Raw genomic sequence first — 42,219 nt, forward strand, 5'->3', positions numbered from 1 at the left:
GATTTGTACCTGTGTGATTATCCCTTGGGGAGGCTTGGACGAGGTATGACCCGCGTCCAGGCCTCAAATGTGTAAACGATGTCCCCGGTTTCAGATGTAAACGATGTCTACGGTTCTACACCCCGATTGCGGTGTGTCAGTCTCAATCTCTTTAACTGAACCACCGCTATCGGGGGCAAGCCCCCTCCTACATTGGACTGCGTCAGTCTTCGAACTGGCGGCGTTCTGCCTCGATGGCCTCGGCCAGTGCCCGGGCTTCGTCTTCTTCGTCGCTCAGGGGCGGTTGTTCGAGGGCGGCGACGGCGGCCAGGAGTTTTTCGCGGGCTTCGGCCACGCCGAGGATATCGTCCTCAGGTTCAGGCTCGACCTCCACGCTCACCTGGGCGTCCGGCTCGGCCGCACCATCGCGCAGCAAGTCATCAAAGTCGGTCTTGATGCCCTGCTCCATGTCGTCCAGTTCCAGCAACAACGTATGGAAACTGGTTTCGTCCTTGGGCTCTTCCGGCTCGGCGGTGGCGTCGGCCAGTTCCTGCAGGCTCGCCGGGACCGGGGCGTCGTCGAAGTCGAGCACCGGCTCGGCCTCCATCTCGCGCAATTCGGCCAGGGGCGGCAGGTCGTCGAGGTTTTTCAGGTTGAAATGGTCGAGGAACACCTTGGTGGTGGCGAACATCGCCGGTTTGCCGGGCACGTCGCGGTAGCCGACGATGCGGATCCACTCACGCTCCAGCAGCGTCTTGACGATATGGCTGTTGACCGCCACGCCCCGCACGTCCTCGATTTCGCCACGGGTGATGGGCTGGCGATAGGCGATCAGCGCCATGGTCTCCAGCATCGCCCGTGAATAGCGCTGCGGGCGCTCTTCCCAGAGGCGGCCGACCCACGGGGAAAACTTCTCACGGATCTGCAGGCGATAACCCGACGCCACCTCGCGCAGTTCAAAGGCGCGGCCGTCGCAGGATTTGCGCAGGATTTCCAGTGCCTTCTTGAACACCGGCGGTTCAGGGCGCTCGGCTTCCTCAAACAGTTCGAACAGACGCTCCAGGGATTGCGGCTTACCCGAGGCCAGGAGAAAGGCCTCCAGTAACGGGGCCAGTTCGCGGGGTTCAGTCAGATTCATCGTTTCAGCTCTTTATTCGGCTCGCGCCCGCACGTGGATAGCCGCAAAAGGCTCATTCTGGACCAGCTCGACCAAGGACTCCTTGACCAGTTCGAGGACCGCCATAAAGGTCACCACCACCCCCAGGCGCCCTTCTTCCGCCGTGAACAGCTCCACAAACGGCACAAACCCGCCGCCCTTGAGGCGTTCGAGTACATCGCTCATGCGCTCGCGGGTGGACAGGGCCTCGCGGCTGACCTGGTGGTGCTCGAACATATCGCCACGGCGCAGCACCTCGGCCATGGACATCAGCAACTCTTCCAGGCTCACGTCCGGCAGCAGCTTGCGTGCACGGGCCTCGGGGGCGTCGAGCTTGGGTACCACCACGTCGCGACCGACGCGGCTCAGGCCGTCGATACCTTCGGCGGCGGCCTTGAAGCGCTCGTATTCCTGCAGCCGGCGGATCAGTTCGGCGCGCGGGTCGTCCTCTTCGGCCTCGACCGTCTCCGCGCGCGGCAACAGCATGCGCGACTTGATCTCGGCGAGCATGGCGGCCATCACCAGGTACTCGGCAGCCAGTTCCAGGCGTACCGACTGCATCAATTCGACATAGCCCATGTACTGGCGGGTGATTTCCGCCACCGGGATGTCGAGGATGTTGATGTTCTGCTTGCGGATCAGGTACAGCAGCAAGTCCAGCGGGCCCTCGAAAGCCTCAAGGAAGACCTCCAGGGCGTCCGGCGGAATGTACAGGTCCAGCGGCATTTCCAGCACCGCCTGGCCGTAGACCATGGCAAACGGCAGCTCCTGCTGGGCGCCCGCCTGGCTGTCGACGGTTTCCACGGCTGACATTCAGGCCTCGGCCATAAAGGGCGCAGGATCGCCGCAACCGACACGGATCACTTCAGGTTCGCCGTCGGCCAGGTTGATCACGGTGGAGGCCTTGTTGCCGCCGAAACCGCCGTCGATGATCAGGTCGACCTGTTTTTCCAGCAATTGGCGCATTTCGTATGGGTCTTCCAGGGGCTCGGTGTCGCCGGGCATGATCAGCGACACACTCATCAACGGCTCACCCAGCTCGGCCAGCAACGCCAGGGCGATGGGATGCTCCGGCACCCGCAGGCCAATGGTGCGTTTTTTCGGGTGCAGCAGCAGGCGCGGCACTTCGCGGGTCGCGTTGAGGATAAAGGTGTAGGGCCCTGGCGTGTGGGCCTTGAGCAGGCGGAAGGTGCCGGTGTCGACCTTGGCGAACAGGCCCAGCTGGGACAAGTCGCTGCAGATCAGCGCGAAGTTGTGCTTGTCATCCAGCTGGCGCAGGCGTCTGACACGCTCGACAGCGCCCTTGTCACCGATCTGGCAACCGATAGCGTAGGACGAATCGGTCGGGTAGATCACCACACCGCCGGCGCGAATGATCTCTACGGCCTGCTTGATCAGGCGCGCCTGGGGGTTTTCCGGATGAATCTGGAAGAATTGACTCACGGGTTCTACCTGTTCAGACGGTGGCAATAATGGGGTCATGCTTGAATCTCCCCCACAACAGCGGCAAATCTTCCGGGACCGCGCGGTACTCGCCGATCTCGGACCAGCCGCCAGGGCCATGAAAGTCACTGCCGGCGCTGACCAGCAGACCAAATTCGCGAGCAAGGATCGACAGGCTGCCCACCTGCTCGGCGGGTTGAAAGCCGTTGACCACTTCAATCGCGTGACCGCCAGCTCCAATATAGTCGCCAATCAGCTTGCGACGCTTGCTGCGGGTGAAATCGTAATGCCAGGGATGGGCCAGGCTGACCCAGGCTCCGGAGGCCCGCAGGGTCTCGACGGTGTCTTCGAGGGTCGGCCAATGTTGCTTCACATCGCCCAACTTGCCGGCGCCGAGCCACTTGCGAAAGGCTTCGGCGCGGTCTTTGACAAAACCCTCACGCACCATCCAGTCGGCAAAGTGCGGACGGGCCGGCGCGTTGCCGCTGTCACCCAGTTCCTGCTGGATGGCGCGGGCGCCGTCGAGGGCGTTGGGCATGCCTTTGAGGCTGAGTTTTCGGCTTATTTCTTCGGACCGCAGCCAGCGGCCATCGTGCAATTGCGCGATAGCCTCCACCAGCGGCGGCGCTTTTTGATCGAAGCCGTAGCCGAGCACATGAATGGTGGCGCCGCCCCAGGTGCAGGACAATTCCACCCCGTTGACCAGCTGCATGCCCAGGGCATGGGCCGTTGTACGGGCTTCGTCGAGGCCTTCGAGGGTGTCGTGGTCGGTCAACGAGAGGACTCGCACGCCTTTTTCAAACGCACGCGCAACCAGTACCGCGGGCGCCAGGGCGCCGTCGGAGGCCGTGCTGTGGCAGTGCAAATCAACATTCACGGGGGGGTGTAACCTCAAGTCAGCTGGCGCTATCGCAACCAAGGATGTTTGTTATTATGCCGCCACATCCAGCTTCTGGCTCTTACTGTGAAACAATTCATCGACTTCATCCCGCTGTTGCTGTTTTTCATCGTTTACAAACTCGACCCCAGGGTCATCGACCTGGCCGGCCATGAGCTGACTGTCGGCGGCATCTACAGTGCCACCGCCGTGCTCATCATCAGCTCTGTGGTGGTCTACGGCGCCATCTTCATTTCCCAGCGCAAACTGGAAAAAAGCCAGTGGCTGACCCTGGTCGCCTGCCTGGTCTTCGGCAGCCTGACCCTGGCCTTCCACAGCGAAACCTTCCTGAAATGGAAAGCGCCGGTGGTGAACTGGCTGTTCGCCCTGGCGTTCATCGGCAGCCACTTCATCGGTGATCGCCTGCTGATCAAGCGGATCATGGGCCACGCGCTGACCCTGCCGGAACCGGTGTGGACACGCTTGAACCTGGCCTGGATCGCGTTTTTCATCTTCTGCGGCGCCGCCAACCTGTTCGTGGCGTTTACCTTCCAGGACTACTGGGTCGACTTCAAAGTGTTCGGCAGCCTGGGCATGACCGTGCTGTTCCTGGTCGCCCAGGGCATCTACCTGTCGCGCCACCTGCATGACACCGAGCCTACTACGCCGAAAACCGAGGACTGACATGCTCTACGCCATCATTGCCACCGACGTCGCCAACTCGCTGGAAAAACGCCTGTCCGTGCGCCCGGCCCACGTCGAGCGCCTGAAAGTCCTTCAAGCCGAAGGCCGCATCGTGCTGGCCGGCCCGCACCCGGCCGTGGACAGCAACGACCCGGGCGACGCCGGTTTTACCGGTAGCCTGATCGTCGCCGAGTTTGCCTCGCTGGCCGATGCCCAGGCCTGGGCCAAGGCCGATCCCTATGTCGCCGCAGGGGTCTACGCCGACGTAGTGATCAAACCCTTCAAGCAAGTCCTGCCCTGATCCCGATTGCGCCGAACCTATTGAGTACGGCGCACTCCTAATTGCTCATTATTTTCGGCAACCTGCCGACAACGTTCTGAATATTCGTGTGGAATCAGGAGTTCCGATGCGCTTACGTCAGTTGTGTCTGTTGGCAGTGTTAATGATCGGGGCTACGGCCCACGCTGAAGAAACCTCGAGCACCGGCAGTTCCACGCCCCTGTCCTTGAGCGCCGGCGCCCAGATCACCGAGTTGCAGCAACGTTTGAAAGAAAGCGAACGGCAACGTGAAGAACTGAGCAAGCAACTGCAAAGCGCGGATGCCACCCGCGAAAGCGCTCAATTGAGTCGCCTTCGCCAGGAGAACCAACGCCTGGCCCAGCAACTCAAAGATGCACAGGGCGGCGCCTTGACCCGCTGGCTGACCGAGCAGCAACAATGGTTCGTCACCGGTGGGGCCGTCGCACTGATCGCCCTGTTGTGCGGGATCTTCGCCAGCGGTGGGCACCGTCGCCGTCGACAATGGCTAAATTGAGTGAGTCATGAGCGAGCTGTTACTGATAGATGATGACCAGGAGCTCTGCGAGCTGCTGAGCAGTTGGCTGAGCCAGGAAGGTTTCCAGGTGCGCGCCTGCCACGACGGCTTGAGCGCACGCAAGGCCTTGGCCGACAGCGCCCCGGCAGCGGTAGTGCTGGATGTGATGCTGCCCGACGGCAGCGGCCTGGAGCTGCTCAAGCAATTGCGCAACGACCACCCGGAGCTGCCGGTGCTGATGCTTTCGGCGCGGGGCGAACCCCTGGACCGCATCCTCGGCCTGGAATTGGGCGCCGACGACTACCTGGCCAAGCCCTGCGACCCGCGCGAACTCACCGCGCGGCTGCGCGCGGTATTGCGCCGCAGCCACCCGGCCGCCGTGTCCAGCCAACTGGAACTGGGCGACCTGTGCTTCAGCCCGGTGCGCGGCGTGGTCAGCATCGATGAGCAGGAGTTCACCCTCACCGTCTCCGAAAGCCGCCTGCTGGAAGCATTATTGCGCCAGCCCGGCGAACCGCTGGACAAGCAGGAACTGGCGCAGATCGCCCTGGGCCGCAAGCTGACCCTTTACGATCGCAGCCTGGACATGCACGTCAGCAACCTGCGCAAGAAGATCGGCCCGCACCCCGATGGCCGGCCACGGATCGTGGCGTTGCGCAGCCGGGGCTACTACTACAGCCTCTAAGTCCCCTTCGCTCCTGCAGGGTTTTGTCAGTTCACAACAAAACCCTCTTTACCCAAGCTTTACCCACACCTGACCGCCGCTGACCTTGATCTCCGTAATCTACTCACATCCGGACTCACCGGAATAGAGACAGGAGAATCACCATGCGCAAGACCCTTATCGCTTTGATGTTCGCCGCCGCCCTGCCGACCGTTGCCATGGCCGCACTGCCTGAAGGCCCGGGCCCGATGGGCGGCCCTGAAGGGCACATGATGGGTGGCCCGGGCCACGGCGGTGAACACGGTCCGCGTGGCAAAGGCGGCCCTTTCAGCCAACTGGACCTGAGCCGCGAACAGCGCGAGCAGATCGGCAAGCTGATGGGTGACCAATGGCACGCTCGCAAAGACCTGGTCAAAAAGTACCTGGACAAGCTCCCGGCCGCCGACCAGAAAGCCATGCAGGATGAAATCGCCGCCGGCAAGCAGAAGACCCAGGCCGATATCCGTGCCGTGCTCAAGCCTGACCAGCAGAAGAAGTTCGACGAGATCGTCAAGAAGCAAGAACAGCGCCGTGCCGAATGGAAGGAATTCCAGGCCTGGAAAGCGCAACAGCCGCAAAAAGCGCAATAATGCCCCCGCGTTAACACTCCCAGCCCAGTGGCCACCGCCACTGGGCTTTTCCTGTTTGAGGGTTTCCTGTGCGTTCATTGTTCTGGCGCATCCTGGCCAGTTTCTGGCTGGCCATCGCCCTGGTTGCCGGGTTGTCGATCCTGCTTGGGCACATGCTTAACCAGGATGCCTGGATTCTCAGCCGCCACCCCGGCCTCAATAACCTCGCGCAAGAGTGGACCCAGCTCTACGAAGCCCAGGGCGAGGATGCCGCCCAGGACCTGCTGCAACAGCGCAAGCGCCAGTACCACATCGACGTGCAAGTGCTCAACGAAAGCGGCGAGCCGGTGGTGCGCGGCACTTTCCCGCGCCGCGCCGCTGCCTTTGAAGCCCGGCAGAACGACAGCAAGGAAGGCCATCTGCCCTGGCGACGCCTGACCGCCGAGTACACCAGCGAGAAGACCGGCGACACCTACCTGTTGATCTACCGCATCCCGCACCCGGAGCTGGACGAGTGGCACCGCAGCAGCCTGGCATGGCCCTTGAGCGCACTGGTGATTGCCCTGGTGGTGCTGACCTTGTTCAGCCTGTTCGTCACCTTGTCCATCACCCGTCCACTGAGCCGCCTGCGCGGCGCGGTGCATGACCTCGGCCAGGCCACCTACCAGCAGAACAGCCTGGCGCAACTGGCCAACCGCCGCGATGAGTTCGGCGTACTCGCCACCGACTTCAACCGCATGGGCGCACGCCTGCAAAGCCTGATCGGCAGTCAACGCCAGCTGCTGCGCGACGTGTCCCATGAGCTGCGCTCGCCCCTCGCGCGCCTGCGCATCGCCCTGGCCCTGGCCGAACGCGCCAGCCCCGAAGAACGGGAAAAACTCTGGCCACGCCTGACCCGCGAATGCGACCGCCTGGAAGCGCTGATCAGCGAGATCCTGGTACTGGCCCGCGTCGATGCCGACAATGCCAGCGCCGAAGACGTCGACCTCATCGCCCTGCTCAAAACCCTGCAAAAGGATGCCCAACTCAGCGCGCCGGACCAGGTGGTGCAACTGAGCACCGACGCCGACCTGCAACTGAAGGGCTGGCCGACCATGATCGAACGGGCTGTGGATAACCTGCTGCGCAATGCCCAGCGCTTCAACCCGCCGGGGCAACCGATCGATTTGCACGCCCAGCTCCAGGGCGAACGTATCCTGATCAGCGTGCGCGACCATGGCCCCGGTGTGGACGCCGAACACCTGAGTCAACTCGGTGAACCGTTCTACCGCGCTCCCGGCCAGACCGCCCAAGGCCACGGCCTGGGCCTGGCGATCGCGCGACGCGCGGCCGAACGCCACGGTGGCAGCCTGATCCTGGCCAATCACCCAGCCGGTGGTTTTATCGCCAGCATCGACCTGCCGTTGGAACCGGGAGTTGTCACGCCGGTGTGATGATCTTCTATAGTGGCCCTTCTCTTACGGAGGGCCTTTGATGACTGACCTGCTGACTCCCATCCAAGCCGCACTCGATCTACCCCACACCCCGCTGACCTTCACCGAGGCTGGCGCCCTGCCCTCGACCTTCGCCGTCACCGAACTGGCCAGTGCCAGCATCGGCGCCGCCGGGCAGGCCGTCGCCCAGTTGATCCGGCAACGGACCGGGCGCCTGCCCGACGTGACCGTGGACCGACGCCTCGCCTCTTTCTGGTTCTCGTCCTCGATCCGCCCGCTGGGCTGGCAAGTGCCGCCGTTGTGGGATCCGGTGGCCGGCGATTACGCCAGCGCCGATGGCTGGATTCGCCTGCACACCAACGCGCCTCATCACCGTGCCGCCGCCGAGCGGGTGCTGGGCACGGTCGCCGACCGCGCCGGGATGGCCGGCAAGGTCGCGGCGTGGAACGCGGCAGAACTGGAACAGGCGATTGTCGACCAAGGTGGCTGCGCCGCGCAGATGCGTGCGTGGCAAGCCTGGCAGCAGCACCCGCAGGGGTTGGCGGTGAACGCCGAGGCGTTGGTCCAACGCCAGACCTTCGAAACCACGACCGACAAACCCTGGCACGGTTCGCTGGCACGCCCGCTGGCCGGCCTCAAGGTGCTGGACCTGACCCGCGTATTGGCCGGCCCGGTGGCCAGTCGTTTCCTTGCCGGCCTCGGCGCGGATGTACTGCGCATCGACTCACCCACCTGGAACGAGCCCGGCGTAGTCCCGGAAATGACCCTGGGCAAACGCTGCGCGCGCCTGGACCTGAAAACGCCCGAAGGTCGGCGGGTTTTCGAGCATTTGCTCAGGGACGCCGACATCCTGTTCCACGGTTACCGCGCTGACGCCCTGGAGCATCTGGGCTACACCGCCCCCGAACTGCAACACCTCGCCCCAGGCCTGATCGACGTCAGCCTCAACGCCTACGGCTGGAGCGGCCCGTGGCGTAATCGCCGGGGCTTCGACAGCCTGGTGCAGATGAGCAGCGGGATCGCCGAGGCCGGCATGCTCTGGAAACACGCGGATAAACCGCTGCCACTGCCGTTGCAGGCGCTGGATCACGCGACCGGGTATCTGATGGCGGCCAGTGCGATTCAGGCGCTGGGCGAACGGTTGCAGTCGGGGCGCGGTGGTTCGGCGCGGTTGTCGTTGGCACGCACCGCAACGTTACTGGTGCAAGCAGGCCAAGTGCCCGACCAACCGGCGTTGCGCGAGGAAGAACCAGGGGATCAAGGCCTGGTCGTCGAACAGACCGCCTGGGGCCAGGCCCATCGGCTGCTGCCCCCGCTGACCATCAGCGGTACGCCATTGCAATGGGATTTGCCGGCGGGAGAATTGGGCTCCCACCGGCCTCAATGGTGACTTGACGGCCGCTATCGGGAGCAAGCCCCCTCCCACACTTTGATGGGTGAACATATTCAAAATGTGGGAGGGGGCTTGCTCCCGATGAGGCCAGTACCGTCACCCCATCACAACGACAACACCCCGCTGTACAACCCATACGCCGCCAGCCCCGCGCCGGCGATCACGCAGCTGAAAATGCCTTTCTCAACGTGGGTGAACAACGGCTGGCCCTGTTCGCGCTTGGCCAGGGCGAACAGGATCACGCCCGGCGCATACAGCAGCGCCGACAGCAGCAGGTATTTAAGGCCCCCGGCGTAGAGCAACCATACGGCGTAACCCAGGGCGATCAACCCCACCAGCAGGTCCTTGATGCGATGGCGGTGGGCACCTTCATAGGTTTCACCACGCCCGCTCAGCAACACCGCGTAGGCCGCCGACCACAGGTAAGGCACGAGGATCATCGACGACGCCAGGTAGATCAGGGTGGTGTAGGTGCTGTGGGAAAACAGCGTGATCACCAGGAAGACCTGGATCATCACATTGGTCAGCCACAAGGCGTTGACCGGCACCTGGTTGGCATTTTCCTTTTTCAGGAAGGCCGGCATGGTCTTGTCATGGGCGGTGGCATAGAGGATCTCGGCACACAGCAGCGCCCAGGACAGCAAGGCGCCCAGCAATGAAACCGCCAGGCCGATACTGATCAGCAACGCGCCCCAGGGCCCGACGATATGCTCGAGCACACCGGCCAGGGACGGGTTTTGCAGGCCGGCCAGCTCCGCCTGGCTCATGATGCCCAGGGACAACACATTCACCAGCACCAACAGCGCCAGCACGCCGAGAAAGCCGATCACCGTGGCCCGCCCTACGTCCGCACGCTTCTCGGCCCGCGCCGAATACACACTGGCGCCTTCGATGCCTATAAACACAAATACCGTGACCAGCATCATATTGCGCACCTGGTCCACCACACTGCCGAATTGCGGCTTTTCCAGGCCCCAGATGTCAGCCGTGAAGATATCGGCCTTGAACGCCACGGCGGCGATCACCACGAACATCAGCAGCGGCACCAGCTTGGCCACGGTGGTGATCTGGTTGATGAACGCGGCTTCCTTGATCCCGCGCATCACCAGGAAATGCACGGCCCACAGCAGCAACGATGCGCAGCCGATGGCCACCGGCGTGTTGCCTTGGCCGAACACCGGGAAAAAATAGCCGAGGGTGCTGAACAGCAACACGAAATAACCGACATTGCCCATCCACGCGCTGATCCAGTAACCCCAGGCCGATGAAAAACCCATGTAGTCGCCGAAACCCGCCTTGGCGTAGGCGTACACCCCGGAATCCAGTTCCGGCTTGCGATTGGCCAGGGTCTGGAAGACAAACGCCAGGGTCAGCATGCCCACGGCGGTGATCGCCCAACCGATCAACACCGCGCCCACCTCCGCGCGCGCGGCCATGTTCTGCGGCAACGAGAAAATCCCCCCGCCGATCATCGAGCCCACCACCAGGGCAATCAGGGCGCCAAGCCGAAGTTTCTGGGCCGGTTGAGACATGCAGACTCCTGAATAAGATTTGAGCTGACAACCGTGCACTCAACTAATTAACTCAGCGAGTGTAGCGTTTATTAAAGACAGCGATAAAATCGCCACGCTCATAACTCAACGGCATGACAGTTTTTATAGTTTAGGCTTATTTAGAATTTAAATACGCCGAATACTTTGTCGCTTCCAAGCTATTTATTGTCGCCGTTGCGAAAAGTTTGCACATTCGGGAAAACGGGCTAGTTTCAAACGTCCATACGCAGCACTAAATGATTGACCAAACCGCAGAGACCGCTCTGGAAAGCGCCTTTGCGCGGAAAACTATTGCCCAGGACTTTCCAGTCTAAGTCATTAATTCACAATGGAATGTGCCAATGAAGTGATCTGAGTCAGCTGTTTGATTAGCGCACGGAATTATTCTGTGGTCTCTCTTCTCCTGCATTGGAGTTATGCGATGTCTGAATCTCCCGGAAAACTTCGATTGGGTGCACTGGTTGCACTTGTCGTCGGCTCAATGATTGGCGGCGGGATCTTCTCTCTGCCGCAAAACATGGCCGCCAGTGCCGATGTTGGCGCGGTATTGATCGGCTGGGTGATCACCGCCGTGGGCATGCTGACCCTGGCGTTTGTCTTCCAGACCCTGGCCAATCGCAAACCTGACCTGGACGGCGGCGTCTACGCCTATGCCAAGGCCGGCTTCGGTGACTACATGGGCTTTTCGTCGGCCTGGGGTTACTGGATCAGCGCCTGGTTGGGCAACGTCGGTTACTTCGTCCTCCTGTTCAGCACCCTCGGTTACTTCTTCCCGATCTTCGGCGAAGGCAATACGCCTGCGGCGGTGATTGGCGCGTCGGTCTTGCTCTGGGCCGTGCACTTTCTGGTGCTGCGCGGGATCAAGGAAGCGGCGTTCATCAACCTGGTGACCACCGTCGCCAAGGTGGTGCCCCTGGTGCTGTTCGTGTTGATCGCCGTGTTCGCCTTCAAGCTGGACATCTTCACCGCTGACATCTGGGGCGTGAAGAACCCGGACCTGGGCAGCGTGATGAACCAGGTGCGCAACATGATGCTGGTCACCGTGTGGGTGTTCATCGGCATCGAAGGCGCGAGCATCTTCTCGGCACGCGCCGAAAAACGCAGCGACGTCGGCAAGGCCACCGTGATCGGTTTTATCACCGTGCTGCTGTTCCTGATGCTGGTGAACGTGCTGTCCCTGGGCATCATGACTCAACCGGAGCTGGCCAAGCTGCAGAACCCGTCGATGGCCGCCGTGCTGGAGCATGTGGTGGGCCACTGGGGTGCGGTGCTGATCAGCGTCGGCTTGATCATCTCGTTGCTGGGTGCGCTGCTGTCGTGGGTGCTGCTGTGTGCGGAGATCATGTTCGCCGCCGCCAAGGACCACACCATGCCGGAGTTCCTGCGTAAGGAAAACGCCAACCATGTGCCGGCCAACGCCCTGTGGCTGACCAACGCCATGGTCCAGATATTCCTGGTGATCACGCTGTTTTCCGCCAGTACCTACCTGTCGCTGATCTACCTCGCCACCTCGATGATCCTCGTGCCTTACCTGTGGTCGGCGGCCTACGCGCTGCTGCTGGCGGTACGCGGCGAAACCTACGAAAACGCCCTCAAGGAGCGCAGGAAAGACCTGTTTATCGGCGCGATCGCACTGATCTACGCGGTCTGGCTGCTCTATGCCGGCGGCACCAAGTACCTGCTGTTGTCCGCCCTGCTCTATGCCCCCGGCGCGATCCTGTTCGCCAAGGCCAAGCATGAACTGGGCAAACCGATTTTCACCAACGTCGAGAAGCTGATTTTCGCCGCAGTCGTCATTGGCGCCCTGGTGGCTGCCTATGGCCTCTACGACGGCTTCCTGACTCTGTAACTGATGTTCACTGGAGGATCTGTAATGACCACGGAAAAAGTGAAGTACGGCGTACATTCCGAAGCCGGCAAACTGCGCAAAGTCATGGTGTGCTCCCCAGGCTTGGCCCACCAGCGGCTGACCCCTAACAACTGCGATGAACTGCTGTTCGATGACGTGCTCTGGGTAGCCCAGGCCAAGCGCGACCATTTCGACTTCGTGACCAAGATGCGCGAACGGGACATCGATGTGCTGGAAATGCACAACCTGCTGACCGATATCGTTGCCAACCCCGAAGCCCTGGACTGGATCCTGGAACGCAAGATCACCTCCAACACCGTGGGCCTGGGCCTGGTCGAGGAGGTCAGCTCCTGGCTGCGCAGCCTGGAGCCACGCAAGATCGCCGAGTTCCTGATCGGTGGCGTGTCGGCCGATGACCTGCCGAGCAGCTTCGGTGGCAAGACCATCGAGATGTTCCGCGACTTCCTCGGCCACGCCAGTTTTATCCTGCCGCCGCTGCCCAACACCCAGTTCACCCGCGACACCACCTGCTGGATCTACGGCGGCGTGACGCTCAACCCGATGTACTGGCCGGCGCGACGCCAGGAAACCCTGCTGGCCAGCGCCATCTACAAATTCCACCCCGAGTTCACCAACGCGGACTTCCAGATCTGGTACGGCGACCCCGACCAGGAACACGGTGCCGCCACGCTCGAAGGCGGTGACGTCATGCCGATTGGCAATGGCGTGGTGTTGATCGGCATGGGCGAGCGCTCGTCCCACCAGGCCATCGGCCAACTGGCGCGCAACCTGTTCAAGAACAAAGCGGTGGAACGGGTGATCGTTGCCGGCCTGCCGAAATCCCGCGCGGCGATGCACCTGGACACCGTGTTCAGCTTCTGCGACCGCGACCTGGTGACCATCTTCCCCGAAGTGGTCAACCAGATCGTGCCCTTCACCCTGCGCCCTGACGAAAGCAAACCCCACGGCATCGACATCCAGCGGGAGAAAACCAACTTCCTCGAGACCGTGGCCGCAGCGCTCAACCTCAAGGCCCTGCGCGTGGTCGAGACCGGCGGCAACAGCTTCGCCGCCGAACGCGAGCAGTGGGACGACGGCAACAACGTGGTGGCCGTGGAGCCTGGCGTAGTGATCGGCTACGACCGCAACACCTACACCAACACCCTGCTGCGCAAGGCCGGCGTGGAAGTCATCACCATCAGCGCCGGTGAACTCGGCCGTGGCCGTGGCGGCGGCCACTGCATGACCTGCCCGATCATCCGCGACCCTATCGACTATTAAGGAGATCCCATCATGGCTTTCAATATGCGCAACCGCAGCCTACTGTCGCTGATGCACCACACCACCCGCGAGCTGCACTACCTGCTGGACCTGTCCCGCGACCTCAAGCGCGCCAAATACACCGGCACCGAGCGTCCGCACCTGCAAGGCAAGAACATCGCGCTGATCTTCGAAAAAACCTCGACCCGCACCCGTTGCGCCTTCGAAGTGGCGGCCCACGACCAGGGTGCCCACGTCACCTATATCGACCCGGTGTCGTCGCAGATCGGCCACAAAGAAAGCATGAAAGACACCGCCCGCGTGCTCGGCCGCATGTTCGACGCCATTGAATACCGTGGCTTCGAGCAGGAAATCGTCGAAGAACTGGCCAAGTTCGCCGGCGTGCCGGTGTTCAACGGCCTCACCGCCGAGTTCCACCCGACCCAAATGATCGCCGACACCCTGACCATGCGCGAGCACAGCGACAAGCCGCTGCATGACATCAGCTACGCCTACCTGGGCGACGCGCGCTACAACATGGGTAACTCGCTGCTGATGATCGGCGCCAAGCTCGGCATGGACGTGCGCATCGGCGCGCCGAAAGCCCTGTGGCCCCATGAAGACTTCATCAAACAGTGCCAGGCCTTCGCCGAGGAAAGCGGCGCGCGCATTACCATCACCGAAGACCCGAAAGAAGCGGTCAAGGGCGTGGACTTCATCCACACCGATATCTGGGTGTCCATGGGTGAGCCGGTGGAAGCGTGGGACGAACGCATCGAGCAACTGCTGCCGTACCAGGTCAACGCCAAGATGATGAAAGCCTCGGGCAACCCTCGGGTGAAATTCATGCACTGCCTGCCGGCGTTCCACAACAGCGAAACCAAGGTCGGCAAGGACATCGCCGCACGTTATCCGAACCTGGCCAATGGTGTGGAAGTGACCGAGGAAGTCTTCGAGTCGCCGGCCAACATCGCCTTTGAGCAGGCGGAAAACCGCATGCACACCATCAAGGCGATCCTGGTGTCGGCACTCGCGGATATCTAAAGGCTACACGGTCAAATGTGGGAGGGGGCTTGCCCCCCCCTCCCACATTGGCCTCTGTGTTCACACCTATAGAAGGATTGCATTATGCGCATCGTCGTAGCCCTGGGCGGCAACGCCCTCCTGCGCCGTGGTGAACCCATGACCGCAGACAACCAACGCGCCAATATCCGCATTGCCACCGAACAGATCGCCAAGATCCATGCCGGCAACGAACTGGTCATCGCCCACGGCAATGGCCCGCAGGTCGGCCTGCTGTCGTTGCAGGCGGCGGCCTACACCAGCGTTTCGCCGTACCCGCTGGACGTGCTCGGTGCCGAGACCGAAGGCATGATCGGCTACATCATCGAACAGGAACTGGGCAACCTGCTGGACTTCGAAGTGCCGTTCGCCACCCTGCTCACCCAGGTGGAAGTGGACGCCAAGGACCCGGCCTTCCAGAACCCGACCAAGCCCATCGGCCCGGTGTACTCCAAGGCCGAAGCGGAAAAACTCGCCGCCGAGAAAGGCTGGGCCATCGCCCCGGATGGCGATAAGTATCGCCGCGTCGTGGCCAGCCCACGGCCCAAACGCATCTTCGAGATTCGCCCGATCAAGTGGCTGCTGGAAAAAAGCGCCATCGTGATCTGCGCCGGTGGTGGCGGTATCCCGACCCTGTACGGTGAAGACGGTAAGCTCAAGGGCATCGAAGCCGTGATCGACAAGGACCTGTGCTCCTCGTTGCTGGCCACGCAACTGGACGCCGATTTGCTGGTGATCGCCACCGACGTCAACGCCGCTTTTATCGACTTCGGCAAGCCGACCCAGAAAGCCATCGGCCAGGCCCACCCCGACGACATGGAAAAACTCGGCTTCGCCGCCGGTTCCATGGGGCCCAAGGTGCAAGCCGCCTGCGAGTTCGCCCGCCAGACTGGCAAAACCGCGGTGATCGGTTCACTCTCGGACATCGAAGCCATCGTCCAGGGCAGCGCCGGCACACGCATCAGCACGGCGACACCTGGCATCACCTATCTGTGAAGTAGAGGAGATACGCCTATGGCCACCTTTGAACCCGGTCACCTGCACGTCGAACGTCACGCGCTGAACAAGGACGACTACAGCTACAACCTGTGTATCGACTACGAAGTCAGCCAGGATCCAAAGGAAGGCAAGGGCATGCTGTTCAAGCTGCACGGCTCGGTGCAGGGCAAGGACCTCAAGGAAGAGTTCTTCTTGCCCAAGGACCAGGCATTCGACTTTGCCCGGCATGCGATGAACATCGCGCAGAAGTATGGGATGCCGAAGATTGCGGTGTTGAATGGCTCGATGCACAAACAGTACGACCTGATGTTCGAGGATGTGCGGCATCAACTGGATGTGAAATCCGGGGACCCGATCAAGCCTGAACACCTGGAATAACCCGACGCCCCCGACTCCAACCCTCATATGTGGGAGCAAGCCCGCTCCCACATTTTTGATCTCCATCACCTGTCAGGCATACTGGCCACCCTCAGTACGCCAGAACCAACATTCGCCCCATGCGTATCCACGTCAGCTTCATCGACCGCGTCGGCATTACCCAGGAAGTCCTGGCCTTGCTCGGTGGGCGCAATCTCAACCTGGATGCGGTGGAAATGGTGCCGCCCAACGTCTATATCGATGCGCCGACCCTCAGCGCCGACGTGCTCGAAGAGCTGCGTGACGCGCTGTTCAGCGTGCGCGGCGTACAAGCGGTGACGGTGGTGGACATTCTCCCCGGCCAACGCCGCCACCTGCAACTCGATGCCCTGCTGGCAGCCATGACCGACCCGGTGCTGGCCCTGGACAGTGCGGGCAAGATCCTGCTGGCCAACCCGGCGCTGATCGCGCTGTACGGTCGCGAACCGGCCGGGGAAAGTATCGCCGAGCTGTTCAATGATCCGGCCTTGCTGGACACCTTGCTGGAAAACGGCTTTCGCCTGCCCTTGCGTGAAATCAGCGTCAACGGCCAGACGTTTTTGCTCGACGCCACGCCGATCACCGATGCCGGCGCCCTGCTCACCCTGTACCAACCCAACCGCATCGGCGAACAACTGTCGGCGCTGCACCACGATCATGCCGAAGGCTTTGATGCGCTGCTGGGCGAATCCCCGGTGATCCGCACCCTCAAGGCACGCGCACAACGGGTTGCCGCACTCGATGCGCCGCTGTTGATCCAGGGCGAAACCGGCACCGGCAAGGAGTTGGTGGCGCGGGCCTGCCACGCCATCAGCGCACGTCACAGTGCGCCGTTTTTGGCGCTGAACTGCGCGGCGTTGCCGGAGAATCTCGCCGAGAGTGAATTGTTCGGTTACGCCCCCGGCGCCTTTACCGGTGCCCAACGCGGCGGCAAGCCGGGGCTGATGGAGCTGGCCAACCAGGGCACGGTGTTTCTCGATGAAATCGGCGAAATGTCGCCCTATTTGCAAGCCAAGCTGCTGCGTTTTCTCAACGACGGCAGCTTCCGCCGGGTCGGCGGCGACCGCGAGGTGAAGGTCAATGTGCGCATCCTCAGCGCCACCCACCGCGACCTGGAAAAAATGGTCAGCGAAGGCACCTTCCGCGAAGACCTGTTCTACCGCCTCAACGTGCTCAACGTCGAAGTGCCGCCCCTGCGCGAACGCGGCCAGGACATCCTGTTGCTGGCCCGCTACTTCATGCAGCAGGCCTGTGCGCAGATCCAGCGCCCGGTGTGCCGCCTGGCGCCCGGCACCTATCCGGCGCTGTTGGGCAACCGCTGGCCGGGCAATGTGCGCCAGTTGCAGAACGTGATCTTCCGCGCCGCCGCCATCTGCGAAAGCAGCCTGGTGGACATCGGTGACCTCGACATAGCCGGCACCTCCGTGGCCCGCCAGAACGACGGCGAAGTCGATAGCCTGGAACAGGCCGTCGAGGACTTCGAGCGCAGCCTGCTGGAGAAACTCTACGTCAGTTACCCCTCGACCCGGCAGTTGGCCAGCCGCCTGCAAACCTCACACACCGCCATCGCCCACCGCTTGCGCAAGTACGGCATTCCCGCAAAACCCTAGCGCCTGCCTCACCAGAACGCACGCCGGCCACGATGCTTGATAACGCCGGTGGCGCTGAAAAACAGTTGCGTGGCCATGGGCGGGCTGATGCGCGAATAGTAGATCGCGATGGCCTCGTTGTCGGTTTTGTCGAGCAGGCTGCGAAAACTCATGAAGCGCTGCTCCGGCCTTTTCAGATGGCCGGCGTTGTAGGGTAAATCGGGGTCCGTGGGCGACGAGTAATGAAAGTGCGCATAAGCCAGGACCTTGCCCTGCCTGTCCTTGACCACATACTCCTGCAGGAAATCATCCACCCGCTTGAGCGCAATACGCCCCTCGATGCGCAGTATCTGCACCTGGTCCTGGGCCTGGAGCCAGGCAATCCCATCCTCATCGGGCGGCAAGCGCTTGATCATCTCGATGCGCAACCCTCGCCCCTGCTCCAGAGAGTCGCTGGCGGCCTGTTCCAGTTCATCGAGCAGCGCCTGGGCCGCGGTATCCGGCGTTGACGGCAGCGCCTTGCGGATCTTTTCGGCAACCGCCTTGATGCCCTCGGACTGCCGCGTCAACCGGGCTTCGACGCTGGCCGGCAGCGTGGCACTGCGCGCTTCATCGCGGGCCTGCTGCAGCACCAGCGGTGCCCTGGCCAACAAGCGGCGCGCGTCGGCCTTGAGTTTTTCCAGGGAACGCGTCGGCCGCGGCATCACCGCGCCAGCCTCGGTGATCGCTTCGAACGTATCCGAACCCGGCTGCTGATGCAGGCTGACCACCACGGCCTGGTCAATCGGGTTGATGACATCAACGATGTCTTCGGTCGCATCCGGCGTGCGGGCGCGAACCCGCCCCAATTGATAGCGCTTTTTCGAATCGCGGATCAGCCGTTGATCAGCTTCAAGGGGCCGTACCCGGCCAGGCTGAGGGTTGCGCTCGTGCTCACGCAGCAGCTTTGCCAGGGCGATTCTCGACTCCTGTTCCAGGCTGAGGATCGTGGCTTGCACCGGCACCTCGGCATCCCCATGGATCAATTCCGGCGCGGCGGCACGGTATTCATCCAGGAGCGCCAGGGTTTTCGCGTATTCGTGCAGCACCGCCCGGGTGCCGTCGATGCGCTGTTGCACACTCAGCACGCCTGGCTCATCGATGGTTTTCTGGGACTGGGCCGACTGGATCGCCTCATCCATGGCCGCGTCGATCCGACTGTAATCATCCTGTTCTTCAGGCAGGGGCAGCCGGCGCCACAGCTGCTCCTTGAGCACCTGCAACTGCACGGTCCGCCAGTCCAATGGCAGCCCGTATGAGGACGGTTGCAACTCACCGATGTAGGACTTGTAGGCAGGAATGCTGAGCAACCGCTCGTAATTGACCCGCTCCCAGAAGCTCAGGTTGACCATCTTGTCGTGAAACTCGCCGATCCTGCGGCTCTCTTCGGTCAAGGTCCCAATCACCGCCTGGACTGCGGTCGCGTCCTCCCCCGCCACTCGCTCCGACAGTTGCGCGAGATGCGCTGCGGAAAACTGCTCCTCGCGGCGACTGAAGGTCAGCACGAACATCTGCCGGCGCATGTTCAGCACGATATCTTCCAACTGCAGGCACTGTTCCCGTTCAAAGCCGTCCAGGGGCTTGTTGGCGTTTCTGCGCATCAGCACATTGAGTTTTTTCTGTTGCGCATCGGCCTTTTTTTCCAACTCGCGCAGGTAACGCGCCCTGGCATCGCGCCGGTGCTGCTCGGTAAAGGCCGCCTCGGAGGTCAGGTGCGCCTTCTCACACAGGTCTTCGGCCGCGGTCACGACACGCTCGAGGCTCTGTAATTCGCGGCTTGCCGCGCTGTATTCGTGCTCAAGCTCAAGCTTTTGCCGCTCGATGTGGGCACGCCGCTGGGCCACCGTGCTCTTTGGCTGCCCGCCAACCAGGCGCAGGCCCAGGTCGACTTTCCACACCCCATGGGCATCCTTGTCCAGCCACGGGCCGAGACGCTGGGGTTGCCGCAGATCGACGACCCGCCAGCCATCCCTGACCGCCCTCACGCCATAGACTTTGCTGTCTATCAAGGTGTACTGCTCGTGACGGGCCGCGCTGCCGTCGCGCTGGACCAGCACCCGACCACGCACCGGGCTGGCCGCCGAGGCCAGTGTCGGCGAGTCGGGCCAGCGCTCGCCCTGCCTGGGTGACCATTGGAAAGTCTCGAGCTGGACACGCTGCCGGGTCGTAAGCCTGGATCTTGAGTTGGCCCAGGAAAAATCCATTGCCGTGACGTCGGCGAATGAACGCTGCCAGGCAAACGTCGACGCCGAGTGGCGCGTGTGGCTGGCCGGGATCAAGTCATGTGCCTGGGCAGCGCCCGAACTCAAGCGCAGTCGTTGATCCAGCGTGACCACCGGGCTCATCAGCAGGCCGGCCACGCTGCCGATCAGCTCGGCGAAGGCATTGGCGGAATCTTCGCGGCTCGTCTCGGCCGGCAGCGCCAGCACCGCCTGGAATGTCCTGAAGGTCTGGGACAACCAGCCCGCCACCGCCACCGGGCCCCTGACCATCGGCAAAAGCGCATTGAACACTTGCCACAGATCATTCTTGAACAGGGTCCAACGCAGCGCCTCGTTGGAAACCGACTGCTTGACAGCGCGCTGCCACAGGTCTCGGGCGTTTTCATCGAAGACGCTCTCAAGGAACTCGCCACGCACCGGTTCGTCACTCAGCAACGCCGGGCTCGATGCGGGCAGCACGTCGAACTCATCGCCCTGCAGCACACGCTGGACATGGGGACGCAGAAAACCGCCGTTGGCAAACAGGGCACGGCTGTCCTGCGGTAAACGCTGCAGCACCACGGGTTGAAGATCGCTGCCCACCGTTGCGATCGCGTCGAGCAACGCCTGGCGACTGGGGAATTGTTGCAGCATCGCGTCGGTTTGATCCGGCCGATAGAGAATATGCGGCAACGTGCTGTTGTCGCGGGGACCGATGACAAACAGGTTGTGCGCTTGATGAGCCAGCCCGCCTGCATGGGCCAGGAATGCCAGGGGCCTGGCGACGATCACCTCACCGTCGACCCCACGCTGGAGCAGATCTTCCCGCAGCAACGCGTGCACCACCCGAGCGCCGGAGCGGGTAAAGCCGTTGCGTTGGCGCAGGCTGTTTTCAAGGGCGCGCATCGGCAGTTGCAGCGCCATCTGATCGACAAACAAGCGACGCCGCCGTGCAGACTGCGTCGGGTCGGTGATCAGTGCGTGCTCCAGCAATGGCGGATAGTGCTTGCCCACGTCCACCCGTTCGATCAGCCCCTTGAGATAGGCCGGCGTGACCCAGCGCGGTACGTTACCTGGCGTGACCTGGTGGCTGATGTGCACACTGGCATAGGCGGTGGCGAAGGGGTTTTCCAGCGACCACTGGGTCAAGGTCCGGGTGGTCCGTTGCGTCCAGCCAACCGTGCCGCCCTGGGTGCGCTCGAAGGTCAGGAGGCAGTCGTCCGGGTTGATGGGAGCCTGCGCTGGATGATCCAGGCGCATTTGCCGTTGCAGCGCCTTGCGCGCATACACATCGATCGGCTCAAGGCCATCGAGGAACGTTGCACCGCCGGTACTGCGCTGCAGCTGCGCCAGGCGCTCCAGCCACTGCCCGTAAGCCAGGCGATCCGCGCTGCTGGCCCGCTGCAACCAGAGCGGCAGCTGTTCTTCATGGGGCTGTTCGAGAGCGTCCGGGTCGAACCAGGCCAGTGGCGAGGTGAGCGTGGTGAACAGCTGTTCATAGCTGCCGATGTCGGGCAATGCCGACCAGTCAACCCGCCGCACATCGCGAAGTTGGCGTTCGAGCAAGGCCTGGGCCAACGCATCGAACACATCGCCCTCGGGCTCGCGCAGTACCCATTGCAGCGGCGCCCCTGGCCGGTAACGGCCCATATAGCGCGGCAGCAGGTCACCCAAGGCGTCCAGGGACTCGAGCTGCACCAGGTTCATCGCCGGGATATAGACGAGGGTGACCTGTTGCCCCACGACCCGACGCTGCAAGACCAACAGCGGCAGCCATTCGCCCGTTGTCCCGGCCTGGGCCGCATAGACTTGATAGATATGCAGCGCATCGGCGCCACCCAAGGCCTCTCGATCCGCCCGATGCCCCCAAAGCTGCTGTGCCTGCTCATCGCCCAGCCCCAGCAGCAATCGCGCCTGCTCCGGCGTCAATGGCGGGTTCTGCCGCGCCGTGAGCAGGCATGCACGTAACTGGCTGCTGACCGCGTGCCAACGGCTGTCGGCCGAACCGTCCGACACGCGCGCGTTCCAGTATTGCACCAAGCGCTCGGCAAAACCCGCCAGCACATCGGGCGCCAGGGTGTTGAGCATCCACTCGATATCGTCCACGGTGATGGCGCCGCTCGCCGGTTCGAACACCTGCGGTGCAGACTGCACCAACAGCACATGATGGCCTGGCGTGTAGTTCAGCGCGTCACCCTTCATGCAGCGCTGGATCAGTGCGTCGCTCAAGGTCATAAGCGGCATGTGGCGGCGGCCGGTCGAGGTTGGCTGGATCACACCGATCCAGCTGTTACCGGCCTGCAGGCCGGAACCGGCAAACCACTGCCCGATCCATTCCTGGATCATTGCGCGGGCCACTTGGGTCAGGCCCGGGCGCCGGGCGAAGACCTTGGATAAATAGTCGCGAGACGTCCGCGCCTGGGAAATCTCTGGGGGAATAACCTTTGAAGCACTCATGGGGCGCATCCTGATGACGAAGTGCGCGAACGGTAAAACGCCGGCCGGCCTCCCGGACGGTAGATAAATCGCGAAAAACGACGTCCATGCGTACTGAAAGCGCTACAGTGGAACGATATCGCTACAACCTTGTTTTTTGCGCGCCATGCAAGGCTTTGATCCACATAGGCTTTTTTTCGACGGCCGGAGTGTAGCGAAATCGCTACACACAAAGGCGCTATCGTTATAACCGTTTTTATCAAGCCATTGATTAATAAAGGATTAATCACATTGGCCGCGATATTGCTAAGCAACTCCCCATTATTCCAATCCCGCCCACCAGACGATTCTGGCCCTGAGGAGTTTCCATGAGCGAGTTGCGTTTCACTGAAGATCACGAATGGCTGCGCGCCGAAGCTGACGGCAGCGTCACCGTGGGTATCACCGCTTTCGCGCAGAACGCGCTCGGTGATGTGGTGTTCGTGCAACTGCCGGAGTTGCAGGCCTATGACAAGGGCGCAGAAGCGTCCACGGTTGAATCGGTCAAGGCCGCCAGCGGCGTGTACATGCCGTTGGACGGTGAAGTGCTGGAAGTGAACGCCAAGCTCGATGGCAGCCCGGAACTGGTCAACGAAGACCCGCTGGGCGAAGGCTGGTTCTTCCGCTTTAAACCGGCCGATGCCGGGGCAGTCGCTAAACTGTTGGATCAGGACGCGTACGACCGTCTGATCAAAGCCAACGCCGAAGCCTGAGGAGCGCGCCATGACCATCAATCTCAGCACCGCCAATGAGTTCATCGCCCGCCACATCGGCCCGCGCCAGGAAGATGAGCAGCAGATGCTCGCCAGCCTGGGCTTCGATTCCCTGGAAGCCCTGAGCGCCAGCGTGATCCCGGAGAGCATCAAGGGCACCAGCGTGCTCGGCCTAGAAGACGGCCTGGGCGAAGCCGAGGCCCTGGCCAGGATCAAGGCCATCGCCAGCCAGAACCAACTGTTCAAGACCTACATCGGCCAGGGCTACTACAACTGCCATACGCCGTCGCCGATCCTGCGCAACCTTCTGGAAAACCCGGCCTGGTACACCGCCTACACACCTTATCAGCCAGAGATTTCCCAAGGCCGCCTGGAAGCGCTGCTGAACTTCCAGACCCTGATCAGCGACCTCACCGGCCTGCCGATCGCCAACGCCTCGCTGCTCGATGAAGCCACCGCCGCCGCCGAGGCCATGACCTTCTGCAAGCGCCTGAGCAAGAACAAGGGCAGCAACGCCTTCTTCGCCTCGGTCCACAGCCACCCGCAAACCCTCGACGTACTGCGCACCCGTGCCGAGCCGCTGGGCATCGACGTGGTGGTCGGCGATGAGCGCGAACTGACCGATGTCAACCGGTTCTTCGGCGCCCTGCTGCAATACCCGGCCAGCAACGGTGACGTGTTCGACTACCGCGCGCTGACCGAGCGTTTCCATGCCGCCAACGCCCTGGTGGCCGTGGCTGCCGATCTGTTGGCCCTGACCCTGCTGGCCCCGCCGGGTGAGTTCGGCGCCGATGTGGCAATCGGCAGCGCGCAACGCTTCGGCGTGCCGCTGGGCTTCGGTGGCCCGCACGCGGCGTACTTCTCCACCAAGGATGCGTTCAAGCGCGACATGCCGGGGCGCCTGGTCGGTGTGTCGGTAGACCGCTTTGGCAAGCCGGCCCTGCGCCTGGCCATGCAGACCCGCGAGCAACATATCCGCCGCGAGAAAGCCACCAGCAACATCTGCACCGCGCAAGTGCTGCTCGCCAACATCGCCAGCATGTATGCCGTGTACCACGGGCCCCAGGGCCTGACCCAGATCGCCAAGCGCATTCACCAGCTGACCGCGATGCTCGCAAAGGGCTTGACCGCCCTGGGCCTCAAGGTCGAGCAGGCACACTTCTTCGACACCCTGACCCTGCACACCGGCGCCGACACCGCTGCGCTGCACGACAAGGCCCGCGCCCAGCGCATCAACCTGCGCGTGGTGGACGCCGAGCGGGTTGGGCTGTCGGTCGACGAAACCACCACCCAGGGCGATATCGAAACCCTGTGGGCAATCTTTGCCAATGGCAAAGCCCTGCCGGACGTCAACGCCACGGTGGACAGCCGCCTGCCCGACGCATTGCTGCGCCAGTCGCCGATCCTCAGCCATCCGGTGTTCAACCGTTATCACTCGGAAACCGAGCTGATGCGCTACCTGCGCAAGCTGGCGGACAAGGACCTGGCCCTGGACCGCACCATGATCCCGCTGGGCTCGTGCACCATGAAGCTCAACGCCGCCAGTGAAATGATCCCGGTGACCTGGGCCGAGTTCGGTGCCCTGCACCCGTTCGCCCCGGCCGAGCAAAGCGCCGGCTACCTGCAACTGACCTCCGACCTGGAAGCCATGCTCTGCGCGGCCACCGGGTATGACGCGATCTCCCTGCAGCCGAACGCCGGTTCCCAGGGCGAGTACGCCGGCCTGTTGGCCATCCGTGCCTATCACCAGAGCCGTGGCGAAGCACGTCGTGACATCTGCCTGATCCCATCGTCGGCCCACGGCACCAACCCGGCCACCGCCAACATGGCCGGCATGCGTGTGGTGGTTACCGCCTGCGACGCCCGTGGCAACGTCGACATCGAAGACCTGCGCGCCAAGGCCATCGAGCACCGTGAGCACCTCGCCGCGCTGATGATTACCTACCCGTCCACCCACGGCGTGTTCGAGGAAGGTATCCGCGAAATCTGCGGGATCATCCACGACAACGGCGGCCAGGTGTACATCGACGGCGCCAACATGAACGCGATGGTTGGCCTGTGCGCGCCGGGCAAGTTCGGCGGCGATGTGTCCCACCTGAATTTGCACAAGACTTTCTGCATCCCCCATGGCGGTGGCGGCCCGGGCGTTGGCCCGATTGGCGTCAAGTCCCACCTCACGCCCTTCCTGCCCGGCCACGCGGCCATGGCGCGCAAGGAAGGCGCGGTGTGTGCGGCACCGTTCGGCAGTGCAAGCATCCTGCCGATCACCTGGATGTACATCAGCATGATGGGCGGCGCAGGCCTCAAGCGCGCGTCGCAGTTGGCGATACTGAATGCCAACTACATTTCCCGTCGCCTCGAAGAGCACTACCCCGTGCTGTACACCGGCAGCAATGGCCTGGTGGCGCACGAATGCATCCTCGACCTGCGCCCGCTGAAGGACAGCAGCGGCATCAGCGTGGATGACGTGGCCAAGCGCCTGATCGACTTTGGCTTCCACGCCCCGACCATGTCGTTCCCGGTGGCCGGCACGCTGATGATCGAGCCGACCGAAAGCGAATCCAAGGAAGAACTGGACCGCTTCTGCGACGCGATGATCGCCATCCGCGAAGAAATCCGCGCGGTGGAAAACGGCACCCTGGACAAGGACGACAACCCGCTGAAAAACGCACCGCATACCGCGGCGGAACTGGTTGGCGAATGGAGCCACCCATACAGCCGTGAACAAGCGGTGTACCCGGTCGCTTCGTTGATCGAAGGCAAGTACTGGCCACCGGTTGGCCGGGTCGACAATGTGTTTGGTGATCGCAACCTGGTGTGTGCGTGCCCGTCGATCGAGAGCTACGCATAACCCGACTGGCTGAGCGCGGTCAAAAATGTGGGAGGGGGCTTGCCCCCGATAGCGGTGTGTCAGTCACCAGAACTTTCTACTGACCCACCGCTATCGGGGGCAAGTCGAATCGTCGCACCGCCCCTCCCACATTGACCGAGTACACCCAATACATAACAAGAAACCGGAGAACAACTCATGTCCTTAAGCGTGTTCGACCTGTTCAAGATTGGCATCGGCCCCTCCAGTTCCCACACCGTCGGCCCCATGCGCGCGGCCGCTCGATTCGTCGAAGGCCTCAAGCGTGACAATCTGCTGAGCGCCACCACCGGCATCAAGGTGGAACTCTATGGCTCCCTCGGCGCCACCGGCAAAGGCCACGGCAGCGACAAGGCCGTGCTGCTCGGCCTGGAAGGCGAACACCCGGACACCGTGAACACCGAAACCGTGGCCGCACGCCTGGCGCAGATGCGCGGCGATGGCCGCTTGAACCTGCTCGGCGAACACAGCATTGCGTTCAACGAGAAAGAACACCTGGCGATGATTCGCAAACCCCTGGCCTACCACCCCAACGGCATGATTTTTCGTGCCTTTGATGCGGCGGGCATCCAGATCCGCAGCCGCGAGTACTACTCGGTGGGCGGCGGTTTTGTGGTGGATGAAGACGCCGCCGGCGCCGACCGGATCGTCGAAGACGCCACCCCACTGACGTTCCCGTTCAAGCATGCCAAGGACTTGCTCGGCCATTGCACCACCTACGGTCTGTCCATCAGCCAGGTGATGCTGACCAATGAAAGCGCCTGGCGCCCGGAAGCGGAAACCCGTGCCGGCCTGTTGAAGATCTGGCAGGTGATGCAGGACTGCGTGGCAGCCGGCTGTCGCAACGAAGGCATCTTGCCCGGCGGCCTGAAGGTCAAGCGTCGTGCCGCCGCCTTGCATCGCCAGTTGTGCAAGAACCCGGAGTCGGCCCTGCGCGACCCGCTGTCGGTGCTGGACTGGGTCAACCTGTACGCCCTGGCCGTCAACGAAGAAAACGCCAACGGCGGGCGCGTGGTCACGGCGCCCACCAACGGCGCGGCCGGGATTGTGCCGGCGGTGCTGCATTACTACATGCGCTTTATCCCTGGCGCGAATGAAGACGGCGTGGTGCGCTTCCTGCTCACCGCCGCCGCCATCGGCATTCTCTACAAGGAAAACGCCTCCATCTCCGGTGCCGAAGTCGGTTGCCAGGGTGAAGTCGGCGTGGCCTGTTCCATGGCCGCTGGCGCGTTGTGCGAAGTATTGGGCGGTACGGTTTCCCAGGTGGAAAACGCCGCCGAGATCGGCATGGAACACAACCTCGGCCTGACCTGCGACCCGATTGGCGGCCTGGTGCAGGTGCCCTGCATCGAGCGCAATGCCATGGGCTCGGTGAAGGCCATCAATGCGGTGCGCATGGCCTTGCGTGGCGACGGGCAACACTTCGTCTCGCTGGACAAGGTCATCCGCACCATGCGCCAGACCGGCGCCGACATGAAAAGCAAATACAAGGAAACCGCCCGTGGCGGTTTAGCGGTCAACATTATCGAGTGCTGACGCCTAAAGGCGCGCCGGCACGTTTTTCAGGAGCTGAACATGTCCACCGAAACCCTGTTGAAAACCCCATTGCACGCCCTGCACCTCGAGCTGGGTGCACGCATGGTGCCCTTCGCCGGCTACGACATGCCGGTGCAATACCCACTGGGCGTGATGAAGGAGCACCTGCACACCCGTGAACAGGCCGGGCTGTTCGACGTGTCCCACATGGGCCAGATCCGCCTGACCGGCGCCAATGCCGCAAAGGCCCTGGAAACCCTGGTACCGGTCGACATCATCGACCTGCCGGTCGGCATGCAGCGCTACGCCATGTTCACCAATGACCAGGGCGGCATCCTCGACGACCTGATGGTGGCGAACCTGGGTAACGACGAACTGTTCCTGGTAGTCAACGCGGCCTGCAAGGACCAGGACCTGGCGCACCTGCGCCAGCATATCGGCGAGCAGTGCAGCATCGAGCCGCTGTTCGAAGAACGCGCACTGCTGGCCCTGCAAGGCCCGGCTGCGGTGAAGGTACTGGCGCGCCTGGCCCCGGAAGTCACCCGGATGACCTTCATGCAATTCGCCCCGGTGCGCCTGCTGGGCGTGGACTGCTACGTCAGCCGCTCGGGCTACACCGGTGAAGACGGTTTTGAAATCTCCGTGCCTGCCGCCAGCGCCGAAAGCCTGGCGCGCAGCCTGCTGGCCGAGGACGAAGTGCAGGCCATCGGCCTGGGCGCCCGTGACTCGCTGCGCCTGGAAGCCGGCCTGTGCCTGTACGGCCACGACATGAACACCGAGACCACCCCGATCGAAGCCAGCCTCCTGTGGGCAATCTCCAAGGCCCGGCGCACCGACGGTGTGCGTGCCGGTGGCTTCCCGGGTGCCGACCGCATCTTCACCCAGCAGCAAACCGGTGTAAGCCGCAAGCGAGTAGGCCTGCTGCCCCAGGAACGCACACCTGTACGTGAAGGCGCAGAGATCGTCGACGAACACGGCAGCGTGATCGGCAGCGTGTGCAGCGGTGGCTTTGGCCCGAGCCTGGGTGGCCCACTGGCCATGGGTTACCTGGACAGCGCATTCACCGCACTGGACACCGAAGTCTCTGCGTTGGTGCGTGGGAAAAAAGTGCCACTTCGTGTAAGCAAAATGCCATTTGTGCCGCAACGTTACTATCGTGGCTGATTGACTGTTCCTATAAGTAACGCGGTTGCGTTAACGTGCACTAATCTGTAACGCAACCGCCATAAAACAGTGCAGCAACGATAGGCATTATTATAGGAATTAACCTATAACAAGTGACCCATTCTATCGAATAAGTCGGTTTCACATTATTCAACGAAGTGTCATGCGGCCGAGCAAAACCTGGGCTTTTGCCAGGGCTTGTTTTTTCTCCATTAGTTGGCGTAGAGTTTGCCCACTGTGTTTGCATGGGTCGCTTGGAACCTGGACCTGGGCAGTAGCTGAAGTAGTTGTGCTACAACCCGTTCGACGTCTCTTACTTTCCTGCAACCCAGCCCAGTACTCTTTCATGTGAAAGGGGCTGTCATTAATTTTTAGCGTCAAGGAAATAAGAAAATGGCTGATCGTCAGAGCGGTACCGTCAAGTGGTTTAACGACGAGAAAGGGTTTGGTTTTATCACTCCAGAAAGCGGTCCGGATCTGTTCGTGCATTTCCGCGCTATTCAAGGCAACGGCTTCAAAAGCCTGAAGGAAGGCCAGAAGGTCACCTTCGTTGCAGTTCAAGGCCAGAAAGGCATGCAGGCTGACGAAGTACAAGCAGAAGGCTGATCCTTCCTGCGACAAAAAGCCCCTGACATGACATCAGGGGCTTTTTTATGGGCGCTATTCCGTAAAATGATTTTTTTCCTCTGAGAGCCCTGCCATGTCCAAACCCTTGCTGAGTCCCCAAGGCGAGTTCCCCGCCGTTGGCCTGGGCCGTCGCCTGGCAGCGATGTTCTATGACTTCCTGTTGTGCACCGCGCTGCTGATCGTCACCGCGTTTATCTACAAGCTGGTGTGGATCGCGTTCGTGGGCGAAGCCAGGATGCGCACCCTCACCGAATCCGGCGCACTGGACGGTGACCCGCTGCTGTCGACGATTCTGTTGTTTGTGCTGTTTGGTTTCTTTGCCAAGTTCTGGACCCATTCCGGGCAAACCCTGGGCATGCAGGTCTGGGGCGTGCGCGTGCAAAACGCCGACGGCTCGCGGATCAGCCTGTGGCAGGCGCTGTTGCGCTTTGTAGTGTCGATTGCGTCGTGGTTATGCGTGGGGCTGGGGTTTGTCTGGTCGTTGTTCGACAAGCACAAACGCAGCTGGCATGACATCTACTCGGATACGCAGTTGGTGCGCATCCCGAAGCAAAAGAAATAAACCGCTGCCTGAACGAAATCAAAATGTGGGAGGGAGCTTGCCCCCTCCCACATTTTCAACCGAGCTCGCCTCGATTCAGGCGTTACCCGCCAGCTTCAGGCGCGCCGCCTGGGTGAAATCCAGCATGCGCTTGAGCGGTCGCACGGCGTGCGGAATCACCGACGGCTCGACGAATATCTCATTACTGCCCTCACGCAGGCACTGCAGCGTACGCTCCAGCGTATTCATCGCCATCCACGGGCAGTGCGCGCAACTGCGGCACGCAGCGCCGTTACCGGCCGTGGGCGCCTCGACGAAGACCTTGTCCGGGCACAGCTGCTGCATCTTGTAGAAGATGCCGCGGTCGGTCGCCACGATGAAGGTCTTGTTCGGCAGCCGCTGTGCCGCCGCAATCAACTGGCTGGTGGAGCCCACCGCGTCGGCCAGTTCGATTACCGAGGTCGGCGATTCCGGGTGCACCAGGATCGCTGCGTCCGGGTACAGCGCCTTCATGTCTTCCAACTGCTTGGACTTGAACTCCTCGTGGACGATGCACGCACCGTCCCACAGCAGCATGTCGGCACCGGTCTGGCGCTGGATGTAGGTACCCAGGTGCTTGTCCGGGCCCCAGATGATGGTCTCGCCGTTGTCCATCAGGCTTTCGACGATTTCCAGCGCACAGCTGGAGGTCACCACCCAATCGGCCCGGGCCTTGACCGCCGCCGAAGTGTTGGCATACACCACCACGGTGCGCTCGGGATGCTGGTCGCAGAACGCCGAAAACTCATCCACCGGACACCCCAGGTCCAGGGAGCACGTGGCTTCCAGGGTCGGCATGAGGATGCGTTTTTCGGGGGTGAGGATTTTGGCGGTCTCGCCCATGAAACGTACACCGGCGACCATTACGGTCTTGGCCGGGTGGGCTGCGCCGAAGCGGGCCATTTCCAGGGAGTCGGAGACACAGCCGCCGGTTTCTTCGGCCAGGGCCTGGATCACCGGATCGCAATAGAAGTGGGCAACCAGCACCGCGTCCTGAGCCTTGAGCTCGGCAGCAATGGCGGCACGCAGGCTCGCCTCTTCCTCGGCGCTGAGGGCCTTGGGCTGCTTGGCGTCGAGGTGGGCTTGAACCAGTAGGCGTTCGGAAATGTGCGTCATGTTCGCAAGACCTGCAGGCGCAGTAGCGCGAAAGTCGAGTGTACCACCGGCTCTGGAGCCCTTCGGGCGCCGCCGGACGAAGTGATTGTGTTCATCAAGCACGGGTAAAGGTGAAGCTGCGCAAGGCTACAGAATATCCAATGGTTTCAAAAGCCTAATCTGGCTTTGACGCGTGCGCCTGTCGATTAAAAAACCGCAATAGTACCTTGGGTCTCCCCCGCCTTCAGAAATCACCTCAAGCACATAGCCGTCAGCGGGCAGAGTTCATGCAGCAAGTTCGTTCAGACCGTTTTGGAAAGAGGCTCAAACTGGCATTGGTACCGGGCGTCCTTGAGGTTGCTTTCGAACTGTTCAAGACCGTCGTAGATGTTTTGCAGCCCTTCGATCTGGGCTTTCAGCTCGAGCTTTTTATCGGCAATGGCCTGGTTGGCCAAATCCCACGGCAGCTCCAGGCCCCGGTGGTCCTGAAGAATCGCCTGCATTTCCTTAAGCTTGAAACCCAGCTGCTGAGCACACTTGATGAACGTCAACAGCTCAACGCCTTGCTGGTTATAGACCCGATACTTACCTTCGCGTACAGGCGGCGGCAGCAAGCCAATGTCTTCATAGTGGCGGATCGTCTTGACGGTAGTGCCAGATAGCTGGGCGGCTTTGCCGATATACATGAAAAGTCCTTTTTTGGCACAAGAGTGGGGAGAGCACTTTGGCGCGCCGCATCTTCACACATGTCTACGGGGTCGGAAACCCGAAGGTGGCAAAAGGCAGTGTACTTGGCAGGGATAAAGCCGGCATCGCCTGCTGCAAGGCGATGCTGTGCAACGGCTATGTCAGCGGCAAGCGATAGCCTGGGCTTGCTTGAGCCAGGCTTCGCGCTGGGAGTCGCCGGAACCGAGGATCGGCCCGAACGTAAGGGTCTTCAATGGTTTGATGCCGCAGAACTCCAGGGTGGTCTTGCGCATCTGGTGCAGGCCCGGCATGCGGTAGACCCACTTGTAGTACCACGGCGGGGTATCCATCGTGACCAGCAGGTGAGCCGTGCGCCCCTTCAAAAGCTTGTCGGGAAAGGCTTTGCCTTCGCGGTACTTGAAGGCAAAGCCGGGAAGGAATATCCGATCGAAGAAGCCTTTCATCAGGGCCGGAATTCCGCCCCACCAGATGGGATAGACAAACGCCAGGTGCTCAGCCCAGGTGATATCGGCCTGGGCCTTGAGCAGATCGGGCTCCAGCAACTGAACCTGTTTGTAGCCATCGTGCAGCACTGGATCAAACCGCAGAGCATCCAGGCGTAACAGACGCACATCGTGCCCGGCCTCCGTGGCCGCCTTCACATAGGTGTCGGTCAATGCCCCACAGAAACTGTCGGTTGAGGGGTGTCCCAGAATCACCAGTACTCGCTTGCTCATCATCACTTCATCCTGAAAAGTCGAGCGGGCAGGATAGGGTGTGCCCGTAACAGGAGAGTCAACAGGGAGGTTTGCCAAATGCTGGTATAGCTTGGGTGCATTGCGCACCGGCAGGTAAGCACCAAATCGCAGGCAAAAAAAAACCCGGAAATCCTCACTTGCGTGGGCCTTCCGGATTTTCTAAACCGCCAAAAATGGTGGGTCGTGTGGGATTCGAACCTACGACCAATTGGTTAAAAGCCAACTGCTCTACCAACTGAGCTAACGACCCGCTGTGTGGTGGCGCGTATAATACTGATTTCTAAGGATTATTCAACACCTTATTTGAAATAAATCAGAAATAACGCGTCGGGTCCGTAATTCCGGCCATTTGGAAGCCCTCTGCACGCAGTCGGCAGCTGTCGCATTTCCCACAGGCACGGCCGTCATCGTCTGCCTGATAGCAGGAAACTGTCAGCGAGTAATTGACACCGAGTCCTACGCCAACCTTCACGATAGCGGCCTTGCTCAGGTTTTGCAGCGGTGCCTGGATCCGGAAACCCTGCCCTTCTACCCCGGCTTTTGTCGCCAAATTGGCCATGCGTTCGAACGACTCGACGTATTCCGGGCGGCAGTCCGGGTAGCCGTTGTAATCAAGGGCATTAACCCCGATGAAGATGTCCCGCGCATTCAGAACCTCCGCCCAGCCCAGGGCCAGGGACAGGAACACGGTGTTGCGTGCCGGTACGTAGGTGACCGGGATGCCTTGGGTGGGGGCCTCCGGGACGTCGATAGTGCTGTCGGTCAAGGCCGAGCCACCCATGCCGTCGAGGTTCAGGCCAATCACCTTGTGTTCGACCACGCCCAGGTCTTGGGCAACACGGGCGGCGGCCTCCAGCTCGGCGCGGTGACGCTGGCCGTAGTCGAAGCTCATGGTGTAACAGCTGTAGCCTTCGGCGCGAACCATGGCCACTAACGTCGCGGAGTCGAGGCCACCGGACAGCAGGATGACCGCGCGCTTTTGATCAGTCATCTCAGCGCCCCGGTTCGTCGTTCCACAGGTATTTATGCAGCTGCAATTGCAGGCGTACGGGCAGGTTATCGGCAACCACCCAGTCGGCCAGATCGCGCGCGTTCAGGTCGTGGTGGCTGGGAGAGAACAACACCTCACCGGCACGGCGGTCAAGGCCGTACTGGATCAGCTTGGAATTGGCCCAGTCGTAGTCTTCACGGGAACAAATCACGAACTTGACCTGATCGTTGGGCGTCAGCAGTTCGATGTTCTCGTAGCGGTTGCGATGCACTTCCTTGGAGCCCGGCGTCTTGAGGTCAACCACTCGGCTGACACGCGGGTCTACAGCGGAAATATCCAGGGCCCCGCTGGTTTCCAGGGAGACCTCGTAACCGGCATCACACAGCTGTTTGAGCAAGGGGATGGCGTTGGGCTGGGCCAGGGGCTCGCCACCCGTTACACAGACGTAGCGGGGCCGGTAGCCGGCAACCTGTTCCAGGATGTCTTCGAGGGTGCGCACGGTGCCGCCACTGAAGGCGTAGGCGCTGTCACAGTATTGGCAACGCAAGGGGCAACCGGTCAGGCGCACAAAAACCGTGGGCAGGCCAGCGGTTCGCGTTTCACCCTGTAACGAGTAAAAAACTTCGGTGATGCGTAATGTGTCTTGCATAGTCGCCACGGGCGTAACAGCTAAACAGGCTGTCCGCCTCCGTCAGGCACTTCAAGGAACCCCGCCAACGCGTAGGCCCCAGGAAGCGTGTGTCATAAAAGGGCGTGGATTCTAACGAAAAAACCCGCGCCAGGCGCGGGTTTCTTCTAAACGGCTGCATCGCTTACAAGCGTTGCAGATCCCGTTGGGCCAACTGTGCAGCGGAGGTACCCGGATACTGGGCTACGACCTGCTGCAGAATGCCTTTGACCTTGTCGGTATGACCCAGGCGGCGTTCTACGTCAGCGAGTTTATACAGCGAGTCGGGCACCTTGGCGTGCTTGGGGTACAGTTGACTGACCTTGGCAAATGCCTGGCCCGCCCCCTGCAGATCACCCTTTGCCAGATTCACCTCGCCCAACCAGTATTGGGCATTGCCCGCGTACTGGCTGTTTGGGTAGCGGCCCAGGAAGGCGGTAAAGGCTTTGCTGGCCTTATCGAAATCCTTGGCCTTGATCAGGTCGAAGGCTGCATCGTAATACAGCTTTTCCTTCGCCGGATCACCCGGTTCACTGCTGGCGGCAGGGGCTTGGCTCGCAGCGGCGGCCCCTGCTGCTGCACCACCGATAGCAGCACTGGGCGCGCCACCGGCAGAAGAATTATCAGGAGTAGCGGCAGGTGTAACACCGGCTCCTATACGTCGATCAAGATCCTGGTAACGCTCCAGGCCTTCCTGCTTCAGCTGACGCACCTCATTTTGCAGAACTTCAATGGTGCCTTGTTGCTGCGCCAATTGATCCTGCATGCGTTGCAGCTGGTTGAACAGTTCGCCCTGTGCCGAAGGAGCGGACGTAGCCGCCCCCCCAGCATAGGCGCCGTTCGTGCCATAACCCGCTGGCGGATAGCTGCTCCCGCTATTGTTATAGCCAGAGTTGCTGTCTTCCACAGGAACCGCAGCCCACACCGCAAGCGGGGCGAGGCTGAGAGCCAATACAGTTAGAGCACGACGGCACGTTCGCATGACGAATTACTTACGCAGTTCGACGCGACGGTTTTGAGCCCAGGACTGCTCGTCGTGGCCAGTAGCAACTGGACGCTCTTTACCGTAGGAAACCAGTTCCAGTTGGCCTGGAGCAACACCTTGCAGTACCAGGTAGCGCTGAACGGCTTTCGCACGACGCTCGCCCAGTGCCATGTTGTACTCACGAGTACCACGTTCGTCAGTGTTACCTTCCAGAACAACGCGAGCGCCGTTAGCTTTCAGGTCCTTCGCGTGAACGTCCAGAGCGCGCATGGCTTCTGGCTTCAGGTCCGAACTGTCGTATTCGAAGTAGAAAGTGGTGATAGCGCGCAGAGCAGCTTCTTCGCTCAGGGAGCCGTCAACTGCACCAGTGTTAGCGCCGTAACCAGCGTTTGGATCAACAGCTGCGCCTTCACCGGCATTGTCGCCGCCTTTAGACGAGCAACCAACGGCTACGGACAGAGCCAGAGCCAGAGCAGCAAACTTACCAAACTTCAGCATTTCCATCGTGAAACTCCTAATGAACCCCAGTGTGTTAAGTACTTCTTTTTGTAGCGCCGCGTCAGTTCAGGTAAGGGGACCAGGACGGTTCTCTGACTTCGCCTTGTGCGGTAGGAAGCGGGAGCCTTACGCGTCCATTAATGGACACGAGCATCAAGACTCCCCGGCCCTGCTGGCGGGTGGCGTAGATTACCATGGTGCCGTTGGGCGCAACAGTAGCTGACTCATCAAGGTTGGTATCTGTGAGGATTTTTACCGTTCCACGCTGCAAATCCTGGGCCGCAACCCGGAAATTAGTGAAACCATCCTGACGGTGAATCATCACCAACGTCTTTTCATCAGCCGAAAGCTTAGGATTGGCGTTGTAGTTACCGATAAAGGTCACGCGTTCCGCCCCCCCGCCGCCAACGCTGGTCTTGTAGATCTGTGGCTTGCCGCCGCGGTCCGAGGTGAAGTAGATGGTCGAACCATCCTTGCCCCAGAACGGTTCGGTGTTGATACCAGGACCGCTGGTCACGCGGCTGATCTGGCGCGAAGCCATGTTCATCACGTAGATGTCCGGGTTGCCGTCCTTGGACAGTACGAATGCCAGGCGCGAACCATCCGGCGACCAGGCCGGTGCACCGTTGAGGCCTTCGAAGTTGGTGATCTGCTCACGACGGCCAGTATCGATGTGCTGGACGAAGATACGCGGACGCTTCTGTTCGAAAGACACGTAGGCAATACGCTTGCCGTCCGGCGCGAAGCGCGGCGACAGGATTGGCTCACGGGACTGCAGCAAGGTCACTGCCCGCGCACCATCGTAGTCCGAACGCTGCAGGGTGTAGCGAGTGTTGTCTACGGAGAAACGCTCGGCCGTTACATAAAGCAGGCGTGTCGAGAACGCGCCCTTGATACCGGTGAGCTTTTCAAACGACTGGTCCGAGATGTAGTGGGCCATGTCGCGCAGTTGTTCGGCGGTACCCGATACGCTGCCGGTCAGGACCTGCTGCTCGGTGGCCACGTTGAACAAGGTGTACTGGATCTGCAGACGACCGCCGGCCGGCGTGATGCTGCCGACCATCAGGTACTGCGCGCCCACCGCTTTCCAATCACGGAAGATGACTTCGCTGGCCTGGGTCGGCTGGCTGATCATGTTGCCTTTCGGAATCGGGGCGTAGTAACCGGAGTTGCGCAGGTCGTCGCTGACGATCTGGGCCATGTCGTCCGGCAGCACGCTGCCGCCCTGCCAGCCAAACGGCACTACCGCGATCGGGGTAGCCCGATCGCTGCCGCTGGTGACCAGGATGTTCTTTTCATCCGCCGCCGCTATCCCTGCCATACAGCAAATAACGACAAGCATTCCTCGAAGAAGGTTTCTCACAAGGCTAGATCCTCAGGTGTGAATGTCATCTTGAATGAACGATAGGGAGCGAAGTCGCTTGGTTTCATTCCCTGCATCTCGGTCAACCGGCCAATATTCTTGACCGCGGCAACCGCCGAACTGTCGAACGAACCGTCACCACTGGACTTGGCCACGCTGACCGAAGTCACCGTACCGTCCGGCAACATGCCGATCTGCAGCACTACTGTCATGCCTTTGCGTGCCGAAGGTGGACGTGTCCAGCCTTCTGCTGCCCGCGCCCGAATCAGGTCGTCGAAACTGCCCGCGACTTCATCGCCACGTTCATCGGCCAAGGCTTGCTGACGCTGCGGCGTGTCGGAGAGCAAATCTGCCAAGGCCTGGGCCTTTTTCTCTTCGGCGGATTTACGCGCTGCTTCCTGGGCCTTTTTCTTGCTTGCATCGGCGGCAGCTTTCTTCTTCGCGTCGTCGGCGATTTTCTTCTTCGCCTCGTCTGCTTCAGCTTTTTTCTTGGCGTCTTCGGCGGCTTTCTTCTTCGCGTCTTCGACTATTTTCTTCTTGGCGTCTTCAGCGGCCTTTTTCTTGGCCTCTTCTTCGGCAGCCTTCTTGGCTTCTTCTTCAGATTTCTTCTTGGCTATATCAGCCAATTGTTTCTCTTCAGCTTTTTTAGCTTCGGCAGCTTTCTCGGCTTTCTTGGCTTCATCAGCCTTTTTCGCCTCGTCGGCCTTCTTGGCTTCGTCAGCCTTTTTCGATTCCTCGGCCTTTTGAGCCGCCTCTTCTTTCTTTTGTTCCGCAGCAGCCTTCACCGCTTCCTGCTCGACCTTCTTCTGTTCCATCTGTTCGACTTCAGTCTGGCGCGCAGCCGACTTCTGGGCCTCACCCGCAATCTTCTGATTGGTCTGGGTGGTGGCCTGGCTTTTCGATTTCAGCTGATACAGGGTCGCCTGCACGATCGGCTTGGCTGGCGGCAGGTCCGGGGTCATGGCAAAGCTGACGAACAGCATGCCAAAGACCAGGACGTGCAGGGCAATTGCCCAGACGCTAGGCCAGAAGAAGCTTTCCGAGGCGGACGGCTCTCGCTGTTGGTGCATCAGGGCGCCTCGGTAATCAAGCCAACGTTACCGACGCCGGCCTTCTGCAGCCCGCCCATGGCGCCCATGACGGAACCGTAGTCGACCGACTTGTCGCCGCGGATGAACACCTGGGTGTGCTTGCCGCCTTCGTTGCCGGAGCGAATGATCTTGGTCACCGCATCGGTCATCGCCGGCAGGGTCAAGGCCTTGTCCTGCTGTTTCTGCGTGTCGACTTCGCTGCCAAGGTTCCAGTAATAGGTCTTGTCAGCCTTGATCGAAATGGTCAGGACCTGAGTGTTGTTGTCCTGCGGCAAGGCTTCACTGGAAACCTTGGGCAGATCAACCTTCACGCCCTGGTTGAGCATCGGCGCGGTCACCATGAAGATCACCAGCAGCACCAGCATCACGTCGATGTAGGGCACTACGTTCATCTCGGCGACCGGCTTGCGCTTTTTGCGAGCTCGAGCGATTAAAGCCATTGGGAATTACCTGCTTATTCTTCGCTGGTGTGCACTTTACGGTGCAGGATCGCCTGGAATTCATCGGCGAAGGTGTAGTAACGGCCGATCAACGTTTCGCTGGTGGCAGCAAAGCGGTTGTAGGCAATTACTGCGGGGATAGCGGCGAACAGGCCGATCGCGGTGGCGATCAGGGCTTCGGCAATACCCGGGGCCACGGTGGCCAGGGTCGCTTGCTGGGCCTGGGCCAGGCCGCGGAACGAGTTCATGATCCCCCACACGGTACCGAACAGGCCGATGTACGGGCTGACGGAACCGACGGTAGCGAGGAACGGCAGGCTCTGCTCCAGTTTCTCCTCTTCACGGGAAATGGCGACGCGCATGGCACGGGCCACGCCTTCCATGACCGCTTCCGGATCAACACCGGGCTGCTGGCGCAGGCGCGAGAATTCCTTGAAGCCGGCGCGGAAGATCTGCTCGACGCCCGAGTCCGGGTCCGGGTTGCTGCCGGCCTGGCGGTACAGCTTGGACAGGTCGATACCCGACCAGAAGCGCTCTTCAAAGCTCTCCAGGGCACGTCGACCGGCGCGCAGCAGGTTGCTGCGCTGAAAAATCATGACCCAAGAGGTAACCGATGCGGCTACCAGGGTCAGCATCACCAGTTGAACCACGACACTGGCATTGCTGACCAGGCTCCACATGGAGGAATGGTCGACGACGGTAGGTTCCACGCTAAATCTCCTGCTTTGATTGTTTACCCGCGCCGCTCACGGCGGCAAAGGCCGCACGTAGAGTTTCGGGAATGGCCCGAGGTTTCAAACTGTTGGTGCGCACACACGCCACCAGGAACTGCCCCTCACAGAGCAGCGTTGCATCCGTTGCCCGCCTGACCTGCTGCTTGAAACGCAGGCTGGCACGGTTCAATTCGATTACTTCAGCGCTGACCAGCAACTCGTCGTCCAGTCGCGCCGGTGCGTGGTAGCGCGCCTCGCTGGAATGCACGACGAATAACAGGTCCTCCCCTGCCAGCTGGGATTGGGCAAAGCCCAGCTCCCGTAGCCGCTCGGTACGAGCCCGCTCCATGAACTTGAGATAATTGACGTAATACACGATGCCGCCGGCATCGGTGTCCTCGTAATAAACGCGACAGCGATGTGCGAACGACTGATCCCCGTTTTGCGCGCGCATACTCTAGTGCTTACTCCTCAGGTTGCCAATCCGCTGGGGCAACTGTTTTTTCATTCTCGAAAAACATATCCAGTGACTGAATGACGACGCCAGCCACTAGGACAGCACAAACATCGAATAAATCGACTGGCGTGAAGCTTTTAATCGTCCACTGCATCAAGGAATTCGTCTACCACGGGCATCTCACCCAATCGTGACGGAATGTTTAACCCGAAGTGCAGATAGGCATGGCGCGTCACCACCCGCCCCCTTGGCGTGCGCATGATATAGCCCTGCTGGATCAGGTACGGCTCCAGCACATCCTCGATGGTATGGCGCTCTTCACTGATGGCCGCCGCCAGGCTGTCGACACCTACCGGACCGCCATCGAACTTCTCGATCATGGTCAAGAGCAGGCGTCGATCCTGATGATCGAAGCCGTGCTCGTCCACATCCAGCAGGTTCAGGGCCAGGTCCGCCACGGCCTTGGTGATGTGCCCCTTGGCCCGGACTTCGGCAAAGTCACGCACGCGACGCAGCAGGCGGTTGGCAATCCGTGGCGTGCCCCGGGCCCGACGGGCAATTTCGAACGCGCCCTCCGGGTCCAGGGGCAAGCCGAGAATACTGGCCGAACGGCTGACGATGGTCGCCAGATCGGCGGTGCTGTAGAACTCAAGACGTTGAACAATGCCGAAACGGTCTCGCAGCGGGTTGGTCAACATGCCCGCGCGCGTGGTCGCGCCCACCAGCGTAAACGGTGGCAGGTCGAGCTTGATCGAGCGCGCCGCCGGGCCTTCGCCGATCATGATGTCGAGCTGGAAATCTTCCATCGCCGGGTACAGGACTTCCTCGACGATTGGCGAGAGCCGGTGGATTTCGTCAATAAACAGCACATCGTGCGGTTCGAGGTTGGTGAGCAAGGCAGCCAAATCACCTGGCCGCTCCAGCACCGGGCCGGAGGTGGACTTGATCGACACACCCATTTCCTGGGCAATGATGTTGGCCAGGGTGGTTTTACCCAGCCCCGGCGGGCCGAAGATCAAGGTATGGTCCAAGGACTCACTGCGCCCGCGCGCGGCCTGAATAAACAACTCCATCTGCTCGCGCACGGTGGGCTGGCCGATGTAGTCGGCAAGGCTAAGGGGGCGGATGGCGCGGTCCTGGACTTCTTCACGATCACGAGGTCCGGTGGCCGCGATCAGACGATCAGCTTCAATCACTTAAATCATTCCCTTCAGGGCTCGGCGGATCATGTCTTCGCTGCTCAGGTTCTTGTCCTTGATGGCCGAGACGGCCTTGCTGGCCTCCTGGGGTTTGTAGCCCAGGGAGATCAGCGCACTGACGGCGTCGCTTTCAGCACTCGCGACCTGGCCCGCCGGCATGTCCGGCTGGTTCGGCACCAGGGCGAACATGCTCGGCACCACCTCCCAGGCCTTGAAGCGGTCCTTGAGTTCTACCAGCAGGCGCTCGGCGGTTTTCTTGCCCACGCCCGGTACCTTGGTCAGCGCGGAGGTGTCCTGGGCCGACACGGCACGTACCAGCTCATCCACTTCCAGGCTCGACATCAACGCCAGGGCCAATTTAGGCCCCACGCCATTGAGGCGAATCAACTCGCGGAAGAAGTCGCGGTCACGCTTGCCAATGAAACCATAGAGTAGTTGCGCATCTTCGCGCACCACCAGATGGGTATGCAGCGTTATGGGTTCACCGACCGACGGCAGGCGGTACAGGGTGGTCATGGGCACTTCCAGCTCATACCCCAGCCCGTTTACATCCAGAATCAGGTGCGGCGGCTGTTTCTCAGCCAGGGTGCCGCGCAAGCGTCCAATCACGGTTCAGATCCTTAAAGCTTGGGGTCAGAGCGAGGCCTGACCGGAAATAACGATTGCGCTGATGCTATCAGAGACGCAGGCGCCCGCCACGACTGCGTGCCGTGCCCAGGCCGTGAGGCAGCAGGCTGGAGCGCGTGTGTGCATGGCAAATGGCAATGGCCAGGGCGTCGGAGGCATCGATCTGCGGCTTTGAGGTGAGCTTGAGCATGTGCATGACCATCATCTGCACCTGCTCTTTATTGGCCGCGCCGGTGCCGACCACGGACTGCTTGACCTGGGTCGCGGTGTACTCGGCGATCTCCATGCCCTCCTCGGCGCCGGCGACGATGGCGGCGCCACGAGCCTGGCCGAGCTTCAACGCCGAATCTGCGTTTTTTGCCATGAACACCTTTTCGATGCCCATGGTCACCGGTCCGTAGGTCTGGATCACTTCACGCACGCCGCGATAGACGATCTGCAGGCGCTCAGCCAACTCGCCTGCGCCGGTACGGATACAGCCCGAAGCGACGTAGACGCAGCCGCGCGGGGTGTGTTGCACCACACCAAAACCGGTGATGCGCGAACCGGGGTCGATACCTAGGATTAAAGTCATAACGCCTGCAGGTCGGATAAACACATTTTTTGATACACCGTAGTTCTAATGTGGGAGGGGGCTTGCTCCCGATGGCGATCGTCCAGTTAGACATAGGCTGACTGATACAC

Annotated in this window: 40 protein-coding genes and 1 tRNA gene; 19 read left to right on the forward strand and 22 right to left on the reverse strand. The window is 61.3% G+C overall.

Annotated elements, in window-relative coordinates:
• Positions 1-202 precede the first annotated feature (202 nt).
• The 4 genes from scpB to J1N02_RS07085 all read right to left on the reverse strand — a co-directional run bounded on the left by scpB (position 203) and on the right by J1N02_RS07085 (position 3,455).
• Positions 203-1,117 (reverse strand): SMC-Scp complex subunit ScpB, encoded by a 915-nt coding sequence (gene scpB, locus J1N02_RS07070; RefSeq protein WP_027605573.1) that lies wholly within the window; start codon positions 1,115-1,117, stop codon positions 203-205.
• Between the two features lie 12 nt (positions 1,118-1,129).
• Complete coding sequence (locus J1N02_RS07075) at positions 1,130-1,828, reverse strand: segregation and condensation protein A (RefSeq protein WP_169898658.1); 699 nt, start codon at positions 1,826-1,828, stop codon at positions 1,130-1,132.
• A gap of 120 nt (positions 1,829-1,948) precedes the next feature.
• On the reverse strand, positions 1,949-2,578 hold the full coding sequence (locus J1N02_RS07080) for an L-threonylcarbamoyladenylate synthase (RefSeq protein ID WP_027605571.1): 630 nt from the start codon (positions 2,576-2,578) through the stop codon (positions 1,949-1,951).
• A 13-nt stretch (positions 2,579-2,591) separates the two neighbouring features.
• Complete coding sequence (locus tag J1N02_RS07085) at positions 2,592-3,455, reverse strand: PHP domain-containing protein (protein ID WP_027605570.1); 864 nt, start codon at positions 3,453-3,455, stop codon at positions 2,592-2,594.
• Positions 3,456-3,542: 87 nt separating this feature from the next.
• Between J1N02_RS07085 and J1N02_RS07090 the strand changes: the two genes are divergently transcribed.
• From J1N02_RS07090 to J1N02_RS07120, 7 genes are all read left to right on the forward strand, one after another.
• On the forward strand, positions 3,543-4,139 hold the full coding sequence (locus J1N02_RS07090) for a septation protein A (protein ID WP_027605569.1): 597 nt from the start codon (positions 3,543-3,545) through the stop codon (positions 4,137-4,139).
• Between the two features lies 1 nt (position 4,140).
• Complete coding sequence (locus J1N02_RS07095) at positions 4,141-4,440, forward strand: YciI family protein (protein ID WP_027605568.1); 300 nt, start codon at positions 4,141-4,143, stop codon at positions 4,438-4,440.
• Positions 4,441-4,546: 106 nt separating this feature from the next.
• Positions 4,547-4,954 carry a translation initiation factor 2 gene (locus tag J1N02_RS07100; protein WP_027605567.1) on the forward strand — a complete coding sequence of 136 codons (408 nt, stop codon included), beginning with the start codon at positions 4,547-4,549 and terminating at the stop codon, positions 4,952-4,954.
• A 7-nt stretch (positions 4,955-4,961) separates the two neighbouring features.
• Positions 4,962-5,639, forward strand: coding sequence for a response regulator transcription factor (locus tag J1N02_RS07105; protein ID WP_027605566.1), 678 nt, complete (start codon positions 4,962-4,964; stop codon positions 5,637-5,639).
• A 143-nt stretch (positions 5,640-5,782) separates the two neighbouring features.
• Positions 5,783-6,247: an LTXXQ domain protein gene (locus J1N02_RS07110; RefSeq protein ID WP_027605565.1), complete on the forward strand. Its 465-nt coding sequence runs from the start codon at positions 5,783-5,785 to the stop codon at positions 6,245-6,247.
• Positions 6,248-6,315: 68 nt separating this feature from the next.
• Complete coding sequence (locus J1N02_RS07115; RefSeq protein ID WP_092358406.1) at positions 6,316-7,659, forward strand: sensor histidine kinase; 1,344 nt, start codon at positions 6,316-6,318, stop codon at positions 7,657-7,659.
• Between the two features lie 40 nt (positions 7,660-7,699).
• Positions 7,700-9,049 carry a CoA transferase gene (locus tag J1N02_RS07120; RefSeq protein ID WP_419480097.1) on the forward strand — a complete coding sequence of 450 codons (1,350 nt, stop codon included), beginning with the start codon at positions 7,700-7,702 and terminating at the stop codon, positions 9,047-9,049.
• Between the two features lie 107 nt (positions 9,050-9,156).
• Here J1N02_RS07120 and arcD (J1N02_RS07125) read toward each other — a convergent pair whose 3' ends face one another.
• A complete protein-coding gene (gene arcD, locus J1N02_RS07125) occupies positions 9,157-10,584 on the reverse strand; it encodes an arginine-ornithine antiporter (RefSeq protein WP_027605562.1) in 1,428 nt (475 codons plus the stop codon).
• Positions 10,585-11,026: 442 nt separating this feature from the next.
• Here arcD (J1N02_RS07125) and arcD (J1N02_RS07130) point away from each other — a divergent pair, with 442 nt between their 5' ends.
• The 6 genes from arcD (J1N02_RS07130) to J1N02_RS07155 all read left to right on the forward strand — a co-directional run bounded on the left by arcD (J1N02_RS07130) (position 11,027) and on the right by J1N02_RS07155 (position 17,781).
• Complete coding sequence (arcD, locus tag J1N02_RS07130; RefSeq protein WP_027605561.1) at positions 11,027-12,454, forward strand: arginine-ornithine antiporter; 1,428 nt, start codon at positions 11,027-11,029, stop codon at positions 12,452-12,454.
• 24 nt (positions 12,455-12,478) lie between these two features.
• Entirely contained in the window at positions 12,479-13,735 is a 1,257-nt protein-coding gene (arcA, locus tag J1N02_RS07135) for an arginine deiminase (protein WP_027605560.1), read from the forward strand.
• Positions 13,736-13,747: 12 nt separating this feature from the next.
• Positions 13,748-14,758 carry an ornithine carbamoyltransferase gene (locus tag J1N02_RS07140; protein WP_027605559.1) on the forward strand — a complete coding sequence of 337 codons (1,011 nt, stop codon included), beginning with the start codon at positions 13,748-13,750 and terminating at the stop codon, positions 14,756-14,758.
• 84 nt (positions 14,759-14,842) lie between these two features.
• Positions 14,843-15,772 carry a carbamate kinase gene (gene arcC, locus J1N02_RS07145; protein ID WP_065925908.1) on the forward strand — a complete coding sequence of 310 codons (930 nt, stop codon included), beginning with the start codon at positions 14,843-14,845 and terminating at the stop codon, positions 15,770-15,772.
• 18 nt (positions 15,773-15,790) lie between these two features.
• Positions 15,791-16,153 (forward strand): DUF5064 family protein, encoded by a 363-nt coding sequence (locus J1N02_RS07150; protein ID WP_027605557.1) that lies wholly within the window; start codon positions 15,791-15,793, stop codon positions 16,151-16,153.
• A 119-nt stretch (positions 16,154-16,272) separates the two neighbouring features.
• Positions 16,273-17,781: a sigma-54-dependent transcriptional regulator gene (locus tag J1N02_RS07155; protein ID WP_027605556.1), complete on the forward strand. Its 1,509-nt coding sequence runs from the start codon at positions 16,273-16,275 to the stop codon at positions 17,779-17,781.
• A gap of 8 nt (positions 17,782-17,789) precedes the next feature.
• Here the strand turns inward: J1N02_RS07155 and J1N02_RS07160 are convergent, their stop codons facing one another.
• Entirely contained in the window at positions 17,790-22,457 is a 4,668-nt protein-coding gene (locus J1N02_RS07160) for a hypothetical protein (protein ID WP_421147243.1), read from the reverse strand.
• Positions 22,458-22,804: 347 nt separating this feature from the next.
• Here J1N02_RS07160 and gcvH point away from each other — a divergent pair, with 347 nt between their 5' ends.
• From gcvH to J1N02_RS07190, 6 genes are all read left to right on the forward strand, one after another.
• Positions 22,805-23,188, forward strand: a complete 384-nt coding sequence (gcvH, locus tag J1N02_RS07165) for a glycine cleavage system protein GcvH (RefSeq protein ID WP_027605554.1) — start codon at positions 22,805-22,807, stop codon at positions 23,186-23,188.
• Between the two features lie 10 nt (positions 23,189-23,198).
• Complete coding sequence (gene gcvP, locus J1N02_RS07170) at positions 23,199-26,039, forward strand: aminomethyl-transferring glycine dehydrogenase (protein ID WP_421147244.1); 2,841 nt, start codon at positions 23,199-23,201, stop codon at positions 26,037-26,039.
• A 177-nt stretch (positions 26,040-26,216) separates the two neighbouring features.
• Positions 26,217-27,593, forward strand: coding sequence for an L-serine ammonia-lyase (locus J1N02_RS07175; protein WP_065947880.1), 1,377 nt, complete (start codon positions 26,217-26,219; stop codon positions 27,591-27,593).
• A gap of 39 nt (positions 27,594-27,632) precedes the next feature.
• Positions 27,633-28,757 (forward strand): glycine cleavage system aminomethyltransferase GcvT, encoded by a 1,125-nt coding sequence (gene gcvT, locus J1N02_RS07180; protein ID WP_098478854.1) that lies wholly within the window; start codon positions 27,633-27,635, stop codon positions 28,755-28,757.
• A 393-nt stretch (positions 28,758-29,150) separates the two neighbouring features.
• The gene (locus J1N02_RS07185) at positions 29,151-29,363 is read left to right on the forward strand and encodes a cold-shock protein (protein ID WP_014339904.1); all 213 of its coding nucleotides are present in this window, start codon (positions 29,151-29,153) and stop codon (positions 29,361-29,363) included.
• A gap of 94 nt (positions 29,364-29,457) precedes the next feature.
• On the forward strand, positions 29,458-29,946 hold the full coding sequence (locus J1N02_RS07190) for an RDD family protein (protein WP_027605550.1): 489 nt from the start codon (positions 29,458-29,460) through the stop codon (positions 29,944-29,946).
• Positions 29,947-30,021: 75 nt separating this feature from the next.
• Here J1N02_RS07190 and nadA read toward each other — a convergent pair whose 3' ends face one another.
• From nadA to ruvC, 16 genes are all read right to left on the reverse strand, one after another.
• Positions 30,022-31,080 carry a quinolinate synthase NadA gene (nadA, locus tag J1N02_RS07195; protein ID WP_421147245.1) on the reverse strand — a complete coding sequence of 353 codons (1,059 nt, stop codon included), beginning with the start codon at positions 31,078-31,080 and terminating at the stop codon, positions 30,022-30,024.
• 281 nt (positions 31,081-31,361) lie between these two features.
• Positions 31,362-31,745: a MerR family transcriptional regulator gene (locus tag J1N02_RS07200; protein WP_092358396.1), complete on the reverse strand. Its 384-nt coding sequence runs from the start codon at positions 31,743-31,745 to the stop codon at positions 31,362-31,364.
• 162 nt (positions 31,746-31,907) lie between these two features.
• Complete coding sequence (locus J1N02_RS07205) at positions 31,908-32,486, reverse strand: NAD(P)H-dependent oxidoreductase (protein ID WP_027605547.1); 579 nt, start codon at positions 32,484-32,486, stop codon at positions 31,908-31,910.
• A 192-nt stretch (positions 32,487-32,678) separates the two neighbouring features.
• A tRNA-Lys gene (locus J1N02_RS07210) sits at positions 32,679-32,754 on the reverse strand.
• A gap of 63 nt (positions 32,755-32,817) precedes the next feature.
• Complete coding sequence (gene queC, locus J1N02_RS07215; RefSeq protein WP_027605546.1) at positions 32,818-33,495, reverse strand: 7-cyano-7-deazaguanine synthase QueC; 678 nt, start codon at positions 33,493-33,495, stop codon at positions 32,818-32,820.
• A 1-nt stretch (position 33,496) separates the two neighbouring features.
• On the reverse strand, positions 33,497-34,144 hold the full coding sequence (queE, locus tag J1N02_RS07220; protein WP_027605545.1) for a 7-carboxy-7-deazaguanine synthase QueE: 648 nt from the start codon (positions 34,142-34,144) through the stop codon (positions 33,497-33,499).
• Between the two features lie 163 nt (positions 34,145-34,307).
• Positions 34,308-35,144, reverse strand: a complete 837-nt coding sequence (gene ybgF, locus J1N02_RS07225; RefSeq protein WP_027605544.1) for a tol-pal system protein YbgF — start codon at positions 35,142-35,144, stop codon at positions 34,308-34,310.
• Between the two features lie 6 nt (positions 35,145-35,150).
• Complete coding sequence (pal, locus tag J1N02_RS07230) at positions 35,151-35,651, reverse strand: peptidoglycan-associated lipoprotein Pal (protein WP_003209827.1); 501 nt, start codon at positions 35,649-35,651, stop codon at positions 35,151-35,153.
• A gap of 55 nt (positions 35,652-35,706) precedes the next feature.
• Positions 35,707-36,987 (reverse strand): Tol-Pal system beta propeller repeat protein TolB, encoded by a 1,281-nt coding sequence (gene tolB, locus J1N02_RS07235; RefSeq protein WP_043293513.1) that lies wholly within the window; start codon positions 36,985-36,987, stop codon positions 35,707-35,709.
• A 17-nt stretch (positions 36,988-37,004) separates the two neighbouring features.
• A complete protein-coding gene (gene tolA, locus J1N02_RS07240; RefSeq protein WP_027605542.1) occupies positions 37,005-38,078 on the reverse strand; it encodes a cell envelope integrity protein TolA in 1,074 nt (357 codons plus the stop codon).
• The gene (gene tolR / locus J1N02_RS07245; protein ID WP_161793227.1) at positions 38,078-38,530 is read right to left on the reverse strand and encodes a protein TolR; all 453 of its coding nucleotides are present in this window, start codon (positions 38,528-38,530) and stop codon (positions 38,078-38,080) included. Before tolR ends, tolA begins: the two co-directional genes overlap by 1 nt.
• A 23-nt stretch (positions 38,531-38,553) precedes the next feature.
• Positions 38,554-39,249, reverse strand: a complete 696-nt coding sequence (tolQ, locus tag J1N02_RS07250) for a protein TolQ (RefSeq protein ID WP_015885609.1) — start codon at positions 39,247-39,249, stop codon at positions 38,554-38,556.
• A 1-nt stretch (position 39,250) separates the two neighbouring features.
• A complete protein-coding gene (ybgC, locus tag J1N02_RS07255) occupies positions 39,251-39,706 on the reverse strand; it encodes a tol-pal system-associated acyl-CoA thioesterase (protein WP_032890914.1) in 456 nt (151 codons plus the stop codon).
• 140 nt (positions 39,707-39,846) lie between these two features.
• Positions 39,847-40,905, reverse strand: coding sequence for a Holliday junction branch migration DNA helicase RuvB (ruvB, locus tag J1N02_RS07260; RefSeq protein ID WP_003175801.1), 1,059 nt, complete (start codon positions 40,903-40,905; stop codon positions 39,847-39,849).
• Complete coding sequence (ruvA, locus tag J1N02_RS07265; RefSeq protein WP_003175802.1) at positions 40,906-41,517, reverse strand: Holliday junction branch migration protein RuvA; 612 nt, start codon at positions 41,515-41,517, stop codon at positions 40,906-40,908.
• A 67-nt stretch (positions 41,518-41,584) separates the two neighbouring features.
• Positions 41,585-42,109 (reverse strand): crossover junction endodeoxyribonuclease RuvC, encoded by a 525-nt coding sequence (gene ruvC / locus J1N02_RS07270; protein ID WP_027605540.1) that lies wholly within the window; start codon positions 42,107-42,109, stop codon positions 41,585-41,587.
• Positions 42,110-42,219: the final 110 nt, after the last annotated feature.

It is taken from the genome of Pseudomonas sp. NFX5, from assembly GCF_049132125.1.
Classification (GTDB): Bacteria; Pseudomonadota; Gammaproteobacteria; order Pseudomonadales; family Pseudomonadaceae; genus Aquipseudomonas; species Aquipseudomonas marginalis.

Bases quoted from the DNA above. Each gene is read 5' to 3' on its own strand.
- scpB (WP_027605573.1), bottom strand. From the start codon at position 1,117: ATGAATCTGACTGAACCCCGCGAACTGGCCCCGTTACTGGAGGCCTTT.
- J1N02_RS07095 (WP_027605568.1), top strand. From the start codon at position 4,141: ATGCTCTACGCCATCATTGCCACCGACGTCGCCAACTCGCTGGAAAAA.
- J1N02_RS07100 (WP_027605567.1), top strand. From the start codon at position 4,547: ATGCGCTTACGTCAGTTGTGTCTGTTGGCAGTGTTAATGATCGGGGCT.
- J1N02_RS07105 (WP_027605566.1), top strand. From the start codon at position 4,962: ATGAGCGAGCTGTTACTGATAGATGATGACCAGGAGCTCTGCGAGCTG.
- J1N02_RS07110 (WP_027605565.1), top strand. From the start codon at position 5,783: ATGCGCAAGACCCTTATCGCTTTGATGTTCGCCGCCGCCCTGCCGACC.
- J1N02_RS07120 (WP_419480097.1), top strand. From the start codon at position 7,700: ATGACTGACCTGCTGACTCCCATCCAAGCCGCACTCGATCTACCCCAC.
- arcD (WP_027605562.1), bottom strand. From the start codon at position 10,584: ATGTCTCAACCGGCCCAGAAACTTCGGCTTGGCGCCCTGATTGCCCTG.
- arcD (WP_027605561.1), top strand. From the start codon at position 11,027: ATGTCTGAATCTCCCGGAAAACTTCGATTGGGTGCACTGGTTGCACTT.
- arcA (WP_027605560.1), top strand. From the start codon at position 12,479: ATGACCACGGAAAAAGTGAAGTACGGCGTACATTCCGAAGCCGGCAAA.
- J1N02_RS07140 (WP_027605559.1), top strand. From the start codon at position 13,748: ATGGCTTTCAATATGCGCAACCGCAGCCTACTGTCGCTGATGCACCAC.
- arcC (WP_065925908.1), top strand. From the start codon at position 14,843: ATGCGCATCGTCGTAGCCCTGGGCGGCAACGCCCTCCTGCGCCGTGGT.
- J1N02_RS07150 (WP_027605557.1), top strand. From the start codon at position 15,791: ATGGCCACCTTTGAACCCGGTCACCTGCACGTCGAACGTCACGCGCTG.
- J1N02_RS07155 (WP_027605556.1), top strand. From the start codon at position 16,273: ATGCGTATCCACGTCAGCTTCATCGACCGCGTCGGCATTACCCAGGAA.
- J1N02_RS07160 (WP_421147243.1), bottom strand. From the start codon at position 22,457: ATGAGTGCTTCAAAGGTTATTCCCCCAGAGATTTCCCAGGCGCGGACG.
- gcvH (WP_027605554.1), top strand. From the start codon at position 22,805: ATGAGCGAGTTGCGTTTCACTGAAGATCACGAATGGCTGCGCGCCGAA.
- gcvP (WP_421147244.1), top strand. From the start codon at position 23,199: ATGACCATCAATCTCAGCACCGCCAATGAGTTCATCGCCCGCCACATC.
- J1N02_RS07175 (WP_065947880.1), top strand. From the start codon at position 26,217: ATGTCCTTAAGCGTGTTCGACCTGTTCAAGATTGGCATCGGCCCCTCC.
- gcvT (WP_098478854.1), top strand. From the start codon at position 27,633: ATGTCCACCGAAACCCTGTTGAAAACCCCATTGCACGCCCTGCACCTC.
- J1N02_RS07185 (WP_014339904.1), top strand. From the start codon at position 29,151: ATGGCTGATCGTCAGAGCGGTACCGTCAAGTGGTTTAACGACGAGAAA.
- J1N02_RS07190 (WP_027605550.1), top strand. From the start codon at position 29,458: ATGTCCAAACCCTTGCTGAGTCCCCAAGGCGAGTTCCCCGCCGTTGGC.
- nadA (WP_421147245.1), bottom strand. From the start codon at position 31,080: ATGACGCACATTTCCGAACGCCTACTGGTTCAAGCCCACCTCGACGCC.
- J1N02_RS07200 (WP_092358396.1), bottom strand. From the start codon at position 31,745: ATGTATATCGGCAAAGCCGCCCAGCTATCTGGCACTACCGTCAAGACG.
- J1N02_RS07205 (WP_027605547.1), bottom strand. From the start codon at position 32,486: ATGATGAGCAAGCGAGTACTGGTGATTCTGGGACACCCCTCAACCGAC.
- queC (WP_027605546.1), bottom strand. From the start codon at position 33,495: ATGACTGATCAAAAGCGCGCGGTCATCCTGCTGTCCGGTGGCCTCGAC.
- queE (WP_027605545.1), bottom strand. From the start codon at position 34,144: ATGCAAGACACATTACGCATCACCGAAGTTTTTTACTCGTTACAGGGT.
- ybgF (WP_027605544.1), bottom strand. From the start codon at position 35,144: ATGCGAACGTGCCGTCGTGCTCTAACTGTATTGGCTCTCAGCCTCGCC.
- pal (WP_003209827.1), bottom strand. From the start codon at position 35,651: ATGGAAATGCTGAAGTTTGGTAAGTTTGCTGCTCTGGCTCTGGCTCTG.
- tolB (WP_043293513.1), bottom strand. From the start codon at position 36,987: ATGCTTGTCGTTATTTGCTGTATGGCAGGGATAGCGGCGGCGGATGAA.
- tolA (WP_027605542.1), bottom strand. From the start codon at position 38,078: ATGCACCAACAGCGAGAGCCGTCCGCCTCGGAAAGCTTCTTCTGGCCT.
- ybgC (WP_032890914.1), bottom strand. From the start codon at position 39,706: ATGCGCGCGCAAAACGGGGATCAGTCGTTCGCACATCGCTGTCGCGTT.
- ruvC (WP_027605540.1), bottom strand. From the start codon at position 42,109: ATGACTTTAATCCTAGGTATCGACCCCGGTTCGCGCATCACCGGTTTT.